We start from the raw sequence: 54,078 nt of genomic DNA on the forward strand, positions 1-54,078 counted from the left end.
ATGCTGATGTAAAAGAGAAAAATCATGGAATTGTCCCAAGGGGAAGTATTCTATGGATGTGAATACCCCTCGGCAAGCTTGACGCTCCGTCAGCTTGCCGAGGGGTATTTTGACTTCGCAGTGTTCACAGATTCTGCCGCAGCCAGGTTTCTGCTTGCAATCCTGCGCCAGTTTCTATAGAATAGAAAGGGATATTACGGAACTGGAATAAAAAACAGTAATATCCCTCAAAGCGCACAAATCGATTTACAGACACATGCTTTTGTGGCTGGAAATTGATTTCAAACCCGTGTGCTGTGAGGGATATTACGGAACTGGAAAAAACAGTAATATCCCTCAAAGCGCACAAATCGATTTACAGACGCATGTTTTTGTGGCTGGAAATTGATTTCAAACCTGTGTGCTGTGAGGGATATTACGGAACTGGAATAGGAGAAAGAATGAGACTGAAAAATGTACTGCTTGTAGTAGAAGATATAGAGCAATCAAAGCGGTTCTACCACGACCTCTTCGGCCTTAGAACCCTGGCTGATTTCGGCGGCAATGTGGTCTTGACAGAGGGTCTTGCACTGCAGGACAGATCCGTCTGGGAGCGTCTGGTGCAAAAGGAAACCGTCTATGGAGACGGCGATATGGAACTATACTTTGAAGAAAACCATCTGGACGCTTTCCTGGAAATGCTCAATGCTTATCCGGAACCGGTGCGTTATTTTCAAAAGCCTGTGGAACACGCCTGGGGCCAGAGAGTGGTACGTCTCTATGATCCGGACGGCCATGTCATAGAAGTGGGCGAGGCCATGGATTTTGTGGCACGGCGTTTTTATGAAGCCGGAATGTCTCTGGAAGAGGTTTCCGAAAAAACACAGCTCCCTCTTGCCCAAGTGACCGGAATCTGTCAGGGAGAACCGGATACGAAGGAGTAAACAGTAATATAAAAACAGAAAAAGGACAGCCATGATAGAACGAAAAAAACTCATACAATTCTACATCGAACAATACACGGAAGAAAGCAGAAAAAAAGAGAAAAAGATTCCCTGATACACCGACGCCCCAAGCCGGATGAAAAATCTCCAGAAAGCATTGAGAAGGGCCAGGCCCTCCCGTGTACCCATCCAGAATCTGGAAGACTACCACCGTCAGATTAAAAATATGGCTATTTACGCCTATCGGAAAAAAAGAGACGCACTGACCCTTACCATCCAGATAGAGCTGCTTCCCAAGCTGGTAGATCTGGATCTGGGACTTTTGCTGAAAGAACAGAAAGAACGTCTTGACGGAGAATTCTTATCCTACCTGAAGCGGAAGCTTCCTGGAGCCCTCTGCCAGGAGACTCTCTTTACCCTGTACGCAAAATTCCGTCAATACAAAGTGAAAAATAAGATCCTGGAGTTAGTACCTTCCCGGCCGGAAATGGAATTCCCCGAGGTGCGCAGAATGCAGCGCCATTTCATCCTTCACATCGGCCCCACCAACAGCGGAAAAACCTTCCGTTCCCTGGAGCGGCTGAAAACAGCCGGAAAGGGCGTTTACTTAGGCCCCTTGCGCCTTCTGGCCCTGGAGGTCTACGAGCAGATCAATGCCTACGGCGTACCCTGTACTATGCTTACCGGCCAGGAATGCATTGAGGAAGAAAACAGCCGGATCACAGCCTCCACCATAGAAATGGCAGACTTTGACGAAGAATACGACATCGCCGTTATAGATGAGGCGCAGCTGGTAGCAGACACGGACCGGGGCCATTCCTGGACAAAGGCCATCTTGGGGCTGTGCGCAAAGGAGATCCACATCTGCATGAGCCCGGCGGCAGAACCGGCCATGATTCATTTGATTGAGCTCTGCGGCGATGACTACGAGATAGAGCGTTACGAGCGGAAGACAGCTCTGCTCTGTGAAGACAAGCCTTTTGCCTTCCCGGAGGACGTAAAGCCTGGGGATGCTCTCATTGTATTTTCCAAAAAATCCGTCTTGGATGTGGCTGGGCGTCTGGAGGAACAGGGCATAGACGCCAGTGTTATCTACGGCAGCCTTCCCCCGGAAATCCGCCGCCGCCAGATGCATCTTTTCAACAAAGGAAAGACAAGAGTCGTAGTGGCCACAGACGCCATCGGCATGGGCCTGAATCTCCCTGTCCGCAGAATCGTATTTCTTCAGGCCGAAAAATTCGACGGCGTGGGAAGACGCCTCTTGACAGTTTCAGAGGTACGTCAGATAGCAGGCAGGGCGGGGCGGTTCGGCATCTACAACTGCGGCTATGTAAATGCCATGGGAGAGGAAGAGCTGGAATTCATCCGTGAACACTACGAGGCCAAGGAGCAGCCTATCGAGGAAGTCAACCTGGGCTTCCCCCAGCTTCTCCTGGATATCGAGGGCCCCTTGGACGAGATCCTCAAAATCTGGCATTCCGTAACACCGTCCGCCCCCTTCGTGAAGGAAAACATTGACGAAGCCCTGACCCTTTACGAACAGGCAAAAAAATGCCGGGATCAGATAGAGGGCTTTGAGGACAAGCGCATCCTCTACCGGATGATCACCTGCCCTATCGACATCAAGGATCGGAAAGTCGTGTCCCTCTGGCTGTCCTACTGCAAAAACTATACGGCAGACGTATCCTTAGAGCGTCCCAGGCTGGAGTACGGCAGGCGAAAAGGCATCCAGCAGTATGAGACTTACTACAAGCAGCTTGACCTCTACTATCAGTTCTCCCACCGGATGCAGAAGGTCATCGAAGAAGACTGGCTGAACGAAGAGCGGAACCGCACTGAAATGATGATTATGAAATACCTCACCAAGGGAAAAACCGATTACATTGCAAGGTGTCGTTACTGCGGAAAGCTGCTGCCTCTCGGAGCCCAATTCCAAGTCTGCGACAGGTGCTTTCGCCGGAAATAATAAAAAGGCCGGGGGTTTAGGAAAGCGATACAAGAAGCTTGATAAACTCCTGGCAGGTTTTGGTGGAAACCAGGGCCCGGAAGTTTTTATTATCTGAAATAATTTCTGTTACAAGGTCAAAAATATCCCGGAACAGAGGCCGATCCTCTTCCGTAATAGACAGCATCAGCACCAGGTTTACCCGGTTTTGGTTCCATGGAACGCCGGAAGGATAACAAGAGACTGCGATCGCTGTCTTTTTTGAGCACATTTCCATAGGATGGGGCATGGCGATATTGCCAAAAGCACTGGAGCTTATGCGCTCGCGTTCAAAGAGCTTTTCCTTAAAATTTGCCTCCACGTATCCGGCGGCTTCCAATTGATCTGCCATGCAGGAAATGGTATCTTCCCTGGAATAAAAGGCCGGTTGATAATAAAACAGCTCCTCATGGAACAGATATTTTAGTTTTTGTTCCAGAATAGTTTTAATCCGCTGTTTTTTTACTTGTTCAATGGCAGAGGAAACAGCCGCAATATCTGCATTGCGCATCTGATAGGAGATCGGAACAACCGGCACATCCGGCGCAGGCAGAACCGGCATGGTGGAAACGATAAGGTCATAATCCCCATAGGCTGAAAGCTCATCCGGTCCGCTTAAGGCGCCGCAGATTAGGACATTGTCTTCAAAAAGCATATTGATTTTTGCCAGCAGCTTATGGTTAGAGGAGTAGTAGTGAGGGCAGATCAGGAGCAGCTTTACCCGTTCCCGAAAAGCGCGCTGTTCTTCAAACTGCACGCCCAGATGCAGCGCAATATAGGCAATCTCGTCCTCTGAAAGCAGAAATCCCCGTTCTTGCCGGATGATATCAGCGATAAAGACTGAGACGTCATAAATAAACGGGTAAGAATTTTTAATAGAATGCAGCTGTGGATTTTTCAGAGCAATCTGATTTTCCAGACGGATGATCATATTTTTCAAATGCAGAGCAAAGCGAAATAGAAAATCCTGGTTATTCAGATTCAGATAGAAGGTAAGGCGGACCCGTTTCTGAATCACCTCCAGAAGCTTTCGAATATCCTGGGGAAGCATTTCCCGGAGATTGGAACGGTTTTCCGTCTGGCTGTCCCGAATCAGCCTGGTCATCAGCAAAAGAGAGAGATCCAATTTCTCCGAAGCATGATATTCAACATGAAAATGCTGTTTCATTTTTTCAAAAATCCGGTTCATAAGGGAGGTGATATGTGCAGGAAGGGCTGCCAGCTCCCGAAGAGGCTCTTCTTGCTTTGCTTCCCTCATATGCTCCGGCCCGTAGCAGCGTTCCGTTGTGATTCCCACATGGAGGGTAAAATTAAGAAGGGAAAAATCATCAATGTAATAGTGGAACTCCCGCATGCTTTCTGTGACAATCAGACGGATCATGCGCAGATCAATGTCCGGCAGATACTTCTGGATCGCATCCAGATTGCAGCAGAAATCTTTTGTGCTGTCATAAATGATATGAGAAATCATTTTCTTTTTATTCTTTTCATTTCCGTCAATCCAAACCTCATTGTTTTTTGTGCGAAAAACCAGATCAAAAGGGATCAGCTCCTTCTTAAATTTTGCGATTTCATTCGTTAAGGTAAGGGGAGAGATACAAAGCTTTTCCGCAAGATCATACAAATCCATACGCAGGCTTTCAATCAGGAGTTTTTGCATCAGATAAGCTTTCCGTCCTTCAAAGGTCTGTGGAAGGGTGTCCTCAGCCTCATTGAGAAGCCGGAATGCCAGCCCTTTGTCCGACAAAAGAAAGCCTTTCCGGGAAGAAGCGATAAGATCCGGATAGGAAGAATTCAGCTCGGCGATATAGGTCTTGACACTCCGCACAGAACAGCCGACGGCGATTGCAAGCTCTGACGCAGTCATCCATTCCTTCTGATGGTTGAGATAAGACAAAACCTCTGACAGCTTCTTTTTCATAAAATCCTGTTACTCCTTTCCGCAAATCCAGTGTGGCTTCTGTTAGCCTAACCTATTATGGAACATATTATAAAAAACCCGTAAAGAGAAAACAATTTTTAAAATTGCACCCTGGCAGTGCAGGATTGAAGATGGATTCTCCGGCCGGATTCCTTTATGATAAATGCAAGAAGACGGGCCAAAGTCTTAAGCATCCAAAACGGAAGTCCAGCTTAGTGCTGTCGCGCAGCGACTTAGAATAGGAGGAATTTTATGAATGCGGTTGAAAAGAGCATGGAAATCATTGCCTATGGAGGAGAAGGAAAAAGTCTTTCTATGATGGCGATTCAGAAAGCAAGGGAAGGCAGCTTTGAGGAAGCCGGGGAGCTTTTGCGGCAGGCTCACGAAGCCATTGTGAAATGCCACCAGTGTCATAGCGAGCTTTTGTTCTATGATGCGGAACGCCAGGATCTGCAGGTGACTATGCTGCTGGTTCACGCGGCGGATCATTTGACAAGCGCAGATATGACAGAAGCGATGGCGGAAGAAATGATTCATTTATACAAAGCGGTTAGGGAGGAGAAGAAACATGTATAAGATAGCATTGGTTTGCGAAAATGGAGCAAGTACCGGAATGGTGGTAAAAAAGATGATAGCTGCAGCTAAGAGCAAGGGCATTGCAGCGGACATTGCGGCCTATCCCTTTACCCAGATGGAAAATTTCATCCAAGAGAAGGATGCAGTTCTTCTGGGGCCGCAGCTTGCCTTTAAAAAGGACGCAGCCAGAAAAAGCTTTCCGGAATATGCGGAAAAAATTGATACCATTGCGCCTATGGATTTTGGAATGATGAACGGAGACAAAATCCTTGAGGATGCCATAAAGCTTGCAGAGAAGCAATAAAAGAAACGAAGGAGAGAAGAAATGAATAAACTGATGGATAACCTGCAGAGATGGCTGATGCCCTTGGCAAATAAAATCAGCCGGAGTAACTTTTTAAGCGCACTGGGAGCAACCTTCCAAATCCTGCTTCCGGTGATTATGATAGGCTCCTTTGCCTGTCTGGGGGCGTTTCTGGATATTCCGGTCTGGCAGAATTTTGTGAACAGTACTGGACTTGGCCTGGTTTTTATGACCCTCCAGTCATTGACCTTAAGTATTATAACCCTGTATATTGCTTTTGTACTGCCCTATCAATATGCCGGAAAGCTTGGGATAGCGCCGCTGCCCTGCGCAGTTGCCTCTGTTATGTCCTTTCTGCTTCTTACGCCCACGGAGCTGTATACAAACATTCCTGCCCAGTGGCTGGGCTTCCCGGGGCTGTTCACCTGTATGATTTCGGCGGTTCTGGTAGTGAGGCTTCATAAGGTGATGGAGGATAAAGGAATCTATATTCATATGCCGGAAGGCGTTCCGCCTATGGTGGAAGAATCCTTTAAAGCGCTGCTGCCTACTGTTATCAGTGCAGTTGCGGCTATTGCGGTGAGTATGCTGATGGCAAAGACCAGCTTTGGCTGTATACATCAAGTGATTTATAGCTTTATCCAGACTCCTCTGCAGAGTGTCGGCTTATCCTTCCCGGCTTACCTTCTGGTGCAGATATTGTCTACCTTGTTTATGTTCTGCGGCATACATGGAAATTCGATTTTTGGAATTATTTCTCCCCTGACGATGGCTGCTTCAGAGCAGAACCTGGCGGCGCTGGCAGCAGGCAGTCCTCTGCCTAATATTATCATTGATTCCTTCTCTGTGCTCTGCCAGCCAGGGGGGATCGGCGGTACTTTCGGACTGGCTTTTTTAATGGCATTTGCCGGAAAGAGTAAGCGAATGAGGACTTTGGGCAGAATGTCTATTTTACCGGCGGTTTTTGGGATTAATGAACCGATTTTGTTTGGGATTCCGATTATGCTGAACCCACTGCTGATGATTCCATATGTTTTAAATCCGATTATATGCACCACCATCAGTTATTGTTCCATTGCCCTTGGTATTACACCTCGTCTGAGCGGAACCATGGTTAACTGGACGATGCCTCAGTTCGTGTCCGGCTTTTTGGCACAGGGGCTGCCAACGATGCTCCTACAGGTAGTTCTGGTGCTGCTGACCACCTTGATCTGGCTTCCTTTCTTTAAAATGGTGGATCGTCAGATTTGTGAGGAAGAAAAAGGAGTATAATCACTATAGATCAAGAGAGGCCGGCGGCCTCTCTGAGAAAGGAGAAGAAGATGCTGCAGCGGGACTTTTTGTGGGGAGGGGCAGTAGCGGCCAATCAGTGTGAGGGTGCTTACCGTGCGGACGGAAAAGGGATTAGTACTGCGGATTGTATGACGGCGGGAACGGCAGAACGGAAACGGGAGTACACCAGGGGGATTCTTCCGAACAAGTATTACCCAAGCCATGAAGCCATTGATTTTTACCATCATTATAAAGAGGATATTGCTCTCTTTGCGGAAATGGGATTTAAGTGCTTTCGCACTTCCATCAACTGGACACGGATTTTTCCAAATGGAGATGAGACGAAGCCCAATGAAAAGGGGCTGGAATTTTATGACAGGCTGTTTGCGGAGTGTTTGAAATACGGCATCGAGCCGGTGGTGACCATCTCCCATTATGAGACGCCCTATCATTTGGCAGAGACCATCGGAAGCTGGCGCAGCAGGGAGATGATTGGGCATTATCTGAGGTTCTGCAAAACGATCTTCCGGCGCTATCGGGATAAAGTAAGATACTGGATGACCTTTAACGAGATCAATGTACTGGTTTTGAATCCGGAGATGGCGGCCGGAATCCGGCTGGAGGAGGGAGAAGCCTTTTATCCGGTCTTATACCAGGCGGCTCACCACATGCTGGTTGCAAGTGCGGAAGCGGTAAAGCTTGGGCATTCCATCAATCCGGATTTCCGGATAGGGATGATGATGCTTTATCCTGCCTTTTATGGAGAGACCTGTCATCCCCTGGATCAGCTGAAATGTCTGGAAGCTATAGATATCCACTACTTTTTCAGCGATGTGCAGGTGCGTGGGTATTATTCCAGCAAAGGGAAAAAATTTCTGGCCCGAAAGGGTGTGAATCTGAAGAAAGATCCGCAGGATGAGGAGATTTTGAAAAACGGAACGGTAGATTATATCGGTTTTAGCTATTACAATTCCAATGTAGCCTCCCGGCAGCTAGATCGGGACACTACCCCCGGCAACATGATGCATACGATTCCGAACCCTTATTTAAAGGCGTCAGACTGGGGGTGGACTGTGGATCCGGTGGGACTGCGGCTTGCGCTGAACTATCTCTACGATCGCTATCAGATTCCCCTGTTTGTAGTGGAAAACGGTCTGGGAGCCGTAGATAAGGCCGAGGCGGACGGAAGCATCTGCGATTATTACCGCATTGCCTATCTGAGGGAACACATTGCACAGATGAAGCTGGCAGTGGAGGAGGACGGCGTGGAGCTCATGGGCTACACTCCCTGGGGCTGTATTGATCTGGTATCTGCCGGGACAGGAGAGATGAAAAAGCGCTATGGCTTTGTTTACGTAGATATGGACAACGAAGGAAAAGGAACGCTTGCAAGGCGTAAAAAAGCTTCCTTTGCATGGTATCAGAAGGTAATTGCCTCCAATGGAGAGGACTTGGATTAAAGGAGGAGAAGATGAATTTGAAATATCCCCATCTATTTTCACCCATAAAGATTAATTCCATTATGGTGAGCAACCGGATCATTGCAAACCCTATGGGGCAGGTATTCGAAGACAAGGCTCTGGGACGGCCCGGCGTGGTGGTTGCAGGCTCCGTTATTACACAGCCTGGAAAAGCTTCCTGGGAATCTGCAGGCCAGCCCTATGCATTTGACAAATATGAGGTGGAGAAGACACGCCGCCGTATTCTGCTTGCTCACAGAGGGGGAGCCAAGGCTTCTTTGGAAATCGCCCATGCAGGCCAGTATGCCAGAGTAGCGCCAGGGGATTTTGCTATGGGACCTTCCGGCTATTGGAGAGAAGACGGCGTGGAAGTCCGGGAAATGGACGAGGCCATGATGGACGAGGTGGTATCCGGGTATGTGCGGACAGTACAGGATGCACAGGCAGTTGGATTTGATATGATATTTCTGCACTTTGGCCACGGATGGCTGGTGCCGGAATTCCTGTCGCCTTTGTTTAACAAGCGTACAGATACTTATGGAGGAACCATTGAGAACCGCATGAGATTTCCGCTTCGCATTCTGAAAGAGATACGAAAAGCAGCAGGGCCCTATTTTCCCATCGAGATGCGGATCTCCGCCAACGAATACATGCCGGGAGGCATTTCCTTTGAGGATGTGCTGACCTTTGTAAAGGCAGCCCAGGAGTATATAGATGTGGTACAGGTATCCTGCGGCCTGGATATCGAGCATGAAGCCAATGTCTATACTGCCTCTACAAACTTCACAGAGCATATGTTAAATGTAAAATATGCAAAGGTAATCAAAGAAAATGTAGATATACTTGTTTCTGTGGTTGGATCCATAATGAATCCGGATGAAGCAGAGAAGCTTCTGGCTGACGGGATTGTGGATATGGTGGCGCTGGCCCGTCCGCTGGTGGCAGATCCCGACTGGCCGGTGAAAGCGCTGGAAGGAAGGGTGGAGGATATTGTTCCCTGCCTGCGCTGCCTGCAATGCTACCACATTGCCACTAACCGGCGCAATGTGGGCTGCTCCGTAAATCCCCGGTACGCCAACGAGGACTGGGTGCCCCGAAAGCTTCCTAAAGCGGAAACACGCAAAAGAGTCGTTATCATCGGAGCCGGGCCGGCTGGATGCAAGGCTGCATTGACAGCCTGCGAGAGGGGCCACGAGGTTATTTTGCTGGAGAAGCGGGATCATATCGGCGGAGCCATTCATTATGTTGCTATGGAGCATTTTAAGGTGGATATTAAGGCTTATCTGGAATACTTAAAGGTACAGATCGGAAAATCAGCCATTGATTTGCGGCTGAATACCGAGGCCTCACCCAAGCTGATACGCAGCCTTGCACCGGATGTGGTGATTGTAGCTGTGGGAGCGCTGCCTGTAAAGCCGCCGATTCCCGGCATAGACAGTAAAAATGTTATGAGCTTTTATGAAGCTATAGAACATGAGGAGCGCATCGGCCGGAATGTAGTAATCATTGGCGGAGGAACCATCGGCGCCGAGATTGGATTGGAATTGTCCCTTCTAAAAGAAAAGAACGTGACCATCATAGAGATGCTGAATGAACTGGCCGTACAGGGCAATATGCTCTATAAAATCGGTCTGCGCCACAAAATGGGCGAAGCAGAATCCCTTCACGTAATGCTGGAAGCAGGCTGCCGGAAGATTACGGAAGAAGGTGTATATGTAAGGGACAAAAAAGGCGTGGAGATATTCCTGCCGGCAGATACCGTGATAATTGCCGCTGGTGTGCGCGCAGATAGGGCGTTGGCGGAAAGCTTTTATGGGATTGTTCCACAGACTTATATGATTGGTGATTGTGAAAAACCCCGAAAGATTCAGGAAGCAACCATGGAAGGATATACGATAGCAGCGGCAATATGACAGAAAAATAAAATCAAGCGGACATGCAGGCGCCAAGGCGAATCTTTTGTGCAGGAATCCGGCCATTGATTTGTCTCCATACTGTTGCCGATTCTCCGGACAGGTAGTATAATCAAGGTATGCCTATATGCTTAAAAAGATGAGCAAATTAAGGAAACACCCTACGGGTATACCTATATGCTCAAAAAGATGAGCAAACTAAGGAAACACCCTATGGGTATACCTATATGCTCAAAAAAACGAGCAGATCAAGGAAAGGAGAAAAACAGCATGGAACAACTGCTTATTGCCCATGACCTGGGAACATCTGGAGATAAAGCAACCTTATTTACTACAAAGGGGCGGCAGATACGAAGCTATACCGTCCCCTACGACGTTCATTTTTTTAATGGAAATTACGCGGAGCAGGATCCGGAAAACTGGTGGGATGCCGTATGCGACGCCACCAAGGCCGTGCTGGAGGGTGAGGATCCCTCTAAGGTAGCCGCCATGTCCTTCAGCGCCCAGATGCAGGGCTGCCTGGCAGTAGATAAAAACGGCATCCCTCTGCGCGACGCTATCATCTGGGCCGACCAGAGAGCCGTAGAAGAAGCAGAGCACCTGGAAAAGAAGATCGGCGCCAGGCGGATGTATGAGATCACCGGCCATCGGGTTAGCCCAAGCTACAGCATTGAAAAGCTTATGTGGCTGAAAAAGCACGAGCCCGACGTATATGACAAAACCTACAAGATGCTTCAGGCCAAAGACTACATCATTTCCCGGGCCACCGGAAAATTCGTCACCGATTACTCCGATGCATCCGGAACCAACGCCCTGGATCTGCGGAAACTAGAGTGGTCCGAGGAGATTTTAAAGGCAGCCGGCATCGACAAAGACAAGCTTCCCAAACTGAAAAAATCCACGGACATAGCAGGCTATATCGAGGATCGCGTGGCGGGCGAGATCGGCCTTCCAGCGGGAACTCCCGTTGTCTGCGGCGGCGGGGACGGCCCCTGCTCGGCAGTAGGCGCTGCATGTATCAAGGACGGAGAATTCTACCTTACTTTCGGAACCTCTGCCTGGATCGGCGGAACCACTACAGATCCGTTTATTGACGAAGATCAGACCCTGTTCTGCTTCGCCCACGTGATTCCCGGAAAATATATGCCCTGCGGCGCCATGCAGGCGGCAGGAAGCTCTTACTCCTATATCCGCCGGGCCTTATGCGGCGGAGCCCCTTATGATGAGCTGAACAAGATGATAGAGAAATCACCTGCAGGAGCCAAAAACCTTATTTTCCTGCCCTACCTCCTGGGTGAGCGCAGCCCGCGCTGGAATCCGGATACCAGCGGAGCCTTTTTGGGAATCAAGCCTGAGCATGACAAGAAGGATTATGTACGTGCCGTTATAGAGGGGATCGCCATGAATATGGAGCTGATTCTGAAAGCCTACCGAAAGCAGGCCAAGATAGAGACCATGTGTCTCACGGGAGGCGGCGCCAAGGGAGATGTGGTAGCCCAGATTCTGTCGGATGTGCTGAACGTAGAATTTTCTATGCCTGACTGCGTGGAGGAAGCCACAGCCATCGGCGCGGCCGTGATTGCAGGCGTGGGTGTAGGCGTCTTTGACAGCTTCCAGGAAGTGAAGCGTTTCTTAAAGTTTGAGAAAACTGTTAAGCCGGTGAAGGAGCACCGGGAGGACTACGAGAAACTGATGCCTGTATTTGACGAGGCTTATCACTGCATGCTGCCTTTATATAAGAAGATGGCGAAGCTGTAGAGAAGAGCAGGACAATTTGATTTCTTTTGAATGCCGGGGAGTGAAGTTAAGAACGAAAGAAGCTTCCCGGCTTTGTTTTATTCCCACGGACAGTGAGCCAGGCGGACGTGGCCCGATCCATCCCTTCGCTTGGAGGGCTCACTTTGTGCCGCCGTGTCCATTTGACGGCTGCAAGGTCTTTGAATATGCAGTATTTTGGAAAATCTAATAAATAAGAAAAGTAATAAAACGGAGCAACAGAAAAAGACATTTTGCCAATTTACATTGTTTTTTTGGAAAAAGTAGGATAGAATAAGGAATACAATAAAGGATTGATTTTGGACAGAACAAGAAGGAAGGATCTATGAGATTAAAAATTGATAATTTTGCGAAAGTAAAGCATGCTGATATTGTAATAGACGGAATAACGGTTATTGCAGGAGAGAATAATACAGGGAAAAGTACCGTTGGAAAGGTACTTTATTCCACATTCAATTCTTTATATCAAATAGATTCAAAGATTGAGGAGCGCAGAAGAGAAGAACTGCGGATCATATGTGGGGAATATGTGGGAAATGTAGTGGCGTATAGTATAGACAGTAACAAAGACGCCATAGCTTTTCCGCATTTTTTGGGAGGGCGCAGGCAGTCTATTGTGGGAAAAGTCAGTAATGAGATGAGTGATTTTTTGATAGAAATAGATAGAGCGCGCTTTAATAAAGCATTATATCGGGAAGTGGTGCAAAAAGTATGTGAAAAGTATAAGATACAATTATCGGAAAATGATATCGGGGAATTAATAGAGAATTCCTATGAAAGAATTGCATCAAGAAAAATGAATGATGATCATAAAGTGGCGAAGGAATTAATAGAACGCTTTTTTAATCTGTTATTTGACGAGCAGATACAATGTCTCAAAGAACCGGAAGAGAATGCAAAGGTTTGTTTGACAATTAAAGATAAAGATTTAGAGATATGGTTTCAGGAAAATCAATGTATGGATTGGAAAGCAGAGTATTATATTTTACATGAAGCTTTTTTGATTGATGATCCCTTTGTTTTAGATAATCTGACGGATCCTTTCCCAAGTTATTTTATTCAGAGTCTGCACGGACAGCTGTCAGGCCGTTTAACAGAAACGAAAGATGATATTATGACAGGAATTTTTGATGCAGTTCGTGCAAAAGAAAGCTTAAAAGAGATTTATGATGTTCTGGAGCGTGTTACAAAAGGACAGATTTTAAATCAAAATGGTCAATGGGGATTAAAATCAGAACAGTTTAATGAGCCTGTCCATTTTGAAAATCTTTCAGCAGGTTTGAAGTCCTTTGTTCTATTAAAAATGTTGCTGGAAAAAGGTATTTTAAAGGAAAAAGACATTCTGATTCTGGATGAACCGGAGATTCACCTTCATCCGGAATGGCAGCTCGTGTATGCAGAACTTATTGTGCTTTTGCAAAAGAAATTTGATTTAAGCATTGTAGTAACTACTCACAGCAGGGATTTTCTGGAAGCTGTTGAACTGTATTCAAAAAAATATGGTCTTTTTTCAAAATGCAGATTTTATCTGTCTGGTATTGACCAGGGACTTGCTGTTTTTGAAGATGTTACAGATTCGTTGGATAAAATATACAGGCGGTTGGTGACACCTAGTATGCTGCATTGAGAAGAATCCTAAAATATATAACCAGGTTAAAAATCAAGCATTATTGAAACAGAACTATACGCCCCCTTTTATGCAGAGACTGAAAGATTACCTCTTTAAGGATGCCTATGTTTATACAGAGAATTTTTTTGAGGAAGAATTTGTAAAAAAATTTGCCTATTAAAATCAGTAAATGATTTCTGCCTGCCCATAATGGTTCAAAATGGACAGGCAGAATATTTTTTTACTTTGCAAGCAGCATCATAATCTCATTGCTCCGTGCAATGAACTTCGTCATAGCCTCCGGAGCCAGGGGCTTATGGCTGATAAGAGCCAGGTCGTAAAGCTGCTCACAGAATAGGTTCACATGCTCAGAATCGCTGTGATTCAGAATGTACTGTACCAGCTGGTTATTGGCATTGAGCACCAGGGTCTCTCCTGCGCCTCCGAACATATTCGGATCCATGCCGTACATATTGTACATCTTCATCATTTCCTGCATCCGGCGGCTTTCCTCGGAGAGCGTGATCATGGAGGAAATGCTCTCATTCTTGATCTTCTCCACCTTTACATCCAGTTTTTCATTGTTCAGAGCCTTGCGGAAAATCTCAGTAAGGGAGTCAGCCGTTTCCTTCAATTCCTCCTCGGAGACAGTCTCCACAAAATCCTCCGTCAGATCTGCGTCAATCCGCTGGAACTTCACATGCTCATTCTTCATCTCCAGATGAGAGATAAAGGGAGAATCAATATTGTGTTTCAAGATAACGGCATTCTTGCCCTCTTCCTTGAAAAGATTGATGTACTGGCTCTGCTGTACCTCGTCGGTCACATAGAAGATGGTTGTCTTTTCCGGCTCCTTCTCTTCAGCATTATCCTCCTCGGCCTCGTCGGGATTCTCCACCACGTCAACCTCCGGCGCTTCCTCTTCGGGAACCAGATCCTTGATGGTCTGATACTTGCCGTCCAGATCCTTAAAGAGCAGATAATCCATCATCTTCTCGCAGAACTTGTCATCCTTTAAGCAGCCGAATTTGATAAAGGGATTGATGTCGTCCCAGTACTTTTCATAATCCTCCCGTTCGGTCTTGCACATTCCCGTAAGCTTGTCGGCCACCTTCTTGGTGATGTAATCGGAAATCTTCTTCACAAAGCCGTCATTCTGCAGGGCGCTTCTGGAAACGTTGAGGGGCAGATCCGGACAGTCAATGACGCCCTTCAGGAGCATCAGAAATTCCGGAATCACTTCCTTAATGTTATCTGCGATAAATACCTGGTTGTTGTACAGCTTAATGGTGCCTTCAATGGAATCGTACTCTGTGTTGATCTTGGGGAAGTACAGAATTCCCTTTAAGTTAAAGGGATAGTCCATGTTCAGATGAATCCAGAACAGAGGCTCCTTGTAGTCCATAAATACCTTCCGGTAGAACTCCAGATACTCCTCCCTCGTGCACTCATTGGGGTGCTTCGTCCAAAGGGGGGACGTATCGCTGAGGGAAACAGGCCGCTTATTGATCTTCACACGGTCTCTGGCCGGAGAGATCTCCTTCGTTTCCTTTGTACCATCCTCGTTTTCCACTTCCTCGGTTTTGGCTTCCTCGTGGATGCGCTCCACCACTACGTCGTCATCCTTCAAATCCGCCTCGTCGATGGTCTCGTACTCCTGCTCGGCATTTGCCTTCTCCAGGAAAATCTCTACCGGCATAAAGGAGCAGTATTTGTTAATAACCTCCCGGGCCCGGTACTCATTGGCAAATTCCAGGCTGTCCTCATTTAAGAACAGGGTGATCTCCGTACCCACCTCTGTGCGGCTTCCCTCGGACATCTGATATTCCGTGCCGCCGTCGCACTCCCAATGCACCGGCTTGGCATCCTTCTGGTAGGAAAGGGTATCAATGTGAACCTCGTCCGCCACCATAAAGGCAGAGTAGAAGCCCAGCCCAAAGTGTCCGATAATCTGATCCTCATTGGTCTTGTCCTTATATTTCTCCAGAAAATCCGTGGCGCCGGAGAAAGCGATCTGGTTGATGTACTCCTGTACCTCGTCCGCAGTCATGCCAAGGCCCGTGTCAATGAATTTCAGCGTTTTTTCCTCCGGATTCACTACCACCCGGACTGTATTCTTGAAATCCTCGGGATAAGTATACTCACCCATGAGATCGAGCTTTTTCAGCTTGGTAATAGCGTCGCAGCCGTTGGAGATAAGCTCCCGGAAAAAAATGTCGTGGTCGGAATAGAGCCACTTTTTGATAATTGGAAAAATATTTTCGCTGTTAATGGAAAGGCTTCCATGCATTTCAGCCATAAATGTTCACTCCTTTGTATGTGTTTTCGTATTCTGACACATATTGTAATATGGGGGAAATAAAAAGTCAATAGAAAATCAGCACTCTTTCAATGTGAGTGCTAACAAATTTCTATAAACTTTCTAAAATTTCTCTAAATTTGGGAGAAACAGGGATACGAAAGAAAGGGTTGATAAATTTAAAAAAAATTAATAGAAATCCACTGGATTTGCGTAAAAGTAGGTGTTAAGATATAAAATGGTAAAAACATGAAGAACTACAGGGACCGGTGTGTCGAAGCAGCTTTACCCTTTCGTGCTGTCGCGCAGCGGCTTAGAATAGGAGGAACAGGGTGAAGCAGAGTAGGAAAGGTGCTCTGTATCTGCTTTTGGCAGTGGCCCTTTTAGCAGGATATATATTAAATCTGCAGCAGAGCAGATCCCCGGGCAGTGAGGACTTTCCGGCGGTGGAATGGATTCGGGCACAGGAGCGCTCCGATGTGGGAGCAATTGAACAGGCCCTTCTAAAGAGGGATCAGGAGAAAGCCGCAGAACAGCTTAAGGAGACGGCGGCAGAAGAGACAGAGGAGAAACCAATGGACAAGCAGAGCCTGCGCCGCAGGCTTGGTTCTGCTGTCATTGTAGGCGATTCTGTGGCAGAGGGATTTCTGGATTATGAATTTCTGGAAGCAGACTGCGTTATAGCAGAAAAGGGATTGCGGGCGGACGCGGCAGGCGGGGAGATACAAAAGGCCCTGGATCTGCAGCCCACACAGCTTTTTCTGTCCATAGGGCTTAACGATCTGGAGTACTGCCAGGGAGACAGCGGACGGTTCGTCCGATACTACCGGGAGCGGATTCAGGAGATACGGGAAGTGTTTCCGGAGCTTCCCATCTATATCAACGGGATTCTTCCCATTCTGCCGGAAGCAGTGGAGAAAAAGGCGGAACTGGGATATGTGGACGAATTCAACGAGGCTTTGCAGCAGATGTGCGAGGAGCTGGGCCTTACCTTTATTGACAGCAGCGATCTGCTAGAGGGCAGAGAGGAATGGTATCAGAAGGATGCCATACATCTGAAATCACAGTTTTATCCCCTGTGGCTCAATCGGATGGAAGAAACGGCAGGACTATAATGAACAGATGGGATATTTTACTAAAGCTGGCCAAGGTTTTGCTGGCCGGCCTGCTGGTTGTGATGCTGGCAGGCCTTATACGGGGAAGCGCGTGGAACCCGGACTTTGGCACGTTGGAAGCGCATGTGGAGACGGAACTGAATCTGTCCTGTATGCGGCAGGGGGACGAGCAGCTTCTTCGGAGGCTCTACGGGTTAAATGCCGGAGAGCTGAAGCACTGGGTTCTCTATACAGCCCAGGACAACATGGATGTGGAGGAGCTGCTTCTAGTGGAAGCGGCAGAGGAGGGACAGGTATCCCAGATCCGCCAGGCCATAGAGAAGCGGGTAGAAACACAGAAGAATAATTTTGAGGGTTACGGGCCGGAGCAGCTAAAGCTTATTGAAGGGTATGTGCTTTGGGAGTCAGATCCCTATCTGCTTTTTGTAATTTCGGAAAATGCAGAGGCGGCCAAATCCGGATTCGTAAAGGGCTTGTATGAATAACAGAAAAAACCTTAAGGAAAGGTAATAAGTCGTGGTTTTCAGCAGTGTATTTTTTGTCTGTACATTTCTTCCGGTGACGATTGCGCTGTACTACCTGGCGCCTCACCGGATGCGCAACGGGATTCTGCTTCTGGCAAGTCTCTTTTTCTATGCCTGGGGAGAGCCTGTATATCTTTTTTTGATGCTGTACAGCATTTTATTTAACTATGTTATCGGGATTGACATTGCCAGGAAAAAAGCAAAGGGCAAAAAGGCTGGCGTCAGTCTGTTTTTTGGCGTCCTGGTAAATCTTTTGATGCTGGGATTTTTTAAATACTATGGATTTGCGGCGGAGAATATCGAGGCAGTGACGGGATGGCAGCTTCCGCAGCTTTCCCTGCCTCTTCCCATCGGACTGTCATTTTACACCTTTCAGTCCCTTTCCTATCTGATAGACGTGTACTGGGGAAAGGCTCAGTGCCAGAAAAATATTCTCTCTTTCGGGCTTTATATTTCTATGTTTCCCCAGCTGGTGGCAGGGCCCATTGTCCAGTATGCGGACATTGACGCCCAGCTGAAAGACCGGGAAGAATCTATGGATAAGTTTGGCCAGGGCGTCCAGTATTTTATCTGGGGGCTGGCAAAAAAGGTGCTGCTGGCCAACAATCTGGGGGCGGTTCACGAGGCGGTGACTGCGCTGCCCTCCCTGTCGGTGCTCTCGGCCTGGGTGGGCGCTCTGGCCTATACCTTTCAGATATATTATGATTTCAGCGGATATTCCGATATGGCCATTGGGCTGGGGAAGATGTTCGGCTTTGAGCTGAAAGAGAATTTCGCCTATCCCTACTGTGCGCGCAGCATCACGCAGTTCTGGCGCAGATGGCATATTTCCCTGGGTTCATGGTTCCGGGAATACGTCTATATTCCCTTGGGCGGCAACCGTACCGGCGTGCTCCGCCACATTTTCAATCTTTTGATTGTATGGGCGCTGACGGGACTCTGGCATGGGGCCAGCTGGAACTTTGTAGTGTGGGGGCTTTATTACGGAGTCCTTCTGATTGTGGAAAAATACCTGCTCAAGCGAAAGACAGAGAGCATTCCCATTCTGGGAACCATGTATGCCATGCTGCTTGTAGTTGTGGGGTGGGTGTTCTTTTTCAGCCCGACCCTGAAAGGGGCCTTCGGATACCTTGGGACTATGTTTGGAGCGGGGGCAGCCAGTATTACAGACGATGCAGGCATGTATTACCTGCTCACCAGCCTGGTGCTGTTCTGGTTTTCCTGGATTTTTTCGGTGCCTGCGGCTTCGCGGATTTCCAGAGGATATATGGAGCGTCCCGGCAGGCTGACGCCGCTTTTGATTGCGGTTCATATGGGAATTTTTCTGACGGCGGTTGCCTACCTGATTCATGATACCTACAATCCATTTTTATATTTTCGATTTTGAGGAGCTGAAATACGAAGTTGAGACGAAGAAGAGGGAAAAAAGAGTTTTCTGCCTATTCCTGGCTGGGCCTGCTGTTTTTGCTGTGCTTAATCTCCTTTGGAGCGCTGAACCTGCTCTGCGAGGATCGGGTATTTTCCGAGGCGGAGAACCGTTATCTGGAGCAGCGGCCCGTCCTGCGTATTGCAGGAATTATGGACGGGAAGTTTATGAGCAACTATGAAAAATATCAGACGGATCAGTTTTTTGCCCGTGATTCCTGGATCAAATTCCGCTCCGGCGCAGACCGTTTTCTTGGGAAAAACGAATCCGGGGGTGTATACCTGGGAAAGGATGAGCAGCTTTATGAGAAGCCGGCCAAGCTTAAGGAGCAGGTGTGGATCAATCTGGACGCCATACAGTCCTTTGCAGGCAGGTATTCCGGGACAAGTATGTATCTGCTTTTGGTTCCGGGGGCGGCCGGGGTGAATCCGGAGGGACTGCCGGCCTTTGCTCCGGTGGAGAACCAGGCGGAGCAGCTAAGTGAGATCAGCGGGTATCTCAACGGAACAGTCCGGGAAATTCCGGTTTATAAGACGCTTCGGGAGCACCGAGGGGAATATCTGTATTACCGGACGGATCACCACTGGACGACGCTGGGGGCCTGGTATGCTTTTGAAGAGGCCCAAAAGGTGATGGGGCTTGGACAGATTGCGGAAATGACGGCTTATCCTGTGACAAACCGGTTCCAGGGGACGCTTGCTTCCAGAAGCGGCTACCAGGTGCCTTCGGATACCATTTCCATATACTGGCCTAAGGCAGAGGAGCAGCTTGTGGTGACCTATGTGGAGGAGCAGAAAAAATCCCCCTCCCTGTATGCCTCTAAGAAGCTGGAGAGCCGCGACAAATACGGCGTGTTTCTGGACGGGAACCACCCTGTGGTAAAGATACGCACCATGGCAGAGAGCGACAGGAGCCTTCTCCTTCTGAAGGATTCCTATGCAAACTGTTTTGTGCCGTTTCTGACTGCTTCCTTCCGGGAGATTGTGCTGGTGGATCCCCGGTATTACTATGGGGATCTGAATACGCTTATGGAGGAGCAGGAATTTACGGATATTTTGTTTTTATATAACCTCAATACCTTTTTGGAGGACGATGTGCTGCATTTTGTGCTGGAAGAACCAGAGCAGAATCCTACAGAAGGGTAAAAGATACCTCCTGACGGAGCAGAAACTTCTGAACCATCTGATCCCAGGAATGCTCCAGGGATTTGTCCATGGTGAAAAGGGTTAAGGCTGTGGCAGTGGTGCAAAAAAGGCCGGAGGAGTCGTAGCGGACATTGAGAAACAGGCCGCTTATGTCCTGTGGGGAAAAGGCGCTGCCGGTTTGTTCCAGAAGCTTTTCGGTATTTTCACCGGAGAGCTTGAAGGTAAAGCGGAAGTTAAGCGGGGTGCGTTTCCCCTTTATCAGATCCAGGCAAAAGGGGCGGAGCTCCTGCCAGCGGGAAAAACGGCGGCCCAAAAGGCCGAGAGCCTCCTGCTCTTCCTTTGTGTAGTAGCCGGGCTTTATCTCTCCGTCTATATGAAAGGTATTGCAGGTGGTGACGGTGCCTTCTACTAAGAGGAAGGCATCAAAATCAGGCTTAAGAAGAAGCTTGTTCATAAAGGACTTGATGTCCTCGATCTGCAGTGAAATCATAGAGTACCTCCTGGGTGCTGTCAGTGCCAAGGCCGGCCGGCATGGGTCTTATGCTTTCCCGGCATTGGACGGTAGTGTTTTCAGTATACATGGAAATAAGGAGAAATGCAATCGGGGCAGGGAGTGAAATTGTGAAACTGTTTGGCTCGCATTACTGGTCACGGAGTGAACAGTAACTGGCTTGCTGCTTGCAGGAATAAAGAAGAAAGGCAGGGTATAGAAGATGAAAACAAATACATATGCAAAGGAATTGCTTCAGCTTGTGGAGGAGGGGACATCGCCCTTTCATGTGACGGCCAGTGTGGAGAGGCAGCTTGTGAAGGCAGGCTTTACAAAGCTGTCTATGAGACATGACTGGAGCCTTGACAATGGAGGCAGATATTATGTGGTGCATAATGACTCCAGCCTGATTGCCTTTACAGTCGGAAAGAAGCTGCAGTTTGGGGATTCTTTCCGGATTGCGGCGGCTCATACGGACTTTCCGGGGCTTCGTGTGAAGCCCTCTCCGGAGATTGCTAAGGACGGCTACCGGCAGCTGAATGTGGAGGTGTACGGAGGAGCTATTTTGAATACCTGGCTTGACAGGCCTTTGTCTGCGGCCGGAAGGGTGGTGCTGCGAAAGGATGACATTTTTCACCCGGAAGTGCGTCTTGTAGATTTCCGGAAGCCCTTTCTGACGATTCCTAATCTGGCTATCCATATTAACAGGGATGTGAATAAGGGCGTGGAGCTGAATAAGCAGACGGACATGCTGCCTGTCCTGGGGCTGGAAGGCGAGGAGAAAGACGAGAAGTTTTTCCTGAAGCATCTGGCTTGTGAGCTTAAGGCGGAGCCGGAGGATATTCTGGAGTATGAGCTTGGGCTTTATAATACGGATACCGGGGCTCTTCTGGGGCTTTCGGAGGAATTCATCTCCGCTCCCAGGCTTGACAATCTGACTTCGGTGCAGGCGGTGGTAAGCGGCCTGATTTCCGGGCAAAGGGAAAATGGCTTTAATGTGGGGGCTTTTTTTGACCATGAGGAGATTGGAAGCCGCACGAAGCAGGGGGCCGGCTCGGTGCTTTTGCCGGCGGTCCTGGAGCGGATTCTCTTGTCTTATGGGAGAGGGAGGGAGAAGTTTTTTGAGAGTTTTTCGGACAGTATGCTTTTGTCGGTGGATGTGGGGCATGGGCTTCATCCGAATAAGGCGGATAAGAATGATCCTACAAATAAGGATATTTTGGGAAAGGGAATTTGCATTAAGGAGGCCAGCGGACAGGCTTATGCTACGGACTGTGAGGCTGTGGCGGTGGTGCAGCAGATTTGTGAGGCGGAAGGGATTCCTTATCAGAAGTTTGTGAACCGATCAGATGGAACCAGCGGAAGTACCCTTGGCTCCATTGCTTCTGCGTTTTTTCCGGTTAAGACGGTGGATGTGGGAGTGCCGCTGCTGGCGATGCATTCTAGCAGGGAACTGATGGGGACGGAGGATCAAGGGAGCCTGGTTCGGGCGGTGAAAGCTTTTTACTCGCTATAAGGCGGACGTTCAGCCAGTCTGCGGCGGAATCTGCCCTTGGGCTTTTCCATATCTGTGTTCGGACGGTTCACGTACATGCTGTCTGCTCTTGGCGGACTAACGTTTGGGATTTTGATAGGCTGCGCCTGTTGGGTTTTTGGACGTTAGTCCGCCAATATCAGACAGCCTGTTCGTGAACAGCCGGACACTTGATATTGGAAAAGCCCAAGGACAGATTCCGCCGCAGACTGGCTGAACTGGTAGTTGGAAGGGCGCAGGTTTTTGGCTGATTTTATGAGGGGGTTGTTTGTGTGTGGGGATAGTATACGGATTGTTTTGTAGTATTTGACTTGATTTTTTGGAAATAATTGGAATATAATGGTCTTGTCGAAGGATTCTTGATGGTTTCGGACGTTTCTGTCGGAATAATCCCGAAGATGAAAATGAATGTTACTGTTCATTCGCCGCTGTTCCGCGGGGTGTTTCCGCACATTTTGTGCGGAAATCCCGAGTTTTTCAGCGCGAAATCGCGTCTTTTTGCGATTTCTGTGCATCAGTTATCATAAGGGGGACAAAGCTTTGCTTGGTGGATTCCTTGTGATCTGGCGAAGCGTGTTAATGGTCACAGAGTGAACAGTAACAAATGAATTGGCTGGAAGAAAGATGTTGTGCCGGATGGGGAAATCTTTTATAATGAAAGTGGATTTACTGCTGGTTCTGCCTTTCTTCCGAATAGGGTTTGTAAAAGAAAGGAGAACGCGGTATTGAGTAAAGAAGAGATGTTTTTGATGAAGCCTAAGGTGGATTTCTGTTTTAAAGAGCTGATGGAGGATGCAGAGATCCGCAGGGGATTTATTTCTGCATTGTTGGATGTGGAGATTCAGCTTGCTGCTTTTCCGCTGTGGCCGGAGCGTTCGGTGTTTTATCTGGCTAAAATGTATACTGGGGCGATTCAGAAGGGGCAGAGTTATGATATGCTTCCGAAGTGCATCCATGTTGGAATTTTGGATTTTGTTCTCTTTGAGGAGGATGAGGAGTTTTATTCCTGTTTTCATTTTTGGGAGGATACCAGAAGGAGAATGTATATGGATAAGCTGGAGATCCATATTCTGGAGCTGCCGAAGCTTGAGGGGTATGAATGCACACGGACGGAGCTGTTAAAGTGGGGCAGCTTTCTCAGAGCGGAAAAGAAGGAGGAGTTTGAGATGGCGGCGGAAGGAAGTTCTTATATTGAGAGAGCCTATGAACGGCTGACGGAAATCAGTGCGGATGACTCGAAGCGCCTGGAGTATGAGGCCAGGGAGAAGGCTATCCGGGATCATACTTATCTTATGAATTATAATCTGCAGAAGGGGCTGGAAGAAGGCCGGAAGGAAGGTAGGGAGCAGGGGATTAAGGCGTTGGTTAAATTTTGCAGGGAATATGCTTGTACAAGAGAGGAGACTTGTTCCCGGTTGATTCAGAATTTTTCTATTTCTCTGGAAGAAGCGGAGGAGTATCTGGAAAAATACTGGTCTGCTGAAGTCTGATTATAACTGGTATTGATTAGTGCTGGTTTATTCGTGTTTTAGGAAATGCTTGACAAATCCCTTGTTTTTGCATATTCTAAACCATAGATGGTCTGTAAGGGATATTACGGAACTGGAATAAGAAAAGGCAGAGAACGGAAAAGTAGTTCATATCCAAAGCAGCAGAGAGAAGCTGTCGTCGGCTGAAAGCAGCTTTTGTGGAGGGATGGATGAAGTGCATCCGGGAGCTGATCCGGTGAGTGGGAGGTGTGCTGGCGCATTTGCGGCACGGAAGCATCAGCCGGGTACGTGACGCGCGTTAAGCGGATGAGTGGAAGGGCATAGGCCCTTTTAGAAGAGTGGAACCGCGGATTATTTCGTCTCTTGGAGGCGAGATAGTCCGTTTTTTTCCGGCTGCTTTTGGAAAACGGAAATGGCGGCTGGAACGGCCCGGTCAGATTGAGGAGGGAAAATATATGGGTATGATTCGTTATATTAGGGAAGAATTTCAAGTGATTACAGAACGGGACCCTGCTATTAAAAGTCCCATGGAGGTCTTGCTATACCCCAGCTTTCGTGCTATCTTAAGTTACAGACTGGCGCATAAGTGGTATGAGAAGGGGCATTTTTTTCTTGCCAGATGGCTGTCGCAGAGGACGGTGCGCAAGACGGGGATCGAGATTCATCCGGGAGCTAAGATTGGCAAGGGGCTGTTTATCGACCATGGCTCCGGGGTGATCATTGGGGAGACTACGATTATCGGCGACAATGTGACCCTTTATCAAGGGGTGACGTTGGGAGGAACAGGCAAGGAGAAGGGCAAGCGCCATCCAACCTTGAAGGACAATGTGATGGTGAGCGCCGGAGCTAAGATTCTTGGGTCTTTTACCATCGGGGAGAATTCTAAGATCGGAGCGGGCTCTGTGGTGCTCAAGGAGGTGCCGCCCAATTGTACGGTGGTGGGAGTTCCGGGCCGTATTGTGAAACGGGACGATGTGAAGGTGCCGAGAAGCGATATGAACCAGGTGGATCTTCCGGATCCGGTTATGGACAGTCTCACAGAGCTTCGCCGGGAAAATGAGCGGCTTCATGCAGAATTGGCGGAGCTGAGGAAAAAGAAAGAGAAAAAGGACAAAGAAAAAGCAGAGAAGGAGAAGCAGAATGAAAGTCTATAATACCATAACGAAGAAAAAAGAGCCTTTTATTCCCCTGGAGGAAGGAAAGGTGAAAATGTATGTATGCGGCCCAACTGTGTACAATTTTATCCATATTGGAAATGCAAGGCCGATGATTGTTTTTGACACCGTCCGCCGCTATATGGAGCATAAGGGCTATGAGGTGAATTATGTGTCCAACTTCACGGATGTGGACGACAAAATTATCAAAAAAGCGATTGAGGAGGGCGTGTCTGCCCAGGAGATCTCCCAGCGTTACATTGCCGAGTGCAAGAAGGATATGGAGATGATGAATGTAAAGCCTGCCACTACCCATCCTCTGGCGACCCAGGAGATCGGCGGCATGCTGGAGATGATACAGAAGCTGATTGACAAGGGCTATGCTTATGCGGTAAACGGAACCGTTTATTTCCGTACCCGGAAGTTTGCGGAGTATGGAAAGCTTTCCCACAAGAATCTGGATGATCTGCGCAGCGGAAACCGTTCCCTTTTGGTGTCCGGGGAGGATGAAAAGGAGGATCCTTTGGATTTTGTTCTCTGGAAGCCGAAAAAGGAGGGAGAACCGGCCTGGGAATCTCCTTGGAGCGAGGGGCGTCCGGGCTGGCATATTGAGTGCTCCGTGATGTCTAAAAAATATCTGGGCGAGCAGATTGACATTCATGCAGGCGGCGAGGATCTGGTATTTCCCCACCATGAAAATGAGATTGCCCAGAGTGAAGCCTGCAACGGCAAGGAGTTTTCCAGATACTGGATGCACAATGCCTTCTTAAATATTGATAATCGGAAAATGTCGAAGTCTCTGGGGAACTTTTTCACCGTCCGGGAGATTAGTGAAAAGTACGATCTCCAGGTACTGCGCTTCTTTATGCTGAGCGCCCATTACCGCAGCCCCTTGAATTTCAGCGCTGAGCAGATGGAGTCTTCTAAGAACAGTCTGGAGCGGATTGTGACGGCTGCGGAGAATCTGAAGCATCTTCTTGGCGGTGCACCGGAGGGCTCCATGACGGAGAGTGAGACTGCCCACTATGAGGCTTCCGAGGAATATGTGAAAAAGTTTGACGAGGCCATGGACGATGATTTCAATACGGCTGACGCCATTGCCGCCGTATTTGAGCTGGTGAAGTATCTCAATACCCACACTAGCGGAGAGAATACAAAGGATTACCTGGAGAAATGCCTTGATCGCTTAAAGACACTCTGTGACATTCTGGGGCTGGTTGTGGAGAAAAAGGCAGAACTTCTGGATGCGGATATCGAGGTTCTGATCGAGGAACGCCAGGCGGCCAGGAAGGCGAAGAATTTTGCCCGTGCCGATGAGATACGGGCCCTTCTTCTGGAAAAGGGCATTGTGCTGGAAGATACGCGCGAGGGTGTAAAATGGAAAAGGGCGTAACGAATCTGATGGAAGAGATACGAGAGGCATTTGCCCTTAAGGATGTGGATATCCGAAGCTATTCGCCTCTGGTACTGGCCTACATCGGGGACGGGATCTATGAACTGGTGATACGCTCCCTTCTGGTGGGGCATGGGAATGCCCATGCTTCCACCCTGCACAAAAAGGCGAGCAGCCTGGTGAATGCGGCGGCCCAGTCGGCCATGACGGGACGGATCAAGGAGCAGCTTACCCAGGAGGAACAGCAGATCTTCCGCCGGGGCCGCAATGCCAATACGGCCACCATGGCGAAGCACGCCTCCGTATCTGATTACCGGAGAGCTACGGGCTTTGAGGCTTTGATGGGGTATCTGTATCTTTCGGGACAGACGGAGCGTCTGCTTGAACTGGTAAAACTGGGACTGGAGGAAGAAGCGTGCGGTACGAAGAACTGACCATAGAGGGGAGAAATGCAGTCTTAGAGGCATTTCGCTCCGGAAAAACCATAGACAAGCTGTTTGTGCAGGACGGGTGCCAGGACGGTATTGTAAATACCATCAAACGGGAGGCCCGGAAGCAGGATGCAGTTATCAGCTATGTAAAAAAGGAACGTCTGGATCAGATGTCGGAGACAGGACACCACCAGGGTGTGATTGCCTTTGCAGCGGCCTATGCTTACGCAGAGGTGGAGGATATTCTGGCAGCGGCCAGGGAAAAAGGCGAGGATCCTTTCATTTTCCTTCTGGATAATATTGAGGATCCCCACAATCTGGGAGCCATTATCCGGACGGCCAATCTGGCGGGAGCTCATGGAGTGATTATTCCCAAGCGGCGTGCCTGCGGTCTGACGTCTGCGGTTTTAAGAGCCTCTGCCGGGGCTTTGAATTACACGCCGGTTGCCAAGGTGACAAATCTGGCTGCCGTGATTGAAGATCTAAAGAAGGAAGGACTGTGGTTTGTCTGCGCCCAGATGGGGGGAGAGAGCATGTACCGCCTGAATCTCACGGGCCCCATAGGATTGGTGATTGGAAATGAAGGGGACGGCGTAAGCCGCCTTGTACAGGAAAAGTGTGATTTTACGGCCTCTATTCCCATGCATGGGGATATTGATTCTCTGAATGCTTCCGTGGCAGCAGGCGTATTGGCTTATGAGATTGTAAGGCAGCGGATGAAGGAGGGCTGAGGCCTGGAAATCGGAAAAACTGCGGTATTGCGTGAAGTGTCATGGACTATGAGGCCGGCAGATATGCCGGGTATGGAGATAGAGACATGGAAAAAAGGGAACGGCTTACGGATGAAGAACTCATAGAAAAAATCAACGGAGGAGAAACCGCCTGTATGGACGTGCTGATTGAACGCTATAAGCGCAGGGTCCGCAATCAGGCCAGGCCTTTGTATCTCATGGGAGGAGACAGCGACGATCTGATCCAGGAGGGGATGCTGGGACTGTTTAAAGCCATCCGGGATTACCGGCCGGAGAAGTCCGATTCCTTTGAGGCATTTGCAGTTTTATGCATTTCCCGTCAGCTCTACAGCGCCATCCAGGCGGCAGGCCGCTTAAAGCATGCTCCCTTGAATTCCTATGTGGAGCTTTCTCCCGAGCTTGGGGAGCAGACGGAAGGGCTGAAAGGGAAAAGTCCCGAGGAGCTTCTCATCGATCAGGAAAATATCGAGAGCCTCCAGGCGGAGATCCTTAAGGTGGCAACGCCTTTAGAGCAGGAGATTCTGAAGGCGTACTTAAGCGGACAGAGCTATACGGAGATTGCGCAGCGTCTGAACAAGGAACCGAAATCCATTGACAATGCCCTCCAGCGTATCCGCAGAAAGCTTCGCAGGACGAACGGATAAAATCGGAATCCGGCAGGCCGGGCGCAGCAGGCCCTCTGGCTTTTCCCATATCCGGTGTCCGGCTGTTCGCGTACAGGCTGTCTGATATTGACGGACTTTTTGTCCGGCAAGAGCAGACAGAATGTACGAGAACCGTCCGAACACAGATATGGAAAAGCCAGAGGGCCTGCTGCGCCCGGCCTGCCGGATTCCGATTTTATTTACAAAAAATTAATGATTTAAAATGTCATTTTTCGTCATTCCGTGTTATAATTTGAACAGAAATATTTCCTAAGCGGAAGATAGAACGTATTGCGGAACTGGAATGGGAAGGAGGGGATTTTTTGTCGGATTATGTAATGAGCACCGGATCCTACCTGTTGATTGGCCTTTTGGTTTATCTGGTTTTTCGGGCTGTTATCTGGCTTTTGTATTATAAAGGAGAGATGCGTGTACCTATTCTGCACGAAGCGGGGTTCGTCTTGCTTGCATTTTTATTTCTTGCCTTATTTGCTTCCTCTGTGTCGCCTGCCCTTGGATTTTCTCTCAAGCCGGACTGGAAAACAATCTCTTTGATTCCGGTAAAGGGAAGCATTGATCTGGTAAAGACCCAGGGCATTGGAGCTCTTTTTGGAGCTGTTTTAAAGTTTATTCCCTTCGGTTTTTTAATCCCCGTTTTATTCCGGCGTTACCAGCAGTTTTTTAAGGTGCTTTTTCTGTGTGGAGGAGTATCTCTTTGTATAGAAGTGTTCCAGATTTTTCTCACAGGGGCCACGGCCAGCCTGGATGAATTTCTTTTAAGCCTGGCGGGGATTTTCCTGGGGTATTTTCTCTTTGGAATCGTAAGGATTTATTTCCGGGAGATTGAGCGCATGGGGACGGTAAAGCGTTCCCGAAGGAGAGACGTGCCCTTTGTTGTAAAAAAGGAATTGGAATTCCTGGTGATTCTCCTTCTTGTGGCAGTTGTGGGAAAGGGGACCGGGATAGAGGTTCAGCGTGTAAAGGAGGAAAAGGCGGCCCAGGCAGAGCTTGAAAAGAAGCAGGAGGAGGAGCGTAAGGCTGCAAAGGAAGCCGAGGCGGCGCGGATTGCGGAGGAGGAGGCGAAGAAGCTGAAAGTCTCGGAGCAGATGCCGGATCTTTCCCTGGAAGCCGGGGCAGCTTGTCTCTTTTCCTTGGATGATGATATGATTCTCTATGAAAAGAATGGTACGGAACGGGTGGTTCCGGCAAGTACGACCAAGCTTCTTACAGCTCTGACGGTGCTGAAATACTGCGGAACAGATGAAGTTCTCACGGCAGGCGAGGAGATCAGCCTCATCAGCCAGGGAGCTTCCACGGCAAGCCTGAAGGTGGGAATGAGGGGAAGCGTCCGCACATTTCTGGGAGCTATGCTGATTCCCTCGGGCAATGACGCCGCCTATTCTCTGGCCAATTATACAGGACATAAGATTCTGGGGAATGAGAATGCGTCCACAGAAGAGGCGGTAGAGGCTTTTATGGGTGCAATGAATGAATGCGCAGCCGAATTGGAACTGGAGGATTCCAACTTTGTGAGGCCGGACGGGGATCAGGCGGAAAACCAGTATACCACGGCCAGGGACATGGTGCGGATTGCAAAAGCCTGTATGGAAAATGAGACCATTATGGAGATTGTGAAGGGCAAGTCCTTCCGCGCTCTTTTTGAAAATGCCGATATTACGTATCAGAACAGCAATCAGCTTGTGCGGCCCGGGGATACTTATTATTATGAAGGGGCTGTGGGCCTGAAAACGGGCAGCCTGGATGAAACCAAGTGCCTGGTAGGCGCTTTGGAGGCAGGAGGACGACGCTATGTGGCTGCCGTGATGCAGGATACGGACGAAGGGCGGTATAAGGATATAAAGATTCTCTTTGACGAGGTGACGGGAGGCGGCGGTGAGGCGCCTGAGCCGGAGCCGGAAGGCGAAGAGGAAGAATAAGAAATGATAGAATAATAGGCTGCCGGGAATATAACATCAGCCAATTCTGCATTCTGTGTTCAGCCAGTTTGTGTAATTCTGTCTGAGATCAGAAAAGCCAGATGTTATATTTCCCGGCAGCCTCTTTGCTTTTTTGCAGGCTATTGTTTTGGCGCTGCTTTGGGCTGATAGTGATAGACCTCCTCATAGGATTCCCGTTCTGCTTCCGTTGCAGGTGCGCTTGGAATCAGACCGGTACAATCCATGGCAGAGCAGGAATTTCCCAGGTAGTCGTAGCCTTCGATGATTTCTTGATTGCTTTTTCTAAGGTTTTCTTTCATTACAGTTCTCCTATTCTAAGTCGCTGCGCGACAGCACGAAAGGGTAAAGCTGCTTCGACACACCGGTAATGAGAGAAACTTTTATTCGAAAAAGCACTCATAAAAGTTCCTCTCGTGCGCCTTTGCAGCTTTACCGTCCAGCAGAATTTTTTCTAATAAATACTTGACATTTCTTAGCTGGACTATTTAAAGTTCCGTAAGTGCCTGCCGGTACACGGGTATAAAATCAATTGGATTCTTGGTTTTTTCTTTTTTAGTCTGCGCAAAAAAAACTGAAATATGCGGCAAGACACAGAAAAAACACAGGAAGCTCACAGATTTTCCATAGAAGCTCCACAATTGCACCATATTTTTTTCTTACAATAAGCATAGTAAAACAAATGCATCTCAAATAAAAAATTTTAGCCGGAACTGAAATAGGAGGACTAATAAATGAAAAAAGGAATCAAAACGATCGCTTTAGCCATGGCATTCGGTGTAACAGCCAGTGCATCATTTCAAGGAAGCAACTTGCTCATAGAACAATGGACAGGAAAAGAAGCGCAGGCAGAGGCTGCAGAAGGCGTTCAGCTTAATCAGACCTTGGGCCAGAACATAGAAGGCGGAGTGAACACAGGCAGCTTCACAGGCGGAACAAAGGATATCTCCGCTATTGCCAGCCAGGCTATGCCTTCGGTCGTCTCTATCACCAACAAGAGCGTACAGGAAATGCGCCTGTTCGGCCAGTCCCAGGCCTTTGAGAGTGAAAGCAGAGGAACAGGAATCATCATCGGCCAGACAGATACGGAGCTTCTTCTTGTGACCAATCACCATGTGGTGAACGGTGCAGATGAAATCAGCGTCGGCTTTGTGGACGGAGAGATAGCGGAAGCGAAGCGCAAAGGCTCTGACACAGGCAGGGATCTGGCAGTCCTGTCGGTAAAAATGGAGGAGCTTTCCGATAAAACAAAGGGAGCGATTCGTGTCATAGAGCTTGGAAAATCCTCTGAACTCCAGGTAGGAGAGCAGGTAGTTGCTATCGGCAATGCCCTTGGCTACGGCCAGTCTGTGACGACAGGAATTGTAAGCGCCCTCAACCGGGAGGTGATTATTGAAAATAATACAAACACATTGATTCAGACAGATGCAGCCATCAACCCGGGCAACAGCGGCGGAGCTCTTCTGAACATGGACGGCCAGCTTGTGGGCATCAATTCCGCCAAATATTCCGATACGAATGTGGAGGGCATGGGCTATGCCATTCCGGTGGACGATGTGGTGGATATTATCGAGGGGCTGATGAACCGTACCATCCGGGAGGAGAAAGCACCGGAAGGCGAGCAGGGCTTTCTGGGAATCACCGGCCAGGATGTGACTTCGGATGTGTCCGATGCCTATGATATGCCAAAAGGCGTCTATATAACTTCTGTGGAGGAGGGCTCCGGAGCAGCTGCGGCAGGACTTAAGAAAGGGGACATTATCACAAGGTTCGACGGAAGCAGCGTGGGTACCCTTGCGGAGCTGAAGGAGCAGCTTTCTTACTACAAAACAGGCGAGCAGGTGAAGCTTACTGTGAGTATGGCTGCAGAAGGGGAGTATCAGGAACAGGTTGTGACGGTGCTCCTTGGAAAGAATCAGGAGAAATAGAAAATAGGGAAGGCGCCGCCGGGAAAGCGGCTGTTGGGAAATACAGTATCAGACTTTTCTGATGTCATATTTCCCAACAGCCGCTTTCCCGGCAGTTTTTTTGTGCAAAATATTTAGAAGCAGAAAATGCTTGATACACAAAAGAATTCTATGATATGATAAAGTTAGTTGATTGATATATCAATATTACAATTTTTCAAAAATCTATTGACATCAGACAGTAATTAAGATAATATATTGATATATCAATATACCGTTATACCAATATAATAGAAAAGGTGATTGATATGATTGACAAGACAAGTCCAATTCCAATGTATTTTCAGCTGAAAGAGATGCTGAAGGGCATGATCAAATCCGGAGATTTGAAGCCGGGGGATCGTATTTATTCGGAAAATGAGCTGTGTGAGATGTATGACGTGAGCCGGATCACTGCCAAGCGCGCACTGGACGAGATGGTGAGGGAGGGGTATCTGTACCGCCTGCCAGGCAGAGGAAGCTTTGTTCAGGGCAGAAAGATTGATCACACATTATCCAACTTTTACTCATTTACTGAGGAGGTCAAAAAACAGGGGCTGGAACCCTCTTCCAAGATCATTGAGCTTAAGGTGATTCCGGCGGACGAGCTGGTAAGCGAGGCGCTGGGGATTGAGGAGGGAGCATCCGTAACTTTCGTCCAGCGTCTGCGTATGGCGGATGACAGCGTTATTGCCCTCGATCATTCCTACATACCCCTTTCTGTCTGTGAGCGTATTACATTTGAGGAATTGGAGAACAATTCATTGTATCAAGTACTAAGAGGAAAAGGAATCACGCCGGATCGCGCGACGGAATCCTTTTTTGCAGAACCGCTTATGGAGGAAGATGCCAGGCTTTTGAATATGGAAACGGGGACGGCGGCATTGAAGGTATGCCGGTTAACCTACAGTAATGACAGGCTCATTGAGTTTAACTACCGTTATTACAAAGGCCAGCAGTATCGCTATACCATAGAATTGAAGTAGAGGGCCGGTCTGCAGTCATTCGGAAAGGTGCGGTCTTTTGAAGGGAAAAGTACTTGATCCAATACGTATTTTGCGAGAAGGAGAAAGTATGAAGAGAAAAAGTTTATTGCTGGCATTGTTATTATGTACTATTTTAGTTTTTACAGCCTGCGGTTCTAAGGAGGATGTACAAGCGCCTGCAGAGCCGGAACCGGCGGCAGAGGAGGGCGGCGGTGAGGAACAGCCGGAAGGAGAGGCTGCTCCCGAGGGTGAAAAGAAGCTGAAAATCGCCTACACCTGCCAGGATTTGACTAATACTTATTTTGTAGATGTGGCAAACGGTGTGAAAGACAGATGTGAAGAGCTTGGCATAGAAGTAAATATTCTGGACGGCAGGGCGGATGTTGCCAATCAGATTACCGCTTTTGAGAATCTGACGGCAGAGGGCATCGACGGCATTATTGTCAGCCCTATCGATCAGACAGCCTTAGAGCCTTCCGTAGCGGCAGCCATTGAGGCGGGAATCCCGGTTATCTCCGGAAACCAGCTTGTGGAGGGCAGCCAGGCATTTGTGACAGTGCCGGAATATGATTATGGATTTGCAATCGGCGAGGAAGCCGGAAAATGGATCAAAGAAAATCTGGACGGCAAGGCAAAGGTGGCAATTTTTGACTATCCGGAGCTTGAGTCCATCATTGACAGGGGAAATGGAATCGAAGAGGGGATCTTAAGCGTAGCTCCTGATGCAGAGATCGTGGCAAGACAGAGCGCCAACAGTACAGAGAAGGGCATGGCCAATATGGAAAATATTCTCCAGGCCAATCCGGACGTAGAAGTAGTTGCCTGTGTAAATGACGCAGGCGCACTGGGCGCCTATGAGGCTATGATGGCGGCCGGCAAGGAAAGCGACCGAGTATTCATCGGCGGACTGGATGCTATTTCGGAAGCCCTTAATAAGATCAATGAGGGCGGAATCTTCCGGGCAACCGTGGATATTCAGCCTTATGAGACAGGCAAGCTGTTTGTAGACACGCTTCTTGAGGTGAAAGAGAGCGGCCCCATTGAAGATACCATTGTAATTCCCATGAAGGTTGTGAACGCATCCAATATCGGTGACTATACCTTAACGGACTAAGTCCGCCAGCCCCGAAGGGGCATGCGTTAATTGGGTACCCGGAGGGTATGAATAAGAAGCAGGAACCGCAGCAGTCATTTTAGAGGAAGGTTCCTATGGGGAAAGGGCTGTCTTGAATGTTTCGGGGCAGCCCGCATTTATAAAATAAGTGGGTGGAAAGATGGCAGAAAAACTGCTCGAATTAAAAAATATAACAAAAAAGTTTTCCGGCGTCACCGCGCTGTCGGACGTGTCCCTGGAGATTGACCGGGGAGAAATCCTCACGCTGGTGGGAGAAAACGGCGCTGGAAAATCAACGCTGATCAAGGTGATCACAGGGGCACATGAACCAACCTCGGGAGAATTCTGGTTTGAGGGAAAGCGCATTGAGCACAATACGCCAGTGCTGTCCAAGCAGCTTGGGATCGGGGTGATCTACCAGGAGCTGAATCTCATGCCCCAGCTTACGGTAACAGAAAATATTTTCTTTGGAAAGGAATTGAAGAAAGGGCTGATTCTTGACAAGCAGGCGATGCAGAAAAGCTGTGAGGAGCTGATTGCCGAGCTGGGGGTGGAGATAGATCCCCAGGCAAAGGTTTCCAGCCTGTCTATTGCGGAACAGCAGATTGTAGAGATAGCAAAGGCGGTTTCGGAGGATATTAAATTTCTCATTATGGACGAGCCTACTGCTCCTCTTACCAACAATGAGATTGACAAAATGTTCGAAATCATAGGGAAGCTTCAGAAAAAGGGCGTTGCCATTCTCTATATTTCCCACCGTCTGGAGGAGGTATTTCAGCTCTCTGACCGGGTGTGTATCCTTCGGGACGGAAAGCATATTGTCACTCTGCCTATAGAGGAGATAGACAAACAGGGACTTATCCGTCATATGGTGGGACGGGAGCTGGGACAGGATTATCCCAAGAGAACGGAAGAGCTCGGCGAGATTGTATTTTCTGCAAAAGAAATTACCAATAACCGGGTAAGGGACTGCAGCTTTGACGTGAGAGCCGGGGAGATCCTGGGACTGGCCGGTCTGGTGGGGGCAGGAAGAACAGAGCTTGCCCGGGCAATTTTCGGCGCGGATCCCATAAAGGAAGGAAAGGTGTTCCTAAACAATCAAGAGCTTAAGATAAGCTGTCCCCAGGACGCGATACGCTATGGCATCGGTCTGATAACGGAGGACCGGAAGAATCAGGGCCTGCTTCTTAATAAGAGCATTGCCTTTAACACAGTTTATGCCAGCATGAGAAGCGTCTGCCGCATGGGAGTGATTGAACATACAAAGGAAAAGAAACTGGCCCGGGAATATATGGATGCTATGAATATAAAGGCCTGGTCTCAGGAGCAGACAGCCGGAACGCTGTCCGGCGGCAATCAGCAGAAGGTGGTGCTTGCAAAATGGCTGGCAACCAATTCCAAGGTGCTGATTTTTGACGAGCCTACCCGGGGGATTGACGTGGGAGCAAAAGCGGAGATCTACCAGCTTATGCGGAAGCTTGCGCAGGAAGGGAAGGCAATTATTATGATTTCATCTGAGATGCCGGAGCTGATCGGAATGAGCGATCGGGTTCTCGTTATGCGCAGCGGAAAAATCATGGGCGAGCTGTCAAAGGAGGAAGTGACCCAGGAGGGTATCCTTACCCTGGCAACAGATTAGTACAGTTTCCCATAAACAGCGGCAGATTCTGTGAATAAACGGGTAAACGCTTCCATTGGAAAGGGGTAAGTGAGAGTGAGTGACACAAAGAAAGGAAAGAAACTAAAAACACATGGGATGTCAAAATTCGCTATATGGATTGCGCTTGTTGTTCTGATGGCATTTTTTTCCGTTGCCTCAGACGGATTTCTGACATCTACCAATCTGTTTAATGTGCTGCGGCAGGTTGCGGTGAACGGAATTGCCGCAGTAGGAATGACGATGGTAATTATCACCGGAGGAATTGATATCAGCGTAGGAGCGATTATGGGAGTGGCCTCCGTAGGATGTGCGCTCTTTATGGGAATGGGGCTTCCCCCGGTGCTGGCTGTGCTTCTGGTACTGCTCCTTGGACTGGCAATCGGCATCTGTAACGGATTTTTTGTCTATGAGATAGAGCTGCCGCCTATGATTGCCACACTTGCAGTACAGACGATTCTGCGCGGCGCAACCTATATTATGACAGGGGGCCTTCCGGTATACGGACTGCCCAAGAGCTTTAATATCATAGGACAGGGTTACTTGGGGCCGATTCCCGTGCCGGTGATTCTGATGGCGGTTTGTGTTGCCGTTGGGTGGTTTATTCTGGAGAAAATGGCTTTTGGCCGGTACATATACGGTGTCGGCAGCAACAAGGAGGCCTCAAGACTCAGCGGCATCCGGGTGCGCCAGGTCATGTACGGCGTATACGGAATGTGCGGCGCCTTCTCAGCCCTGGCGGGCGTTGTGCTCCTAAGCCGGGTAAACAGCGGACAGCCTAAGGCCGGCGAGGGGTACGAGATGGATATTATCACGGCTGTAGTTTTAGGCGGCGTCAGCACCAGCGGAGGAGAAGGAAAGATTGTAAATGTTTTGATCGGGCTTCTGCTGATCGGGGTGCTTTTAAATGGAATGACAATTATGAATATATCTGATTATTACCAGCGGGTGGTGAAGGGCGTGGTTCTGCTCCTGGCAATCAGCTACGACAAGCTGAGCCAGAAAAGAGCGCAGAAGGCGGTTTGAATATTACGGAACTGGAATCGAAAGGAGTAAGAATATGAAAATAGAGGAATTGAAAAAGGGACTGGTCGTATCTTGTCAGGCTACATCGGAGGAGCCTATGAGAGACAGCTCGATTATGGGGCGGTTTGCATATGCAGCACAGATGGGAGGGGCAGTAGGCGTCCGTGTCAACGGGATTGCCGATATTCTGGCCTGCAAGCAGATGGTAAAAATACCGGTGATTGGCATTGTCAAGCACGTATATCCCGGATATTGGAGCTACATTACCCCTACGCTCAGGGACGTAGAAAACGTATACATGACGGGGGCGGAGATTATAGCCATAGACGCCACAAAGCTGCCAAAGCCAGAGGGAAAGACTACGGAGGAGCTTCTTACGGCAGTCCGGAAAGAATTCCCCGATGTTCTGCTTATGGGCGACGTGTCCACCCTGGAAGAGGGACTGGCGGCTGTGGAGCTGGGCTGCGATCTGGTATCTACCACACTGGCCGGATATACAGAGTATACAAAGAACCACGAAGATAACCGTATCATCGAGTTACAGGCCCCGGATATACAGCTGGTAAGAGAACTGGTGGAACAGGTGAAGATTCCGGTAGTGGCAGAGGGAAGATACTGGGACGATACACTGGCTGCGGAAGCATTTAAGGCAGGTGCGCACAATGTGGTGATCGGAGCTGGAATTACAAGACCTCAGATTATTACAAAGAAGATTGTGGATAATATTCAAGCCTATCTATAGGACAGCCCCTTCATACCCGTATATTGAGAAGGATATTACGGAACTGGAATAAAAACAGTAATATCCCTCGCAGTACACAAATCGATTTACAGACACATGCTTTTGTGGCTGGAAATTGATTTTATACCCGTGTACTGGGAGGGATATTACGGAACTGGAATAAGACTGGAATAGGAGGTATCAAGTATGTCGATAGCGGCGGCAATTGACACAGGCGGAACAAAGATAGTGGGGGCGGCGGTGGATGATTCCGGAAAGATTTTAAAGGAGATCCGTGTTCCCAATACGGAGAGAGACGGCGGATTTATCCTGCGCACTTACATGGATCTGGTGAAAACCCTGCAGGAAGAATATTCAATTACCGCTATTGGTATCGGCGCCGGAGGCAGGCTGGATGAAGAGAAGGGCACGGTTTTGTATGCGGTAGATATCTACCGCAATTATATCGGACTGGAAATCAAAGCCCGGATGGAGGAGGCTTTCGGGCTTCCCGTGCGGATCACCAACGACTGCAGGGCTGCCGTTCTCGGAGAGCAGTGGCTTGGGGCGGCAAAGGGATGCAGGAATATCTTCGGAATTATCCTGGGAACCGGTGTGGGGGGAGGATATTACAGTGATGGAAGGATGATTGGCGGCGTCCGGGGAGGAACCGGCGAGATAGGACACGCCATCTTGCACCGGGGAGGCCGCAAGTGCCTGTGCGGGCAGCAAGGATGCGTGGAGCAGTATATTTCGGGCACGGCTCTTTGGAGCATCTACCGGGAGCGCTGCCCGGAATCCCAGATTACATCCGGCTATGAATTTTTTGAGCTTTACAGACAAGGCGATACGAATGCCGTCCGGGTGCTGGAGGGATTTGTGGAGGATCTGGCGGAGTGTGCGGTAAACTGCGGAAATCTCTTTGATCCGGAAATGATTCTCATAGGCGGCGGTCTGTCCGATACGGCAGAGTATTGGTGGGAGGCGCTGTTAAAGACCTATGAAGCCCTGGGGAATGTTCACACCAGGAGGATTCCCCTTGTCAGGGCAGAGTGTGGAAACCGGGCAGCGCTTCTGGGAGCGGCACGGATAGCCTTTGGCGAGCGGGAACCCGGAAGTGTCTGGAGCTGGTAAAAAGTGCATTTATATTTTAACAGTTATTGGGTGAGAGGTTAAAAGCCTCTCACTTTTTTTGTCAGAGAAGAAGCAAAACGGATGATAGAAGATAGAGATTTGGTAATAATGCATAAAAAACAAGAGTGATTTTCTGTAAAAATGTAGAAAATAAGCTTGGGATCTGAAATTGTATTGACATGATTATAGGATAGTCGTAAACTGTAGATGTTACATAAGTTATATACTATTACAAATGTAATAGTTAGGAGGTGAAGGAAAGATGGGAAAGGTAATCGTGGTTACACATGGGGGACTTGCCGAAAGCTTTTATGAAACAGCCGGAATGTTTATTGCAGAACGCAGCGGGCTGACAGTACTGGGGCTGGGCGTTGATCTGGAAAAATTTAAAAATGAATTAAGAGCAGCAGTCATAGAGAGTGAAGAGAACGAACTTTTAATTCTGGCAGATTTATTTGGCGGAACCCCGTTTAATTCTGCGGCAGCGCTGTGTCGGGAAGTGCGGACGGCAGGAAAGCAGATTGAGATTCTGACAGGGCTGAATCTGCCTATGCTGCTGGAGTGTAACTTAACAGAATAAATGACAAAAAGGGATTTATAAGTGGGAACATCCGTGAGGAGGTGGGAAATGCCGGGAAACCCCGTGAAATATAGGGTTGTGGCGAATTTAAGAGGGAAAAAACAAAGCATCTTTGACAGCGATTTTGTGAATAGGCTGTTAAGATGCTTTTTTATATGTGTTTAAGGAAGGAGAACGGAGGAGAGTGCAAGGAAGCATTGATTTTATAGGGTTTCTGCGACTTTCCTCCGTTCTTTAAGGTTGTAATGATATTATACATTAGATTTTCGTACTTGAAAATAGTGAAAGCGTTATAACGGGGCGTTATTGCGTTACTGATTTAGAATTAGAAATATGGGTGAGTACCACAAAAACCCCCATAAATAAAAGGTTTTTTGAAAGTAACGCTTGAAAAAATAAGCGTTACTTGTCGGTATCAGTGTCCGGCATGTGGGAGCAGGATTGGATAAAATCAATTCTACAAAATGGAGCTTTGAAATTGTATGTGTAGAATTGCCCTATTTTACAAGCTTTTAGCCCATTTTGGGGAAATGTTTCCATGAGAAACAATTCTACAGTTTTGGGGTGACAAGTAACCCAAAAAAAGCAAAAAAATTATCCTACCATGTTACTTCTTTTTGTATCTGTCAATTCGGATGATTTTACATAAGTCCCTCTTTCCCTTTGGGTTTTACGGAGTTTCATTTCTAATATCTCTATGAGTTCTTCTTTGTCTCTTTCTGACAGTTCCCGGAAACCCTCTAAGAGTTTAGATTCTCTCTCTTCAGAGAGAAAAGCATTCTCCCTTTTGGGAGTTTCTCCTTTGAGCATCCAGTCAATGCTACAGTCTAAAATGGCAGATAGTGAAATAAGAGCAGGGGTGGATGGAAGTTTGTTTCCATTTTCAATTTCGCTCATATTTCCTGAAGATATGCCTGTTTCTTGCTTTATTTGAACTTGTGTGAGACCGAGTTCTTTTCTCCTTTGCTTAATTCTTGTTCCGATGGATGTACTTTCCATGAAATCCCTCCATTCTTCCTATTGAGATAAAAATATCGCCAAAGAGAGAAAAAGTGTTGACATTCTCTCTTTAGAGAGATATACTTATACTTGCAAGGGGGTTACTTGTAACCCAACAATCATAGCAAATTTCTAAGAAAATCTCAATAGCCGGAGTTCTCCGGCACAAAGAAAGTCACCCGGTTCAGGGTAGTGGAGGAATAGAAAACAGGAGGAATGGAACGAGTGAAGAATGGGAAAGCCCCTACACGGGAGCAGAAAAAAATTATGAAGGCTCATGGATTGATACCGGAAAACTGGCTTGTAGTGAAAAACCTTCCTGACACTTTGGAGGTGGTAAGCCGGGCAGCATTGAAAAAAGTCGGTCAGAAACCAAGGACAAAGATTGTATCAAAGAGCCTTTGATGTGAGGTGAGCAGATGGCAACAAAGCAGACGAGGCTGACACCCTTTGGGAGGAAAGTCAGGAAAAGGCTCATAGACAAAAACATGACACAGGTGGAGCTTGCTGCTTTGCTTGGATGCAATAAGCAGTATATCCACAAGATTTTAGTCGGTGAGCGTAGTGGGAAGAAATATATTGAAGCAATATCAAGGATACTGGAAATTGAGATGGTGGCATGAAGGAGGTGAGATGATTGGCTGAAGCATTTGTCACATTGGCTGAAGCGGCGGAGCTGGAAGGGGTCAAATATAAAACAATGGCACAGAGGCTGTCGAGGAAAAAACAGGCATTTGAAACCAAGACCGAGAAGTCAGAAACGGGCGGAAGAGATGTGGTGCTTGTAGCAGTCTCCTCACTATCCAAACAGGCAAGGAACGCATGGAAGGAAAGGGAAAAGCTGAAATCCTTCACGGAAGGAGTTCCGGAAGGGCAGGAGGCGGCAGAGCAGAAGCCGGAGGTGCCATGGTATGTGAACATGGACATTGACTGGTACATTGAAAACTACAAGGAGAGATACTACAAGGCTGTGGAGCTTGGGAACGTGGTCAGGAAGTTCCTTCAGTATGACGAAGGGGACAGGACAAAGTACGCTGAAGAGTTCGCACAGAAGCACCTTGGGAAGGGTCAGAGGACTTTGTACCGATACACCAAGGCATACCTTGAGGCATCCGCATGGGCGGACAAGCTTCAGAAGGAGGATGGGGCAGGGTATGAGTTCTTCAAGGTTCTCTGCCTGTGCAGGAAACCGAAGGAGACCGGATGCTTCCCAAGCATCAAGCCGGAGGTCAAGCAGGTCATCAAAAACATATGGTTCAATGAGGACTTTGCCCGGAACCAAGGCACCCGTGAGATGCTCTATGAGAAGCTGACAGCCATTGCCAACATAAACCTAAAAGCCGGGATGACGGAATGGGAGAAGATACCGTCCTATCAGACGGTGGTGAGGTATATCAACTACCTCATGGAGGATGAGAACATGAGGAACGCCTACTTCCTTGCATCCCGTGGCACCCGTGAGTACAAGAATAAGGTCATGGTGAAAGGGAGCCGGGATACCAAGGGGCTTCAGGTGATGCAGATAGTCATGGGTGATGAGCATACCTTTGACTGTTGGGTGAGCTACAAGCAGCCCAATGGCAAGGTCATAGCAATCAAGCCACACTTGGCTGCATGGGTGGACATGCGGAGCAGGGTCATCATGGGTGATGTCCTCTGCAAGGATGCCAACTCTGACATCCTGAAGCAGAGCCTCCTCAAGATGATTTATTCAGAGCCGGGAGGGGTTCCGGAGTATCTCTACATAGACAATGGTAAGGACTACACAGCCAAGACCATGACAGGAAGAGACCGGAATGACCGGAGCGGCTTGAACTTTGACAATGAGACACAGGGCTTCTATAAGAGCATAGGCATCAAGGATGACCACCGGGCTCTGCCTTATGAGCCATGGAGCAAGGGACAGATAGAGAGGTTTTTCCGCACCGTCTGCAACAAGTTTACACGTTGGATGAAGTCCTACACGGGAACGCTGACGGGCTCAAAGACCTCTGACAAGGTGGAGAAGGACATCAAACGGATGCTTGAGAGGGGAGAGCTCCTGACACTGGAAGAGTTTTATGAGAAGTGGCATGAATGGCTCACCACAGTCTACATGCACACAGAGCATTCCGGGCTCAAGAAGATGGGAGAGACCTACAAGAAGCCTTATGACTGCTTTATGAATGAGGACAGGTACTTCAAGGCGGCACCACCTAAGAGCTATGCAACCATGCTGATGATGAAATCAGAAAACGTGCTTGTCCGCAACATAGGCATCACCAAGTGGGGATATGAGTACCGCTCTGATGAGCTGTGTGACTATATCGGGCGGAAGGTTGACATCAAGTATGACCCGGATGACATGGCTGTCCTGTATGTCTTTGACCAAAAAGGCAAGCGTATCTGTGAAGCGTACTGTCAGGAGCTCCTTCAGATTGCCCCGAAGGTGACACAGAAAGCACTTGAGGAACACCTGAAGATGCAGAAAAGGCAGCAGAAGCGTGACAGGGAAAGACTTGAAGAAGCAAGGAGACCTTTTGAGGAACTTAATGAGCAGTATGTGGGCTTCAATGAGGCAACAGGCGGCATTGACCTGATGATAGGCGGAAAGAAGCAGGATAAGGCGGCAAAAGTCATAGCAATGCCAAAGGATAGAACTTATCAGCAGGGCTTCCGGGCAGAGAAAAGGGAGGATGATGAGCAGGACAGCGAATACATGAGCAGGCAGGCGGAGAACGCACTCAAGAAGCTTAGAGCCATAGGTGTGTAACAAAAAGCGTATGGCAGGAATTAGTGAAGGAAAAAGGAAAGGAAGGTTGTAACTATGGAAGCATTGAATACCTACAAAGCGGAGAAGACACTGGCGGAGCAGATGAATGAGAGATTGGCGGAGCTGAAGATGACCAAGGCGGAGGCAGCCCTCAAGATGAACTATTCAAGGGCGGCACTTAGCCAATACCTCAATGGGAAGTATGCAAGTGACCCTACCGAACTGGAAAAGAAGGTCAGGGAGTTCCTTGAGGCATCCGGAGGAGTGGATGGCGGTCAGGAACAGGAAGGCGGCAAGGCAGGGGCAGGCATCCTCAAGAAGAAGGTGGAGTTTTTTGAGAGCCGAGACTTTGTACAGACTATCGGAGTATGCCAGGCATGTCAGGAGTATATGGGGCTTGGGATAATCGTTGGAAAGTCCGGTCAGGGAAAGACCCACGCACTGAAGAAATATGCAGAGCTGCCGAGGGTGGCATACATTGAGTGTGATGACACCATGGCTTGCCGGGACTTGGTGGAAGCCATTGAGAACGGGATAGGGCTCCCTAGAGGGTATGGAGGAACGATATGGAAAAGGGTCAACCGTATCCGGGAGTTTTTCAATACCAATGAAGGCTTCCTGCTCATCATTGACGAGGCGGACAAGCTCATCAACAAGTACACGCAGAAAAAGATGGAGATACTCCGGGGCATTTTTGACCAGTCGGATGTGGGCATTGTCATAGCCGGGGAGCCGAGGCTTGAGACAGAGCTGAAAGGCAACCTTGCCCGTTTTGCTAATCGGATGGACTTTTACTATAAGCTGAAGGGGCTGTCCAAGAATGAGGTGGCGGACTACCTTGAGGGCTATGAGGTCGAGGAGGCAGCCATGGGCGAGATGATAAGCCGGGCAACCAACACACAGAGCGGATGCTTCCGCCTGTTGGACAGGACACTCAACAACGTGCTCCGTATCCTGAAGCAGAAGGGCGAGACACGGATAACCATGAAGATTGTGAGCGAGGCATCCAGTATGATGATGCTGTAGGAAGGAGGGAGCACATGAAGAAATTGAAGGTTGTAATCAAAGGCGAGCATGAGGAAGAGATGGGGCGTGAGATGCTGTCAGGCATCTATGGTGTCATTCAGAATTATGGATACACGGATGTGTCTGTCCGGGCGGATACCATTGCAGACAGAGGATGTATTCAGATACCGGAGTTCCTGAAGCCGCATGTGCAGAGCGTAAAAGAGAGGAGGGTGTAGCATGGCAGGGAACACATCACAGCCGAGCATCAAGAGGGTATGGGGCATTGCAAAGAGCCCGGAGCTGAAGCTCACGGATGAGGAGCTGCATCTCCTTGTACAGGCACACACGGGGAAGGACAGCATCAAGGCTCTCAACAAAAGGGAGCTTCAGACGGTCATCCGGGTGCTTGGCAGCATGAAGGACTCTGTGAAGAAGTCGGAGCGTGGGAAGCACAGTGGAGGGAACACATCCACGGAGAACCAAAGGAAGAAGATATACAAGCTCACACAGGAGCTTGGATGGGACAAGCCTGCAAGGGTCAATGGCATGTGCCGGAAGATGTTCGGGGTCAGTGCTGTGGAGTGGTTGGACTATCAACAGTGCTCTAAGCTCATTGAGGCACTCAAGAACATGGTGAAGAGGCAGGAAGAGAAGGAGGGACAGGATGCAGGACTGCAAGCTGATAGTGACAGTCAGGGATGACAAGGTGAATTTTGAGGGTCAGGACATCAGCGTTGAGGAGCTGGCACAGATAGCAGGCTTCCTTCAGGTGTTCGTTGGCATGGAAGGGCTGAAGCGTGGACTGGACATGGATGATGTGAAGAACAACATGCTTGACATCCATCTTGCCGCCATGGAAACGCTTGAAGAGCAGCTTCGGAGCGATATCCCTGACCCGGATGGCAGTTAAGGAGAAGGAGGCGGAGAGATTGAAAAAGATACAGTTTGTATGTGACAGGTGCGGAGCTGTCCTTGAGAAGACAGCTATCAAGATAATACCAAACGTAGTAGAGCTTGACGGGGAAGATATTCTGCATCCAGTGGATGAAGCCACACATGGGATGCACTTCTGTGCAGCGTGTACGGATGCCCTCCTGAAGTTCCTGCTCCCTGAAAACAAGCCTCCACCAAAGCCAAAGGAAAAGCCTGCAAGGAGGAGAAGGCTTGATGCAGGCAGGGTGATGGCTCTCCATAATGCCGGATGGAGCAATGAGGACATAGCGGCTGACATCAGGGCAGAGCCGGAACAGGTCAGGCAATGTATCTACTATCAAAAGTACAAGAAAAAGAGTCCATCAGTAGCGGACGGAGAGGAGCAGACATGAGCACAGCATATAAGAAGATGACAAGCCACGGGTCAATCAGCATCCCGGTGGCAATGCGGAGGGAGCTTGGCATTGAGCCAAAAGACCCTATGGTGGTGGAGGAGCATCAGGGGGAAATCAGGATAAGACCGTACACACTCCGCTGTAACTTTTGCGGCGTGACGGACGGGGTGCAGGAGTTCCATGGGAAGGGTATCTGTGGAGCCTGTGCAGCAAAAGCATTTCAGAAGTTAGGAGGCGGACAGTAATGGGAGAGCAGACAACAAAGACAATGAGCAACGAGCAGCTCATTGGGGCATGTGTGGAGCTTGACAGGGAGCAGAAGAGGAGCCGGGTTCTGATGAACAGCTACAAGGCGGAGCTTCAGGCGAGGGGCTTGGCTCTCATGGAAGACCACAATGTGAGGTATGTGAAGTTTTACGGTGATGAGGGCAGTGCTGCCATCACGGACAGCATGAGCCTTGACATCCTGAATCCGGACAAGCTGAAGGAGCTTGTGGGAGCAGGGGTATACAGTATGAAGGTCAAGGAGGAGACCAAGACGAGCTACAAGTTTGACAGCAAATTTGAGAAGGCTCTGAAGGCAATCTTTACAGGGGACTATACCTTTGAGACCACGCTTGCAGAGTTCCTTGATGAAATGAGCATTAAGCCGGACGAGAAGCAGAAGAAGCTCCTGCTGAAGAAGCTGAAAGGAGAGTTTGAGAAGGACAAGGAGACCCTCATCTCCGTCTTGGTTCAGGAGGGGCAGGAGACACCGGACTTTGATGTGGAGTTGTGGTACATCTACCGTATCAAGAACGGGGAGCTCATCCGGGCTTTTCTCCCGGAGGAGATGATTGATGCAACCATTGAAGGCATCCGGAAGAGCATCTTGGTGGAGACCAAGACATCCATCACATTAGACTATGACAGTGAAAAGGAGGAGTAACCATGGAAGAAAAGAAAGAGCTGTTTGATGAAGTGGCAACCGAAGAGGAAATCAATGAAGTGGATGGTCAGCCCATCTACCACGCAAACGAAGGCGAAGGCGAAGACGAAAGCAAGGAGGAATAATCATGGCAAAGAAGAAGATATGTATTGATGCCGGGCACTATGGCAAGTACAACAGGTCTCCGGTGGTTCCGGAATACTATGAGTCGGATATGGTGTGGAAGCTCCACCTGATGCAGAAGGAGATACTGGAAGGCTATGGCTTTGAGGTCATTCTGACAAGGGGCAATCAGGCTACAGACCGGGGGCTCTATGACCGTGGATATGCAGCAAAGGGATGTGTGCTCTTCATCAGTGATCACTCCAATGCCTGCGGTACGGAGAGCGTGGACTATCCCGTGGTGTACCGTGGCTATGACAACATTGGGAACTGTGACAGTCTTGCCCTGAAGCTTGCAAAGGTGATAGCCTCCACCATGGGGACGGTGCAGGCAGGAAGGACAGCGACAAGGAAGGGCTCATCCGGAGGAGAGTATTATGGCGTACTTAGAGGTGCGAGGGCTGCCGGGCTGTCAGACTACTACATCCTTGAGCACTCATTCCATACCAATGCCAAGATGACCAAGTGGCTGCTCAATGACTGCCAACCTTAGAAAGCTTGCTGAAGAGGAGTGCAGGGTCATAGCGGAGCATTATGGGATGAGCAATGGCAAGGCAGAGGATAAGGGCAGCATGACCAAGATAACCGGGAAGGCGGAAACCACAGCGGAGCAGATGGCGGCATACATCAAGGCAAAGAATGGCAGCGTTGCACAGAGCGTACTTGACATGATACCGCTGTACCTGTCTGAAGGAGAGGCGGAGAATATCCGTGGTGACATTGCTTTTGCACAGAGCTGTCTTGAGACAGGCAACTTCACCTTCTCCGGGAGTGCTGTGAAGCTCTCACAGAATAATTTCTGTGGCATGGGAGTGACCAAGAACGGGGAGACCGGGAACAGCTTTAGCACGCCACAGCTTGGCATCCGGGCACAGGTGCAGCACCTCAAGGCATACGCCAACACCACGAAGCTGAAGCAGGACTGCATAGACCCACGCTTTGACCTTGTATCCCGTGGCTGTGCCCCGTATGTGGAGTACCTTGGAATACAGGAGAACCCGAAGGGCAAGGGGTGGGCTGCCGGAGCCGGGTATGGCGGAAAGATACTGAAGATACTGGATGCCATCAAGGGAGCCGGGAGCGGTCAGGCAGGAAGCGGCGGACAGGACTCCGGCAAGAAACCGGATGATGGGACAAGCAGCAGGCAGGCTTCACGCCATACCTCATCACTACTACCTGTGACGTATTGAACATCCGCTCCGGGCAGGAACCGGGCACAGCGTGGTGGGAGCCATCCGGGAGAAGGCAGGCAAGAAGAACAAGTACACCATTGTGGAGGAAAAGGACGGATGGGGCAGGCTGAAGTCCGGAGCCGGATGGATAAGCCTCTCCTATACCAAGAAGGCGGCTGCATCCGGAGGCGGCACAGGCTTCACGCCATATCTCATCACTACCACCTGTGACGTGCTGAACATCCGCTCCGGGGCAGGAACCGGGCACAGCGTGGTGGGAGCCATCCGGGAGAAGGCAGGCAAGAAGAACAAGTACACTATTGTGGAGGAAAAGGACGGATGGGGCAGGCTGAAGTCCGGAGCCGGATGGATAAGCCTCTCCTATACCAAGAAAGCCTCATAGTAGTGGGAAGGAGGCGGAGATGACAGCGGATGAACTCACAAGAGCCCTCATTGAAGAGACCACGTTGGAGGACATATCAGAAAGCTACCGCCCTGTGGTGGAAATCATAGGGATTGAGAAGTTCATTGAGCTTAGTGAGTACGCCAAGGGGGATGAGCTCTACTTCCCGAAGACAGAGAACATCATAGCCCCGGCAAGGAACAGGCGTATCAAGAAGGAGTGGAACGGGTACAACTCAAAGCAGCTTGCAGAGAAGTACAACTTGACCACCAAGCAGATAGGGAACATACTGAAGGACGAGCCAATGATAGGGCAGATGAGCCTTTTTGACATGGATAACGGAGAGTGATTTTCCGGAAATGTTTCCCCTAAAGAGTCTTTCACAATGAGTATAAGATAAGAGCATGTACTTAGTACATGCTCTTATTGTTTTGTGCGTTATTCTCAAAAAAAATGACAGAAAAGGAGTGGTTTGCATGACGAATTTCACAGCGGATGTATCACAGATTATCGTCTTCATTGGTGTCATGGCATTTATCGTGTCGGTCATCACGGAGGCACTCAAAAAGTGGACATGGTTTGACCGGAAGGTGCCCACAGCACTGACCGTCATCCTCCTGTCCCTCATCCTCTGCCCGGTCTGCCTGTTGGGGCTTGCGACATATTACGGGGTGGCTATTGAGTGGTTCATGGTATTTGCATCATTCATAGCAGCCTTCATTGTGGCGTTGGTGTCCATGGATGGATGGGAGAGGGTCACGGAGCTTGCAGAAAAGCTCATCAGGAAGTAGGAGCCTATGGATTATGTTATATCTTTCTCTGATGTGATGGCAGGGGTCATCACCCTTGGCTTGGGGGTGATAACCTTCTTCATCAAGGGGTGGATAGGAAGCCTCAAGAGCAGCACAGAAGAGATAAAAAAGCAGATTAAAGAGAATGATGACAAAGTGAATAAGAGGATTGACAGGTTGGAAGAGGAGACGGATGAGGACATAGCAAACATCAAGCAGGAACTCAATAACATCAAGGGTGATTTTGCTACCACGTTTGTGCTCCGTGAGGACTTCTTCCGTTCCATGAACGGGGTGGAGGACAGGATGAGGAGCATTGACAGCAAGATTGACAAGCTCCTGATGCAGAGCAGCAGAAAAGAGTGAGGTGAACAAAGTGAATGACTTAGAAAAAGCAGAAATCAAGCAGAATAAGGCAATCAGGGGGTACATCATCCGGTGCTTGGTGAAGGGATACAACAACACAGCCCTCACAAGGCAGTTATCCAATGCCATGATAGCAGCCGGGCTCATCATATCCCCGGACATCAGCAAGTATCTTGATTACCTTCAGGGAGCCGGATATATCGAATTTACCGAGGAAAAGGTCACAGCCTACAATGCCTATGCCAATGATGCAGTCATCAAGCTCACCAAGGAAGGCGTAGACCTTGCGGAAGGTACGATTGAGGACAATGGGGTTGATGTCTGATGGGAGATAAAAGAACCAAGCAGAGGATAACCTCAAAGATTGACGAGCTCCCTGAAGGCTTGCGGATGAAAGTGGATGTGATGCTTGCTGACACATCCAATACCTATGAATATATTAGCCAATTCCTGAAGGGGGAGGGCTATGACATATCAAAGTCCAGCGTGGGGAGGTATGCCACCCGGACAAATAACGCCATGCAGAGGCTCCTTGAGGCACAGGCACAGACGGACAGGCTGATACAGGTGGTGAAGGAGAACCCGGAGGCAGACTACACGGAAGCCGCCATACTCCTGACCATGAACGGGCTCCTGAACAAGGTGGCAACCGCCGAGGAGGAGTTCAATGAGATGCCGCTTGACAAGGCAGGAAGGCTCATTGCCTCCCTGTCCCGGACAAAGGTATACAAGGACAGGGTAAGGCAGGACATGAGGCGGAAGGCTGACATTGCTTTCCGGGAGATGGAGTCCGAGATACTCAAGGTCATCAAGCAGGATGGGAAGTCAGCGGAGCAGCTCAAGGAGATACTGGCAAGGGCAAAGGAGCGGATGATGGAAGATGATTGATATTGACAACTGGATGAGGGAGCTTGAGGAGGACGTGGACACAGAGGCAAGGAGCAATGAGGAGTATCAGACCAAGCTCTTTGAGGAATATGTACTCCGGGGCTCTGACCATCAGGAGGAAAGGAAAAAACTGAATGAGCGGTACCTGTCCGGGGAGGAGCTCATGGGCGAGCATGGGCTTAGAAAGGAGCTTGCCGCCTTTGACATGTCCTACTTTGGGAGGGCGTACCTTCCCCACTACTTCATCCGGAAGTCCCCACACTTCCATGAGGAGCTTGACGGTATATGGAGCCGGGGCGTGATGAAAGGGAGGAACCCCCTGAAGGAAGCCAAGGTCATCTCAAGGCTGAAGGGCTCCCGGCAGGTCGTGGCGGCTCCCCGTGGTCATGCGAAGTCAACCAATTTCACCTTCAAGGACAGCCTCCATGCCATCCTGTACGCATACAAGCACTACATCCTCATCCTGTCTGACTCATCCGAGCAGGCGGAGGGCTTCCTTGATGACATCAAGACGGAGCTAGAGGACAATGGCAACATCATCATGGACTTTGGCTCCCTGAAAGGGGAGAAGGCATGGAGGACAGGGGTGATACTGACCAAGACGGACATCAAGGCGGAGGCAATCGGCTCCGGGAAGAAGGTCAGGGGAAGGAGGCACCGGAACTGGAGACCTGACCTCATTGTACTGGATGACATTGAGAATGATGAGAACGTCAACACGCCGGAGCAGAGGCGGAAGCTGAAGAACTGGTTTGACAAGGCGGTCTCAAAGGCAGGGGACACCTATACAGACATCATGTATATAGGCACCATACTCCACTATGACTCCCTGCTCAACAACGTGCTTCAGAACCCAAGATATAAGACTAAGAAATATAGGGCGGTCATATCGGAAGCAGCCAATACAAAGCTGTGGGATGAATGGGAGAGCATCTACACCAATCTTTTCAATGAGAACCATGAGGAGGATGCAAAGACCTTTTATGAAGCACATGAGAAGGAGATGCTTCTTGGAGCTGAAGTTCTTTGGGAAGAGAAGCTGTCCTATTATGACCTAATGGAAATTAAGGTCTCTGAAGGCGTGGCATCTTTCAACTCCGAGCTTCAGAATGACCCGATTGACCCGGAGAGTGCAACCTTCAATCCTGAATGGTTTGATTACTACGAGCCGGAGCTCATGGACTTCTCAAGTCCGGAGTTCGTATTCGTGGCAGCAAATGACCCGTCACTTGGAAAAAACAAGAAATCAGACACAAGCTCCATCATCAACCTTGCCCTGTCCACCAAGACCGGGTACATGTATGTGGCGGATGCCTCCGTGGAGAAGCGGAAGCCGGATGTCATCATTGATGATGTGTTTGAGATGAACCGGAGGCTGAAGAGGGACTACAAGAAAGGCTTCTACAAGTTCGGCGTGGAGGTGGTGCAGTTCCAATACTTCTTCAAGGAGGTCATGGCTGCCAAGTCCGCAGAGGAAGGGGAGTATATCCCGATAGAGGAGATACAGTCTACGGTCAACAAGGTGCTCCGCATTGAGTCCTTGCAGCCCGTCATCAAGAACAAGTACCTGAAATTCAACCGGGAGCACAAGACCCTACTGAAGCAGCTTCAGGAGTTCCCCATGGGCAAAGAATGATGATGCCCCGGACGGTCTTCAGATGGCGGTGCAGCTTGCACAGAGCATCAAGGCGGTGGCATCAAAAGCAAATTACAGGACAGTCCTTCGGAGACGGTTCCGGATGAGCAAGGGTGCCTATTAGGAGGTGTGACACAGCATGGCAAAGAAAAAGAAGAGGAACCGGAACAAGGGGACACCCTTCAATCCGGAGACAGATACAGGCATCAGGAGACCCGTGACCGCAAGGGTGGCGGTGGGGGATGTCAATGACAAGTTCTCTGACTACCCATCCAACGGGCTGGCACCACGCAGGCTTGCCCGTATCTTCCGGGAGGCGGATGAGGGCAATGTCAGGGCACAGATGGAGCTCTTTGAGGAGATGGAGGAGAAGGACACCCACCTCTTCTCACAGATGCAGACAAGCAAGCTTGCTGTGACAGGGCTTGATTGGGAGGTGCAGCCATTCTCTGACAGGATGAGGCGGACAAGGAGGTTGCTGACTTTGTGGATGAGCAGCTCAAGGGGATTGAGAACTTTGACGAGGTGCTGATTGACATGTTGGATGCCATAGGGAAGGGCATCAGCATCATGGAGCTTGCGTGGACGGTAGAGGATGGGAAGAATGTCATTGAGGACATTGAGTATGTGCATCCCAAAAAGCTTGTGTTGGACAGTACAACGGATGAGCTGAAGATATGCACCGGGAGTACCCGTCAGGCGTGGAGCTCCCGGAGAATAAGTTCGTGGTGCATAAGTACAAGGCGAAGTCAGGACATGCAAGCAGGGCAGGCATTATGAGGGTGGTCTCATGGATGTACCTGTTCAAGAACTATGACATCAAGGATTGGGTGAGCTTCTGTGAAGTGTTCGGTATGCCGCTCCGCCTTGGAAAGTATGATGCCTCTGCTTCAGAGGATGACAAGAAGCAGCTCATGGAAGCCATCATCAGCCTTGGGACGGATGCAGCCGGGATTGTGCCGAGCTCCACAATGATAGAGTTCATTGAGTCGCAGAAGACCACAAGCGTAGAGATATATGAGAAGCTTGCCCGGTACTGTGATGAGCAGATAAGCAAGGCAATCCTTGGACAGACCCTCACATCAGACAGCGGTGGGGGCTCCTATGCACAGTCCAAGACCCATGATGAGGTCAGGCATGACCTGACGGTTGCGGATGCAAAGGCTTTGGCGGTCACTATCCGCCGAGATATCATCAGACCGCTTGTGGAGTTCAATTTTGGGACGGATGTGGACATCCCCTTCTTTGGCTTTGACTGCCATGAGGTGGAAGACCAGAAGGAAGTGGTTGAGATATACAAGACCCTTGCCTGTGACATGGGGCTTGAGATACCGAAGAGCCACATATACAAGAAGTTCAACATACCGAAGCCGGAGGATGGCGAGGAGGTACTGGAACCGCCACGGACAGGGATATCAGCACAACCGCCGCCAATGGAGGAAGCGGAGGAGCTGAAGCTGAAGCAGCAGGAAGGGCAGACAGAACAGGGACAGGTTGATGCAATCGTATCCGCAGCCAACAAGCAGGCGGAGGGCATCTTCAGGGAGATGGTAAAGCCCATTTTCAAAATGATTGACAAAGCGGCGGACATGGATGAGCTGCAAAAGGTTCTGAAGGATGAGAAAAAGCTCCGGGAACTGTATCAGGAAATGGAGAGCCCGGAGCTTGATGACCTGATACAGCAGGGCATCTACCTGTCACACCTGATAGGGAGGTCAATGGACTAATGGATGTATTGTATGGACTGGCAAAGGATTTTGTCTTCAAGGAGGCGGTGGCGTTCCTGAAGGGGAAGAAGGCACTGACAAGTGAGGAGTACAGGCTGCTTGATGACGAGAGCCGGGCAAAGGCTTTCACCGTGTCAGGATATACAAGCCTTGGAGTCCTTCAGGAGTTCCTTGACTGCCTGACGAAGGCAGCCGAGGAGGGAACCACCAAGGAGCAGTTCCGGGAGGACATGAACCGCTTCCTTGAGGAGCATGGGTATGAGGGCATCAATCCATGGAAGAGTGACAATATCTTCCGGACGAACATGCAGACAGCCCTCAATGCAGGACACTATAAGAGCATGACGGATGAGACCACAATGAAGATGAGACCATATTGGAGGTACCGGACAGCCGGGGACGGTCATGTGAGGGAGTCACATGCAGTCATGGAAGGCAGGGTGTACCGGGCAGATGACCCCATATGGGATATATGGTACCCACCCAACGGGTTCCGGTGCCGCTGCATGGTGGTGAGTCTGACCAAGAAACAGGTGGAAAGGATGGGATTGCATGTTGAGACAGATGCACCGTTTGACATTGACTACTCCACGGGGGAGATACTCCCGAAGTTTCCGGACAAGGGCTTCTCCAACAATCCGGCAAAGAGCGTATGGAAGCCCGA

Annotated in this window: 55 protein-coding genes, 2 pseudogenes and 1 other annotated feature (1 of these 58 only partly in view); of the genes and pseudogenes, 52 read left to right on the forward strand and 5 right to left on the reverse strand. The window is 49.2% G+C overall.

The window, feature by feature from the left end:
* The 4 genes from VV089_RS24815 to VV089_RS24830 form a co-directional block, all read left to right on the forward strand.
* A protein-coding gene (locus VV089_RS24815; RefSeq protein ID WP_334337801.1) for a DUF3879 family protein crosses the window boundary here: on the forward strand, positions 1-12 show its 3' portion. The gene continues 795 nt to the left of window position 1, outside the view; only the last 12 of its 807 coding nucleotides appear in the window; the start codon falls outside the window, past its left edge; it ends in the stop codon at positions 10-12.
* Between the two features lie 12 nt (positions 13-24).
* The gene (locus VV089_RS24820) at positions 25-180 is read left to right on the forward strand and encodes a hypothetical protein (protein ID WP_334337802.1); all 156 of its coding nucleotides are present in this window, start codon (positions 25-27) and stop codon (positions 178-180) included.
* Positions 181-440: 260 nt separating this feature from the next.
* Complete coding sequence (locus VV089_RS24825; RefSeq protein WP_334337803.1) at positions 441-923, forward strand: VOC family protein; 483 nt, start codon at positions 441-443, stop codon at positions 921-923.
* Positions 924-1,059: 136 nt separating this feature from the next.
* Positions 1,060-2,889, forward strand: a complete 1,830-nt coding sequence (locus tag VV089_RS24830; RefSeq protein ID WP_334337804.1) for an SUV3 family DEAD/DEAH box RNA helicase — start codon at positions 1,060-1,062, stop codon at positions 2,887-2,889.
* Positions 2,890-2,905: 16 nt separating this feature from the next.
* On the opposite strand, the gene VV089_RS24835 is transcribed toward VV089_RS24830, so the two are convergent.
* Positions 2,906-4,828 (reverse strand): BglG family transcription antiterminator, encoded by a 1,923-nt coding sequence (locus VV089_RS24835; protein ID WP_334337805.1) that lies wholly within the window; start codon positions 4,826-4,828, stop codon positions 2,906-2,908.
* Between the two features lie 252 nt (positions 4,829-5,080).
* Here VV089_RS24835 and VV089_RS24840 point away from each other — a divergent pair, with 252 nt between their 5' ends.
* The 7 genes from VV089_RS24840 to VV089_RS24870 all read left to right on the forward strand — a co-directional run bounded on the left by VV089_RS24840 (position 5,081) and on the right by VV089_RS24870 (position 13,756).
* The gene (locus VV089_RS24840) at positions 5,081-5,404 is read left to right on the forward strand and encodes a PTS lactose/cellobiose transporter subunit IIA (RefSeq protein WP_334337806.1); all 324 of its coding nucleotides are present in this window, start codon (positions 5,081-5,083) and stop codon (positions 5,402-5,404) included.
* Positions 5,397-5,708 (forward strand): PTS sugar transporter subunit IIB, encoded by a 312-nt coding sequence (locus VV089_RS24845; protein WP_172542687.1) that lies wholly within the window; start codon positions 5,397-5,399, stop codon positions 5,706-5,708. Before VV089_RS24840 ends, VV089_RS24845 begins: the two co-directional genes overlap by 8 nt.
* A 21-nt stretch (positions 5,709-5,729) precedes the next feature.
* Positions 5,730-6,980 (forward strand): PTS sugar transporter subunit IIC, encoded by a 1,251-nt coding sequence (locus VV089_RS24850; RefSeq protein ID WP_334337807.1) that lies wholly within the window; start codon positions 5,730-5,732, stop codon positions 6,978-6,980.
* Between the two features lie 50 nt (positions 6,981-7,030).
* Positions 7,031-8,440, forward strand: coding sequence for a 6-phospho-beta-glucosidase (locus VV089_RS24855; protein WP_172542689.1), 1,410 nt, complete (start codon positions 7,031-7,033; stop codon positions 8,438-8,440).
* 11 nt (positions 8,441-8,451) lie between these two features.
* A complete protein-coding gene (locus VV089_RS24860; RefSeq protein WP_334337808.1) occupies positions 8,452-10,353 on the forward strand; it encodes an FAD-dependent oxidoreductase in 1,902 nt (633 codons plus the stop codon).
* Between the two features lie 270 nt (positions 10,354-10,623).
* On the forward strand, positions 10,624-12,111 hold the full coding sequence (xylB, locus tag VV089_RS24865) for a xylulokinase (RefSeq protein WP_172542690.1): 1,488 nt from the start codon (positions 10,624-10,626) through the stop codon (positions 12,109-12,111).
* 343 nt (positions 12,112-12,454) lie between these two features.
* Positions 12,455-13,756: an AAA family ATPase gene (locus VV089_RS24870; RefSeq protein WP_334337809.1), complete on the forward strand. Its 1,302-nt coding sequence runs from the start codon at positions 12,455-12,457 to the stop codon at positions 13,754-13,756.
* A 223-nt stretch (positions 13,757-13,979) separates the two neighbouring features.
* Here the strand turns inward: VV089_RS24870 and htpG are convergent, their stop codons facing one another.
* Positions 13,980-16,037: a molecular chaperone HtpG gene (gene htpG, locus VV089_RS24875; RefSeq protein ID WP_334337810.1), complete on the reverse strand. Its 2,058-nt coding sequence runs from the start codon at positions 16,035-16,037 to the stop codon at positions 13,980-13,982.
* Positions 16,038-16,369: 332 nt separating this feature from the next.
* Here htpG and VV089_RS24880 point away from each other — a divergent pair, with 332 nt between their 5' ends.
* Genes VV089_RS24880 through VV089_RS24895 form a run of 4 tightly spaced genes read left to right on the forward strand, consistent with a single transcriptional unit; the run spans position 16,370 to position 20,247 of the window.
* Positions 16,370-17,152, forward strand: coding sequence for a GDSL-type esterase/lipase family protein (locus VV089_RS24880; RefSeq protein WP_172542694.1), 783 nt, complete (start codon positions 16,370-16,372; stop codon positions 17,150-17,152).
* Complete coding sequence (locus tag VV089_RS24885) at positions 17,152-17,637, forward strand: DUF4358 domain-containing protein (RefSeq protein WP_172542695.1); 486 nt, start codon at positions 17,152-17,154, stop codon at positions 17,635-17,637. Before VV089_RS24880 ends, VV089_RS24885 begins: the two co-directional genes overlap by 1 nt.
* Positions 17,638-17,668: 31 nt before the next feature.
* Complete coding sequence (locus VV089_RS24890; RefSeq protein ID WP_172542696.1) at positions 17,669-19,063, forward strand: MBOAT family O-acyltransferase; 1,395 nt, start codon at positions 17,669-17,671, stop codon at positions 19,061-19,063.
* Positions 19,064-19,080: 17 nt separating this feature from the next.
* Positions 19,081-20,247, forward strand: coding sequence for a DHHW family protein (locus VV089_RS24895; RefSeq protein WP_334337811.1), 1,167 nt, complete (start codon positions 19,081-19,083; stop codon positions 20,245-20,247).
* On the opposite strand, the gene VV089_RS24900 is transcribed toward VV089_RS24895, so the two are convergent.
* The gene (locus VV089_RS24900) at positions 20,234-20,737 is read right to left on the reverse strand and encodes a DUF5721 family protein (RefSeq protein ID WP_334337812.1); all 504 of its coding nucleotides are present in this window, start codon (positions 20,735-20,737) and stop codon (positions 20,234-20,236) included. The two genes, VV089_RS24895 and VV089_RS24900, sit on opposite strands and share 14 nt — an antisense overlap.
* 223 nt (positions 20,738-20,960) lie before the next feature.
* Between VV089_RS24900 and VV089_RS24905 the strand changes: the two genes are divergently transcribed.
* The 8 genes from VV089_RS24905 (at position 20,961) to VV089_RS24940 (ending at position 30,072) form a co-directional block, all read left to right on the forward strand.
* Positions 20,961-22,253 (forward strand): M18 family aminopeptidase, encoded by a 1,293-nt coding sequence (locus VV089_RS24905; protein WP_334337813.1) that lies wholly within the window; start codon positions 20,961-20,963, stop codon positions 22,251-22,253.
* A 743-nt stretch (positions 22,254-22,996) separates the two neighbouring features.
* The gene (locus tag VV089_RS24910; protein WP_334337814.1) at positions 22,997-23,761 is read left to right on the forward strand and encodes an Rpn family recombination-promoting nuclease/putative transposase; all 765 of its coding nucleotides are present in this window, start codon (positions 22,997-22,999) and stop codon (positions 23,759-23,761) included.
* A 121-nt stretch (positions 23,762-23,882) separates the two neighbouring features.
* Positions 23,883-24,128 (forward strand) — a binding site (T-box leader).
* Positions 24,129-24,216: 88 nt separating this feature from the next.
* Complete coding sequence (gene epsC, locus VV089_RS24915; protein WP_334337815.1) at positions 24,217-24,915, forward strand: serine O-acetyltransferase EpsC; 699 nt, start codon at positions 24,217-24,219, stop codon at positions 24,913-24,915.
* Positions 24,902-26,308 (forward strand): cysteine--tRNA ligase, encoded by a 1,407-nt coding sequence (gene cysS / locus VV089_RS24920; RefSeq protein WP_334337816.1) that lies wholly within the window; start codon positions 24,902-24,904, stop codon positions 26,306-26,308. The genes epsC and cysS overlap by 14 nt, the downstream gene beginning before the upstream one ends.
* The gene (locus VV089_RS24925) at positions 26,293-26,742 is read left to right on the forward strand and encodes a Mini-ribonuclease 3 (RefSeq protein ID WP_172543718.1); all 450 of its coding nucleotides are present in this window, start codon (positions 26,293-26,295) and stop codon (positions 26,740-26,742) included. Before cysS ends, VV089_RS24925 begins: the two co-directional genes overlap by 16 nt.
* Positions 26,724-27,470 carry a 23S rRNA (guanosine(2251)-2'-O)-methyltransferase RlmB gene (rlmB, locus tag VV089_RS24930; RefSeq protein ID WP_334337817.1) on the forward strand — a complete coding sequence of 249 codons (747 nt, stop codon included), beginning with the start codon at positions 26,724-26,726 and terminating at the stop codon, positions 27,468-27,470. Before VV089_RS24925 ends, rlmB begins: the two co-directional genes overlap by 19 nt.
* An 86-nt stretch (positions 27,471-27,556) precedes the next feature.
* Positions 27,557-28,135 (forward strand): sigma-70 family RNA polymerase sigma factor, encoded by a 579-nt coding sequence (locus tag VV089_RS24935; protein WP_172543720.1) that lies wholly within the window; start codon positions 27,557-27,559, stop codon positions 28,133-28,135.
* Positions 28,136-28,458: 323 nt separating this feature from the next.
* Positions 28,459-30,072 (forward strand): VanZ family protein, encoded by a 1,614-nt coding sequence (locus tag VV089_RS24940; protein ID WP_334337818.1) that lies wholly within the window; start codon positions 28,459-28,461, stop codon positions 30,070-30,072.
* Between the two features lie 140 nt (positions 30,073-30,212).
* On the opposite strand, the gene VV089_RS24945 is transcribed toward VV089_RS24940, so the two are convergent.
* A complete protein-coding gene (locus tag VV089_RS24945) occupies positions 30,213-30,392 on the reverse strand; it encodes a hypothetical protein (protein ID WP_172543722.1) in 180 nt (59 codons plus the stop codon).
* A gap of 432 nt (positions 30,393-30,824) precedes the next feature.
* Here VV089_RS24945 and VV089_RS24950 point away from each other — a divergent pair, with 432 nt between their 5' ends.
* The 8 genes from VV089_RS24950 (at position 30,825) to VV089_RS24985 (ending at position 39,254) form a co-directional block, all read left to right on the forward strand.
* A complete protein-coding gene (locus VV089_RS24950) occupies positions 30,825-32,018 on the forward strand; it encodes a S1C family serine protease (protein WP_172541030.1) in 1,194 nt (397 codons plus the stop codon).
* 287 nt (positions 32,019-32,305) lie between these two features.
* Positions 32,306-33,022, forward strand: coding sequence for a GntR family transcriptional regulator (locus tag VV089_RS24955; RefSeq protein ID WP_334337819.1), 717 nt, complete (start codon positions 32,306-32,308; stop codon positions 33,020-33,022).
* An 88-nt stretch (positions 33,023-33,110) separates the two neighbouring features.
* Positions 33,111-34,136 carry a sugar ABC transporter substrate-binding protein gene (locus VV089_RS24960; protein ID WP_334337820.1) on the forward strand — a complete coding sequence of 342 codons (1,026 nt, stop codon included), beginning with the start codon at positions 33,111-33,113 and terminating at the stop codon, positions 34,134-34,136.
* A gap of 160 nt (positions 34,137-34,296) precedes the next feature.
* A complete protein-coding gene (locus VV089_RS24965; RefSeq protein WP_334337821.1) occupies positions 34,297-35,775 on the forward strand; it encodes a sugar ABC transporter ATP-binding protein in 1,479 nt (492 codons plus the stop codon).
* 75 nt (positions 35,776-35,850) lie between these two features.
* Positions 35,851-36,819: an ABC transporter permease gene (locus VV089_RS24970; RefSeq protein ID WP_334337822.1), complete on the forward strand. Its 969-nt coding sequence runs from the start codon at positions 35,851-35,853 to the stop codon at positions 36,817-36,819.
* 34 nt (positions 36,820-36,853) lie between these two features.
* A complete protein-coding gene (locus tag VV089_RS24975; RefSeq protein WP_172541026.1) occupies positions 36,854-37,561 on the forward strand; it encodes an N-acetylmannosamine-6-phosphate 2-epimerase in 708 nt (235 codons plus the stop codon).
* Between the two features lie 186 nt (positions 37,562-37,747).
* A complete protein-coding gene (locus tag VV089_RS24980; protein WP_334337823.1) occupies positions 37,748-38,674 on the forward strand; it encodes an ROK family protein in 927 nt (308 codons plus the stop codon).
* A 262-nt stretch (positions 38,675-38,936) separates the two neighbouring features.
* Positions 38,937-39,254, forward strand: coding sequence for a PTS sugar transporter subunit IIA (locus VV089_RS24985; protein WP_334337824.1), 318 nt, complete (start codon positions 38,937-38,939; stop codon positions 39,252-39,254).
* A 594-nt stretch (positions 39,255-39,848) separates the two neighbouring features.
* Here the strand turns inward: VV089_RS24985 and VV089_RS24990 are convergent.
* Positions 39,849-40,253: a helix-turn-helix domain-containing protein gene (locus tag VV089_RS24990; protein ID WP_162225409.1), complete on the reverse strand. Its 405-nt coding sequence runs from the start codon at positions 40,251-40,253 to the stop codon at positions 39,849-39,851.
* Positions 40,254-40,478: 225 nt separating this feature from the next.
* Between VV089_RS24990 and VV089_RS24995 the strand changes: the two genes are divergently transcribed.
* The 21 genes and pseudogenes from VV089_RS24995 to VV089_RS25095 form a co-directional block, all read left to right on the forward strand.
* A complete protein-coding gene (locus VV089_RS24995; protein WP_160225172.1) occupies positions 40,479-40,658 on the forward strand; it encodes a DUF6906 family protein in 180 nt (59 codons plus the stop codon).
* A 14-nt stretch (positions 40,659-40,672) separates the two neighbouring features.
* The gene (locus VV089_RS25000) at positions 40,673-40,876 is read left to right on the forward strand and encodes a helix-turn-helix domain-containing protein (protein WP_160225173.1); all 204 of its coding nucleotides are present in this window, start codon (positions 40,673-40,675) and stop codon (positions 40,874-40,876) included.
* A gap of 14 nt (positions 40,877-40,890) precedes the next feature.
* On the forward strand, positions 40,891-43,005 hold the full coding sequence (locus VV089_RS25005) for a transposase (protein ID WP_334337825.1): 2,115 nt from the start codon (positions 40,891-40,893) through the stop codon (positions 43,003-43,005).
* A 54-nt stretch (positions 43,006-43,059) separates the two neighbouring features.
* Entirely contained in the window at positions 43,060-44,031 is a 972-nt protein-coding gene (locus VV089_RS25010; protein ID WP_150839005.1) for an AAA family ATPase, read from the forward strand.
* A gap of 14 nt (positions 44,032-44,045) precedes the next feature.
* Positions 44,046-44,249 carry a hypothetical protein gene (locus VV089_RS25015; RefSeq protein ID WP_334337826.1) on the forward strand — a complete coding sequence of 68 codons (204 nt, stop codon included), beginning with the start codon at positions 44,046-44,048 and terminating at the stop codon, positions 44,247-44,249.
* 1 nt (position 44,250) lies between these two features.
* Positions 44,251-44,715, forward strand: a complete 465-nt coding sequence (locus tag VV089_RS25020; RefSeq protein ID WP_150839007.1) for a regulatory protein GemA — start codon at positions 44,251-44,253, stop codon at positions 44,713-44,715.
* Positions 44,678-44,923 (forward strand): hypothetical protein, encoded by a 246-nt coding sequence (locus tag VV089_RS25025; protein WP_150839008.1) that lies wholly within the window; start codon positions 44,678-44,680, stop codon positions 44,921-44,923. The genes VV089_RS25020 and VV089_RS25025 overlap by 38 nt, the downstream gene beginning before the upstream one ends.
* A gap of 19 nt (positions 44,924-44,942) precedes the next feature.
* Positions 44,943-45,338, forward strand: a complete 396-nt coding sequence (locus VV089_RS25030; protein WP_162228194.1) for a hypothetical protein — start codon at positions 44,943-44,945, stop codon at positions 45,336-45,338.
* Positions 45,335-45,586, forward strand: a complete 252-nt coding sequence (locus VV089_RS25035; protein ID WP_150839010.1) for an AbrB/MazE/SpoVT family DNA-binding domain-containing protein — start codon at positions 45,335-45,337, stop codon at positions 45,584-45,586. The genes VV089_RS25030 and VV089_RS25035 overlap by 4 nt, the downstream gene beginning before the upstream one ends.
* On the forward strand, positions 45,586-46,269 hold the full coding sequence (locus tag VV089_RS25040) for a hypothetical protein (RefSeq protein ID WP_150839011.1): 684 nt from the start codon (positions 45,586-45,588) through the stop codon (positions 46,267-46,269). Before VV089_RS25035 ends, VV089_RS25040 begins: the two co-directional genes overlap by 1 nt.
* Before the next feature lie 2 nt (positions 46,270-46,271).
* Positions 46,272-46,394, forward strand: a complete 123-nt coding sequence (locus VV089_RS25045; RefSeq protein WP_334337827.1) for a hypothetical protein — start codon at positions 46,272-46,274, stop codon at positions 46,392-46,394.
* A 2-nt stretch (positions 46,395-46,396) separates the two neighbouring features.
* The gene (locus VV089_RS25050) at positions 46,397-46,924 is read left to right on the forward strand and encodes an N-acetylmuramoyl-L-alanine amidase family protein (protein ID WP_334337828.1); all 528 of its coding nucleotides are present in this window, start codon (positions 46,397-46,399) and stop codon (positions 46,922-46,924) included.
* Positions 46,925-46,976: 52 nt separating this feature from the next.
* A pseudogene (locus VV089_RS25055) lies at positions 46,977-48,006 on the forward strand (glucosaminidase domain-containing protein); the annotation flags it as partial.
* Positions 48,007-48,025: 19 nt separating this feature from the next.
* The gene (locus tag VV089_RS25060; RefSeq protein WP_150840899.1) at positions 48,026-48,355 is read left to right on the forward strand and encodes a Mor transcription activator family protein; all 330 of its coding nucleotides are present in this window, start codon (positions 48,026-48,028) and stop codon (positions 48,353-48,355) included.
* Positions 48,356-48,482: 127 nt separating this feature from the next.
* On the forward strand, positions 48,483-48,797 hold the full coding sequence (locus tag VV089_RS25065; RefSeq protein ID WP_162228196.1) for a hypothetical protein: 315 nt from the start codon (positions 48,483-48,485) through the stop codon (positions 48,795-48,797).
* A gap of 6 nt (positions 48,798-48,803) precedes the next feature.
* Positions 48,804-49,163 (forward strand): hypothetical protein, encoded by a 360-nt coding sequence (locus VV089_RS25070; RefSeq protein ID WP_135991632.1) that lies wholly within the window; start codon positions 48,804-48,806, stop codon positions 49,161-49,163.
* Between the two features lie 10 nt (positions 49,164-49,173).
* Positions 49,174-49,488, forward strand: coding sequence for a hypothetical protein (locus tag VV089_RS25075; RefSeq protein WP_135991633.1), 315 nt, complete (start codon positions 49,174-49,176; stop codon positions 49,486-49,488).
* Positions 49,488-50,051: a phage protein Gp27 family protein gene (locus VV089_RS25080; protein WP_279013388.1), complete on the forward strand. Its 564-nt coding sequence runs from the start codon at positions 49,488-49,490 to the stop codon at positions 50,049-50,051. Before VV089_RS25075 ends, VV089_RS25080 begins: the two co-directional genes overlap by 1 nt.
* On the forward strand, positions 50,044-51,687 hold the full coding sequence (gene terL, locus VV089_RS25085) for a phage terminase large subunit (protein ID WP_442891621.1): 1,644 nt from the start codon (positions 50,044-50,046) through the stop codon (positions 51,685-51,687). The genes VV089_RS25080 and terL overlap by 8 nt, the downstream gene beginning before the upstream one ends.
* Before the next feature lie 139 nt (positions 51,688-51,826).
* Positions 51,827-53,414: pseudogene (locus tag VV089_RS25090) on the forward strand (DUF935 domain-containing protein).
* A partial coding sequence (locus VV089_RS25095; RefSeq protein ID WP_334337829.1) for a phage head morphogenesis protein occupies positions 53,414-54,078 on the forward strand: 665 nt, incomplete at its 3' end. The pseudogene VV089_RS25090 and the gene VV089_RS25095, both read left to right, overlap by 1 nt.

Source organism: Candidatus Merdisoma sp. JLR.KK011 (assembly GCF_036941125.1).
In the GTDB taxonomy this organism is placed as follows: Bacteria; Bacillota; Clostridia; order Lachnospirales; family Lachnospiraceae; genus Laedolimicola.

Coding starts and splice junctions, on each gene's coding strand:
- VV089_RS24820 (WP_334337802.1), top strand. CDS start 25: ATGGAATTGTCCCAAGGGGAAGTATTCTATGGATGTGAATACCCCTCG.
- VV089_RS24825 (WP_334337803.1), top strand. CDS start 441: ATGAGACTGAAAAATGTACTGCTTGTAGTAGAAGATATAGAGCAATCA.
- VV089_RS24830 (WP_334337804.1), top strand. CDS start 1,060: ATGAAAAATCTCCAGAAAGCATTGAGAAGGGCCAGGCCCTCCCGTGTA.
- VV089_RS24835 (WP_334337805.1), bottom strand. CDS start 4,828: ATGAAAAAGAAGCTGTCAGAGGTTTTGTCTTATCTCAACCATCAGAAG.
- VV089_RS24840 (WP_334337806.1), top strand. CDS start 5,081: ATGAATGCGGTTGAAAAGAGCATGGAAATCATTGCCTATGGAGGAGAA.
- VV089_RS24845 (WP_172542687.1), top strand. CDS start 5,397: ATGTATAAGATAGCATTGGTTTGCGAAAATGGAGCAAGTACCGGAATG.
- VV089_RS24850 (WP_334337807.1), top strand. CDS start 5,730: ATGAATAAACTGATGGATAACCTGCAGAGATGGCTGATGCCCTTGGCA.
- VV089_RS24855 (WP_172542689.1), top strand. CDS start 7,031: ATGCTGCAGCGGGACTTTTTGTGGGGAGGGGCAGTAGCGGCCAATCAG.
- VV089_RS24860 (WP_334337808.1), top strand. CDS start 8,452: ATGAATTTGAAATATCCCCATCTATTTTCACCCATAAAGATTAATTCC.
- xylB (WP_172542690.1), top strand. CDS start 10,624: ATGGAACAACTGCTTATTGCCCATGACCTGGGAACATCTGGAGATAAA.
- VV089_RS24870 (WP_334337809.1), top strand. CDS start 12,455: ATGAGATTAAAAATTGATAATTTTGCGAAAGTAAAGCATGCTGATATT.
- htpG (WP_334337810.1), bottom strand. CDS start 16,037: ATGGCTGAAATGCATGGAAGCCTTTCCATTAACAGCGAAAATATTTTT.
- VV089_RS24885 (WP_172542695.1), top strand. CDS start 17,152: ATGAACAGATGGGATATTTTACTAAAGCTGGCCAAGGTTTTGCTGGCC.
- VV089_RS24900 (WP_334337812.1), bottom strand. CDS start 20,737: ATGATTTCACTGCAGATCGAGGACATCAAGTCCTTTATGAACAAGCTT.
- VV089_RS24905 (WP_334337813.1), top strand. CDS start 20,961: ATGAAAACAAATACATATGCAAAGGAATTGCTTCAGCTTGTGGAGGAG.
- epsC (WP_334337815.1), top strand. CDS start 24,217: ATGGGTATGATTCGTTATATTAGGGAAGAATTTCAAGTGATTACAGAA.
- cysS (WP_334337816.1), top strand. CDS start 24,902: ATGAAAGTCTATAATACCATAACGAAGAAAAAAGAGCCTTTTATTCCC.
- VV089_RS24925 (WP_172543718.1), top strand. CDS start 26,293: ATGGAAAAGGGCGTAACGAATCTGATGGAAGAGATACGAGAGGCATTT.
- VV089_RS24935 (WP_172543720.1), top strand. CDS start 27,557: ATGGAAAAAAGGGAACGGCTTACGGATGAAGAACTCATAGAAAAAATC.
- VV089_RS24945 (WP_172543722.1), bottom strand. CDS start 30,392: ATGAAAGAAAACCTTAGAAAAAGCAATCAAGAAATCATCGAAGGCTAC.
- VV089_RS24950 (WP_172541030.1), top strand. CDS start 30,825: ATGAAAAAAGGAATCAAAACGATCGCTTTAGCCATGGCATTCGGTGTA.
- VV089_RS24955 (WP_334337819.1), top strand. CDS start 32,306: ATGATTGACAAGACAAGTCCAATTCCAATGTATTTTCAGCTGAAAGAG.
- VV089_RS24960 (WP_334337820.1), top strand. CDS start 33,111: ATGAAGAGAAAAAGTTTATTGCTGGCATTGTTATTATGTACTATTTTA.
- VV089_RS24965 (WP_334337821.1), top strand. CDS start 34,297: ATGGCAGAAAAACTGCTCGAATTAAAAAATATAACAAAAAAGTTTTCC.
- VV089_RS24975 (WP_172541026.1), top strand. CDS start 36,854: ATGAAAATAGAGGAATTGAAAAAGGGACTGGTCGTATCTTGTCAGGCT.
- VV089_RS24980 (WP_334337823.1), top strand. CDS start 37,748: ATGTCGATAGCGGCGGCAATTGACACAGGCGGAACAAAGATAGTGGGG.
- VV089_RS24985 (WP_334337824.1), top strand. CDS start 38,937: ATGGGAAAGGTAATCGTGGTTACACATGGGGGACTTGCCGAAAGCTTT.
- VV089_RS24990 (WP_162225409.1), bottom strand. CDS start 40,253: ATGGAAAGTACATCCATCGGAACAAGAATTAAGCAAAGGAGAAAAGAA.
- VV089_RS25000 (WP_160225173.1), top strand. CDS start 40,673: ATGGCAACAAAGCAGACGAGGCTGACACCCTTTGGGAGGAAAGTCAGG.
- VV089_RS25010 (WP_150839005.1), top strand. CDS start 43,060: ATGGAAGCATTGAATACCTACAAAGCGGAGAAGACACTGGCGGAGCAG.
- VV089_RS25015 (WP_334337826.1), top strand. CDS start 44,046: ATGAAGAAATTGAAGGTTGTAATCAAAGGCGAGCATGAGGAAGAGATG.
- VV089_RS25020 (WP_150839007.1), top strand. CDS start 44,251: ATGGCAGGGAACACATCACAGCCGAGCATCAAGAGGGTATGGGGCATT.
- VV089_RS25025 (WP_150839008.1), top strand. CDS start 44,678: ATGCAGGACTGCAAGCTGATAGTGACAGTCAGGGATGACAAGGTGAAT.
- VV089_RS25035 (WP_150839010.1), top strand. CDS start 45,335: ATGAGCACAGCATATAAGAAGATGACAAGCCACGGGTCAATCAGCATC.
- VV089_RS25040 (WP_150839011.1), top strand. CDS start 45,586: ATGGGAGAGCAGACAACAAAGACAATGAGCAACGAGCAGCTCATTGGG.
- VV089_RS25045 (WP_334337827.1), top strand. CDS start 46,272: ATGGAAGAAAAGAAAGAGCTGTTTGATGAAGTGGCAACCGAAGAGGAA.
- VV089_RS25050 (WP_334337828.1), top strand. CDS start 46,397: ATGGCAAAGAAGAAGATATGTATTGATGCCGGGCACTATGGCAAGTAC.
- VV089_RS25060 (WP_150840899.1), top strand. CDS start 48,026: ATGACAGCGGATGAACTCACAAGAGCCCTCATTGAAGAGACCACGTTG.
- VV089_RS25065 (WP_162228196.1), top strand. CDS start 48,483: ATGACGAATTTCACAGCGGATGTATCACAGATTATCGTCTTCATTGGT.
- VV089_RS25070 (WP_135991632.1), top strand. CDS start 48,804: ATGGATTATGTTATATCTTTCTCTGATGTGATGGCAGGGGTCATCACC.
- VV089_RS25080 (WP_279013388.1), top strand. CDS start 49,488: ATGGGAGATAAAAGAACCAAGCAGAGGATAACCTCAAAGATTGACGAG.
- terL (WP_442891621.1), top strand. CDS start 50,044: ATGATTGATATTGACAACTGGATGAGGGAGCTTGAGGAGGACGTGGAC.